This is a genomic window from Acidovorax sp. KNOB132 (assembly GCF_057541515.1).
The window spans coordinates 1-51751 of sequence record NZ_BAAJYT010000011.1 but is presented as its reverse complement, the minus strand read 5'-3'; the positions used below and the strand labels follow the sequence as shown (position 1 = coordinate 51751).

Here is a 51751-nt window from a genome sequence, read left to right as displayed (position 1 = left end):
CACATCTTTCATCGCTGAGGCGAGCGGCCCAACTCTCGGTCTCTGCGCTTTCTATTGCAAGGCCGGCAAGCCCAGAAAAACAACTTCGAGCGGGATTGAATTTAAAGGAGCCCCCTCTGAAGCCAAGCCGGGACGATACCGACGCCAGTACGCCACAGCGCCGTCCCGAAACGCGCGCGCAACTGCGGCGCCGAACTCCGGTTCCAGTGAACGCCACGCCGATTTAGAGTGAGTAGTCACACTGTTCTCGGCTTTTCGCATCTCGTTGAGCAAGTGGTACTGGTCTCGAGACACTGCTTTCGGTCCGAGGCCCGGGTCGCGAATCTTGTCTACGTTTGCCATAAGATGGTTGCGCCACGTCTCACGGCTCTTGCTCTCTCGATCGGCCCGCGCCTTACTCCGCCTCTTCCAGTCGGCGTCCATACGGCGGAGCTCAGCGATTTGCGCGGACGGTGCTGGCGGGTGCAGCAGCGTGTGAAGCCGCTCAATAAGCGCTGACTCTCCCTTGCAAGCAGCCTTGAGGCGATTACGGATAGCGGCGGGCCGGCCAAGCTCCACATATAGCCTGAACGCCAGGGACAACGCGACCAGCTTGTCATCTTGCACTCTTCGAGAAGATACGAATTTCAGCGCGTCTTCGAAGTCAGCAGCGGTGAATCCGACAAACGACGGCCAGATTTGCCCTCGCCACCAGTCCGCGACACGCTCACCCTTCTTTTCAACCTTCCGTCGAGTGGCTTCGATCGTGTGCCAGAACAATGCGAAATTGAGATCGGGCCAGCCCTGAACAAGCGCGCCTAAATCCAGCTTATCGTCACTGTCGAGGACATCGTAATGCCTAGCATTCGGAAGCGCTTGCAGGAGTGCCAGAGCATCTGCACTGAAGACAGATTCATGTCGTTCCTTCGCTAAGCGATGCAACGCCTGTGCAGCCGGCTTGAGCAGCCAGACATTTCGGGTTGAGATATCACACTCACCTCTTTCAATGACGGGCTGTACCTTGAGGAACCGGTTGAACTGCTGGATCAGAAGCCCAAGCTCTGGAAGCGGGAGCTGCTGGACAAAATCGCAAATTTCGTGCTGCAGGTAGTCCGCCGAATACATCCGATACGCCGCTACGCGCTCGAGGCAATCGCAGAGCCAGAGCAAGGTGTCGCTAGACCGGGGTGCAGTCTCGAGAAGTTCCGCAAGCACTTCGCGGTTGAGTAAAGGGGCCTCCTGCGCAAAGGCTGCCCTGACCGATGCCTGCTCGCACTCCGTCCCCGCCGCGCGAACCGCACGAATAGCCACCTTGCGCGGGTATGTGTCTGTAGTTGGCGAGATCGCGATGTGCAACGACTCCTGAAGCAGTGGGGTGAGCCGCCCCTGCCAAATCATGCGCAGCAGAAAGACTTGCGACTCCTCATCCTTATGCTTAGCCAGAAGCCGCTTTATGTCTGGCACAAGATCGTCGGCGGCGAAGCGCTGAATGGCTGAGTAGTCAGCTGGTGGGCGCTGCGAACCCGCAGAAAGCTGGGCGCAAGTTGCGTCAAGAACACGCCGGCGCGTCGTCAGAAGTAGTCGACTGGGGTCACCATCACTCAGAAGCAATTCGGGCGCAACAAGAAGCGCCCGCTCTTGAAACTGCTGGTCCAGGACAGCCAGCCACGGGAGAATCGGACGTAGAACAGGAGGAACCACATTGAGACCGTACTGCTCTCGGAAGAACAAGCCTTCAACGGCCTTGCGGGATGTGTTCCGTTTGAGCAATTCGGCAAACCACTCCGCAGTGAGGTACTCGCGGGCAGACCGATGATGGAAACGAACAGTGCCGTAGATCTCCTCGTCAAAGATCGGACGCTGCAAGAGGGTCGCATGCTCTTTCGCCGACCAATCGCTAAGGAGCGAATTCAGTTGAAGACCTCGAGCGCTCTTGGATCGGTCTGGGACCGCGATGGTCTGTTGATGTGTCAGCGTGCAAGCCGCGGCAACCAGTCGTGCACCTGCGCGTGCCCTATCGAGCGTGAGGGGATTCTGCTCGTCGCGGGTATGATCCTGCTCCTGCAGCCGTCGGTCGATGCTAGCCCTCAGTAGTTCGAGGCGTGAGCCGATCCGTCCATTGATCTGCCAGAACTCCAGCAGCTCTTTCAAGTCAAGTGGCCGGGTCGTAAAGGACCAGCCGTCAGCACGCTCAATTGCATCCAAAAGCTCGTCGACGTTGCGGACCCCGGCCTTTGTTGCGAACACCCGAGCCTGGGCGGCCGACAGATCTTCCAGCGAGACAATTGTGAATGGAGCGGGGATCGGATCGGGCGAACGCACAGGCGTAGCTCGAACAATTCTCGACTCATCGACGGATTCTTCCGTCACGGCCGACTCGATAGGGGCCGAATACGGCAGATGGCGCAAACACAGGGCGAGATCCGTGGAAGGTCTCCATGCAGCACTGCGCCCCGTAAGGATCAAACTTACCCGTTGCAGCGCCGGTCTCAGCCGGCGGCCAAGGGTCCGAACCGCCGCCTCAAAGTCCAGCGGGTCGCGCAGACGCGACTCGTCGATGGAGTCGAGCAGCAGCCAACATTGCTGATTCGACTTAAGCCAGGTCTCAAACTCGTCGTGGGTGCCTTCCTCAAAAGCAGCCTCGAATGAAGTGAAGATGTGCTCGAGGCGGAGGAAGAAAGCGATCTTCCCGTCTTCTCTAAGGGACCGAGCAGCGTGCCTGATCTCCTCGGTCTTTCCAGCACCCGCCTCCGACAGAATCACGACTCGTCGGAGCTCCAAAACATCCGCCCAATTGAGGCTGGTTAATGATGGAACCAGCTCCGAGCCATCGGACGCAGTTGCGGTTGGGTCAGCAATCAGTGGCCGAAATGACCTGTGGAGCTCAATGAACATGCGTGCAAGGATACTGGTGCGGCGAATGATCTAACTCGCCTCCAGACCCGTTGGCATCATTCGTAACATTGTTTCAATCAACTGCTGCGCGTCAGCTGTCGTCGTTCGCCATCAGAAGCTAAGCGCCCTCTTAATCACACGAAGCGATCATCGACTTATACGGTCGGCCGCTGACTGATGTAAACAATCGTGGGATTTATCCCCTTATCAACCATTTCCACAGTTCGTGAGGGATTAGAACGCCCGAGCGAGTGATTGCAACCGATGCTTCAGCGATGTCCTGAACGTTGTTAAAGTATGCGGAAACAGCGCGCCCGCATTGAAAGGGCATAGTGCCAGGGGGAAGACGTGAGTTCTGGGACGGCAATCACAACAGATGATCACTCCGCTATTGATGCGGCGCTTGGGTTTTACTATCAATCGCTATATGGTTTACTGGCCGTCGTCAAAGCCGTTGAAGACGACGCCACGGTATGTTTGGAGCGTCTAGACGATGTGGAGATTTCCTTAAACGGACGATCGCTGCTCTTTCAGCTGAAGCACTCCCTGAGCAAGAAACCTACCGGAGTGAGCCTTGCCTCCGTGGCCCTCTGGAAGACACTCAGAGCATGGATCGATGTGCTGCCAAAGCTAAGCCTTGACGACACGCGCTTCCAACTTGTCACCGTGGCTCCGTTACCGCCGGGTAGCGTCCTAGCGCCTCTGCTTGATGAAAAGAGTTCACGCACCGATCTCCTGAAAAGCCTGGAAGCGGAGGCCAAGCGCGTAGTGAATGAGCACGCTACAGCCAAGGCAAATGGTAGGACCCCCTTGCCGCACGTCGAGCGGCTATCAGGCTGTTCTGCCTTTCTCGCTCTCCCGGAGGCGACCCGCAGCAAGCTCATATCCAGAGCGACAATCCAGCCTGCTGCGCCCGACATCAATAAGATTCAACTTGACATCACGAACGCGCTTACGAACTTCCCTCCGGACCAGCGTGAAGCGATTTCACAGCGCCTCGTGGAGTGGTGGGATCTGCAGATCGTTTACTCGTTCTGCGGCAGGAGGGAACGATTCATCACCAGACTCGAGGTCCTGCAGCGATTGCTCGAGATGGCTGGTGAACTTGCACGCGACGAACTGCTCGCTGACTTTCAGTTCGAGTTCCCACCCGACGACCACAATCCGCCGTCGATGATCGCCACGCAGCTACAACTCGTGGACTGCACCAAGTCCGAGATTCAGTCAGCGCAACATGAAGAATGGAAGGCCAGGTCTCAGCGCCACAAATGGATGACTGAGCGAATGGACATGGCAGTGCGTATTGATCGATACGACAAATATCTGGTGCAAGAGTGGAAATACCGACACGCGCCGATGGCCGAGCAACATCAGTCTGCCGCGGAAGACAAGAAGCGGGCCGCAGGGTTGGGGATCTTTCAGTGGTCATTCAGCCAAGCCCACAAAGAAGTTGATCCGTTCGCGAAAAATTGGAACTCTTCCTATTACGTGCGTGGCAGCTATCAGGTTTTGGCGGTTGACCAAAGTGTTGGCTGGCACCCTGACTACGTGACCCTATTGAAGGGCAGTGCATGATCGCTGCGCGCGACGTCTTCGCCGAGACCAATCCAGCATTCTGCGGTGCGGTGCTAGCGCATTTTTGTTTAGCCTACCAATCGGCAAGGCCTGATGTCCGCCCGGCAATCGCATTGGTCTACCTAGTCGTACCCCTGGCAATCTCGGAAGACTTGGCACCAACTTTTGATGGCTGTAACCGCGAGACCGGGTTCACCCTGTGGATGAGCCGAAACCCTACGGTGTCAGTCGACTTGGCAAAGAAAGTCAACTCGACGCTAGAAATCACGACGGCCGCCATTCGCTTTGGCTGCATCGCCGGCATCTTCAAACTCACAGCGGATGGTGGCGTTGAGAGTACTCGGAAGACCTTACCACCAGCAGTGACGACCGGCGTGACCGGTGCTGCATTGAAGCGGGCCCGCCTGCTGGGGATTTGGATGGCTGGCATGGGCTCGCCCAGGTCCGTCTTGGAAGCATTAGGAGTTTCCGTATGAAGCGATGGAACATCGCAAGCGTCTTCTTCATCGGTGAGGAAGGCGCTTTCCGAATCATCGAACTGGACGCTGACCGTGTGAACATCATCACTGGCGCATCTGGAACGGGCAAGTCGGCGGTCATCAAGGCATTGGACTATTGCCTGGGATCGTCAAAGTGCCAGCTTCCTGTCTACGTGCGTCGCCGCTGCGTTGCTGTCGGAGTCAAGTGGATAAGAGGTGCCGATGAGATGATCTCGTGCCGTCAAGTCCCGCTTGTCGGCAAGGCTCCACACTCCTACATGTATGTGACTACGGGAAGGAACCTAAAGGTTCCTCGCTCCGTGGAAGAGTTTGAAGGCAGAGGACTTGTAGCAGTCAGCAAGGCCAGGCTGGGAGAGGCGTTTGGCATCGAGACGATGCCTGCAGGAGACTCCGAGCCACCCGAAAGAGACTCACTTGACCGACCGTCAGTTCGCCAGTTCACGCCATACATGTTCGTCACCAAGGAGGTAATCGACAGCGAGACGGTACTGCTTCACGGGCTTGACGACAACCGCAAAGCACCTCTCATCATCTCTACCATGCCCTACTTCCTGGGCGTGGTGACTGGGTCAACTGCGGCGGCCGAGCGTCGCCTTCGACAGGCACGCAGAGCTCTGGAGATCGATGCTGCTCGTGAAGAGGCCCGCGTTGCAAAGGATAGCTTGCTAAAGCAGAGATCTCGGGTACTACTTGGTGAAGCGCAGCAACTTGGACTTGTTGAGCGCCTGCCTGAAGAAGCTGACGAAGCCCTTCTTATCAACATGTTGCACAGGGCAGCTTCGCCAACAGCTCGACCGCTGCAATACCCGGGGGCTGACCAGCTTGACTTCTTACAGGAGCGCCGCCAAGCCACACTGAAAGAGTTGAACCAGGCTAAGCGCAAGCTTCGAGCGCTAACCATCACTGAACAGGAGTCGTTGGACTACGAAACTGCAGTAGGGACGCAGCACCAGAAGCTCCGGATTGCCGAGCACCTCCATCTGATGGACGTACCCAGGAAATGTCCGGTCTGCGATTCTGAAACGGATGCTGGCGCCGAGATCGCCGTCGCCATGAGGCAATCACTCGAGACTATTCGTGCTGAGACAAGCGCAGTTGGGCGTCTTAGGCCGCAGATCGGTGAAGCGTCGGAGCAGTTGAAGAAGCGAATTGAAGAGCTTAGCGGGCTGTTAAGGGAACTCGATGCTGGAGTCGCGTCCGCGCTGAATCAGATTGCTGAGGCCAAGCAATTTTCCGACCTTGCTCAGCTCCAATCCTTCTTCCGCGGCAAAGCGACATATTTCCTCGAAACCGTTGACGACCAGCTCCTGAAACCAGCCAAGGACCTAACTAAGCAGCGAGATGAAATTGCCGAACTAGAAGCGAAGGTTGACGCTGACAACCGACGCATCCGCATGCGTCGGGCCGAAGCGGCCGTCTCACGGTACGCCTCCGAAGTTTTCTCAAAGTTGCCAAAGGTTGAGCCTTGTGTTGATGCAGAGCTCATCTTCTCGGCTCGCGAGCCTTCCGTTTCTGTCATTGAGGCAGGACCTGAACGTGCGGTGCTCTCGATGGCGGATCTAGGTTCGGATCAAAATTGGCTGGCAGTTCACGTCGCACTGGCGTTTGGACTGCAAAGGCACTTCGAGACCGAGCGAAGGCCCGTACCAGGTGTCATCGTCCTCGACCAGCTCAGCAGGCCCTACTTCCCCAATCAGGATCGCGGTGCCGATAAAGTTGAGGACGAAGGGGATGAGGATGTCGCCGAGGTCGACGCTGACCTGGATGAATCCCGACCGGATGAGATCTCGATTTCTGATGACGAGGACTATGTGGCCATGCGACAGCACATCGACTTCCTCTTCAAAGAGGTTGAGGCACGCAGCGGCTTGCAAGTACTTCTGCTGGAGCATGCCTACTTTCCGTCGGATCCTCGCTATGTGTCAGCGACGAAGGAGCGCTGGACCAAAGCGTCGGGCGAGGGCCTTATCCCTCGTGATTGGAAGCGCCGGTCTGCAAAGTAGCTATCGAGCGCGCTACCTTCGCACCTTGCAGGCTGACATCCGTGCTCTCGCGAAGGCGCAGGCGTCACGTTTTCTATGTAGCCAACATTAGGCGCGAGAACTTGACCCGTGGATATCAGTCTGAAGCAGTCGCTTCAGAGTTTGGCTTAACTGACTGCTCTCCTTGCTGAGAGCAGCCGCGAGCGATAGCGGGACACTTGATCGCGGCGAGGCCGAAGTCCGTCCCATGCCCCAACAGCGCCTAGGCCCATTCCCGTGACATGAATGGCATCCAGCAGACGGTCGAACCGAGGTGTCGGCTCAATCCACCTAAGCGCCCGAATCCCTGACGACCTGCTCCCACTTCGCCCGCTCGTCCTTGAGCAAGCTCGCAAACGCGGGCACGGTGTCGCCCATGGATTCGGGGATCGCCCCTGGTCGATCCGCGACTTCCGCAACTGCGGCTGCTTGAGCGCGCCGTTGATCTCTTGGTTGAGCCTGGAGACCACGGCGTCGGGCGTGCCCGCTGGTGCCACCACTCCGAAGATCACGGCCGCCTCAACGCCCTGGAAGCCCGATTCGGTCATGGTGGGAATGTTCGGGAGCGATGTTGCCCGCAGTGGGGAAGCGACCGCTAGGTCCACAACGCTGCGGCAGGGTCCCTTGGCGAAAACCGCCAGCACCAGCGGAACCGTTTGGTAGCGCGTTTGAGCAATCGAACAGTTGCCAACGCCGGTCGGCGACCAGCTCATCAGTTCGCGGATATTGGCTTCAGCGGTTCTTCCGTTGAGTGGCTGATGTAGCACTCATCGCACAGCCGGTATGTTCCTGGTCCCGCCGGAGGCGGAGAGGCCGCGATGTAGTCCCGGGTGGGCTCTTTCGAACACATAGTGCATATGGCCGTGTTCTCTCCCGCTGCTTGCACTGCCTGAGCCACCTTGAGTGACAGCCGAGGGTCCCACTCGGCGAGAGACAGATACCACTCGAGGGTGTGTGGCACTACTGGCGGCTTGTACTCAGCAGTCAGCAGGCCTTTGCGCTCAAGAAAAGTGATAGCAACTCTCAGCCGCTGCGCATGCTTCTTCGCCAAGACTGTATAGAGCTCAACCTTCAAGCGGAAATACTCCAGTGGGTACCGCATGTGATAAAGCATGTACGCTGAACGCATCGGGGCGTAATGATTAGGGTTTCGAACTTCCTCCTCGACCACATCTGCACAGTAGTCTTGCGCCGCCGACTCCGGCACGTGGTGCGCTATCAGTTGGTCCACGTCATAGTGCCACGGTGTTCTGGCTACTTGAGTACGCCATAGTTCCAGGTATCCAGACGCGTGAATTGCTTCGACCATCCGAGCGTCGTCTTGGGGATGCTCAATCAGGTGCGCATTAATGTCGTTCAAGGACTCAATGCAAGGTGCAATCTTGCGAGCGCTATCGAGCAGTGCATTGGTGGCATCACGCATCTCCTGCACAGGGTCCGCTTCCCTGCGAGCCGCCTCCTGCTCAGGAGAAAGCTCGAACGTTGCATCAACCACGGGTGCCAACAACTCGCACCTCAAGAGGTCTCCCGGTGTACAGAATGCGGGATTCTGAGACAGGTACACCCCGGCAGCCTCATAGGCTTGAGCCACCAATCGGGAGCAGAACTGCCGGCGGCCTGGGGCGATCTTAAGGCCCAGACTCTTCACGGCATTGCCTATGCTGTAACGCGCGCCAACGTGCCCTCGTGCGTATACGACTACTTCATTCAACTGGTCTGCCGACAGTGGCTTCTTGGGCCGCAGGACATAAGCACTGCAGCCCGCCTCAATCACGATCCGAGCCAGATTGCGCGCCTGAACACCCTCTGGCGTCGAATCGATAACGCTTGCATGGCCAACGCAGAGCATGGCGTGTGAAATGTCAGCGCGGACACCAACCTGGATCAACCGGCTCTTCAGCTTGCGGGTCGTTGTGAGCACGATGTCGCCAAGCTGAACACGGTCAACATCGAAACCTCTTGCCTTCATTTTGGACGTTGGCATAGCAGCTCACAGTTCGATTCGTGCTTCCATGAGGCGCCGGTACTGCAGCATGGGCTCACCAGCGACGGTCTGACTGGGGCGACTCACAGCCAACCTTTGCCCAGATCTCCGTTTCAGACGGCGACCACGACAGCAGCCAATTATGCGGATGTGGCGATTTCAGAGTTGATAGCACCTGCCCCACTAAGTAGGCCTCGAACGCGTGGAGGGAATCGAAAGACGCGGGGATACCGATAGACGGGGCACAGATATCGTCGCACGGATCGTCAAACCCCCTCCACTCTTCAGCGCTCCGAATGCTCAGCGACGCTCTTACAGCACGGCCCGCGAGCAGATATCAATAGACTTGCTTTTGGGCAACCTAGACTCGTGAACCCTACTTTGGGCACTCGACTCTTCGCCGAATCCGCGTAATTAATTGATTTCATTTAACTTTTTTCATCCGCCATGCCGACATCAAAGGTGGCTGATTGTATTTCTACTGTGATACCACCCAAGGACACACATATACCCATCTCGAAGGCGGCGCTATCTTACCGAATGACGCGACAACACCTGACATAGCATGGGCTACCGCTCCGGAAGGCTCGGATTGCAAGGGTGCAAAAGAACAATGGCGAAGTTCCGGCAGATGACCATCGGCGAGCGCCTTCGGTGGCTACTGGTGGTCCGACGGCTTACTCAGCAAGAGTTGGCATCAATGATCGGGATCACGCAAGGCGCAGTTTCAAACATCGTAGGAAGCGCCTCGCGCCAGCCGACCGCACGAACGCTCCTCAAGATGGCTGATGCACTGGAATGCTCTGCGGAGTTCATTCTGTTGGGCGAAGGTAGCCCCTTCGAGCAGGTCGCGCCACGCAATGCGCGAGAGACCAAACTGTTGAGTCTCTACCGGAGACTCAAATCTACTGAACAGTCCACTCTCACGGCGTTCGCGCGGATTCTTGCTGGCAGCTCGAAATAGCTGCCGCGCATCGAATTGGAAAAGCGTGCCTAGTTGCGACTACCGATGCCAGCGACACGGCCATAGACGCAGCCAACGAATCGCCCGATCAAGCTGACCTGGCCAGGCGCTGGAGTTCCTCAGCGACAACGGCGGGGCCTACATCGCAGCCGACACGCGGGCGTTGGCAAGAGCATTGGGTCTCAAGCCAATCAACACGCCCGTGTGCAGCCCCCGCCAAAGCAACGGCATAGCCGAAAGCTTCGTCAAAACCTTCAAACGAGACTACGTGGCCCGCATGGACCTGCGTGACGCACGGACGGTGCTGGCGCAGCCGCCGGCCGCCTTCGAGCACTTCAACGAGGTGCATCCGCACTCGTCGCTGAAAATGTGCTCGCCTCGGGAGTTCCGGCGGCACCAGGCTGCAGGAGCTGAGCAGGCGCTTTATTGCGAATAGGACGGGGTCGGGAAGACAGGGGCAAGATCACACGCGATTTCCAAGGCCGTGACCGGCGTCACCGTCGCCTCTATCCCTGCCGGACGGATCTACGGCATATGGAGATCGACAGCAGCGCATCAACGATCAGGTGCAGGCATAGGAGGTGGCCGACTTCACGCGGGAATGCTACGGGCCCGCGCGGGCGAAACTGTTTATGGCCCGCCCCGCACTCTCCGACTCCCAGATGGACGACGTGACGTGGATCGGATCCACCTACTTTCTTGGAACAGGTGGGCACTACGATAGCTACCACTCGTAGACACCCAGAACATCGTGGCCCTACGATGCCACGTGCGATGCGGGGCTCGCGCAGGTGGCGGATGACCTCGTTGAGCACCTGTACACTGATGACCGGGTAGCGCTGTCCGCCCTCACGGCGTCCCCGGACAGCAGGTAGGGCAGCACGTTGCTGTCTAGGAACACCTTCCTCTTACCCGAAGCCATTGGCCTCGTCCCGCTTGAATTTGAAGTCCGCCGGCAGCTTGCCGCGGAAGGCGCGAAGCCGCACCAGCATGGCCTCAGCCCCGGGCTTCTTGCGCACTGCGAACAGCCGGGGGTCGTCAACGACGATCTCGATGTCGTCGCCCTCCCGCAGTTCGAGCGCCTCCACCAGGCTCGTCGGCAGGCGGACGGCCAGGCTGTTACCCCACTTCGCGACTTGCATGGCGACACCTAAATGATATACACGGTAGGATATATATCCTGCGCCCTCAGCAGCGCTTCGCAAGCCCCACCGTCTGCGCCGTTCGGAAAGGGCGCGTGCGCGGCTAGCGGGAAAGGGAATGGAAGGGGCATCAAGGGGAAAGGCTCTACCCGCAAAGGCAAAAAGGCAGCCACGCTACGCCCCTTCATCGGTCCGTCTACGTCGTTTTCGGCTTTCCAGCGGTACGCTGGTAGCTGCCAGTCGCATCTCATAAAAGTAGAGACCCATTGCTGTGGTTCGCAACTCGATTTCCATAGTGCGCCGCGCAATGGCTCCGGTCCTTCGATCGCCGCGGCGAAACTCACGCGTCGGTCAGATCCCGAACACTCGTTCACTCAATCCAAGCCGGGCGAACGCCTTCTACGCGAGGCCTAGTATCATTTCTACACATCACGACAAAGGTCAGGGAGGCTATCGATGGAACAAGAATTTCTGATGAGGTTCCTCGAAATTGGGGCGATTAATCTCAATAGCGATGACACCAAGCTGGAGAAGTTGCGCACTACCGCCAAGGATTTGTCTGCGGTGCTCAGAAAGGCACCGTCCAAGACGATCAACTTCACGATGGTAGCCGCTGATCCATCGGTTCCGCCAACGGACCCTGTCGTGGAAGAGGCAATGGTCGCGCTTCGCAAGCGCTGGGAGACTGTAGCCAACGCGTTCACAGGACGTCCGGTGAACATCTTGCGAGCCGTTCTCCTGGATGCAATTGTCCAGGCAGCCCGCGAGGATGACGCTATCGCGGTTGCTTTCGTCAATACGGCGCGCAATGCGCTAGGTCATGCAGAGACAGCCGACGAAGCTCCGATTTGGCTCGACGCCATACATGAAATAGAGATCAAGGTCGACACGCGAGCAGAAGCCGAGTGGGCAACGCCGGAAATGATCACAGTCGAGCCGCTTAAATACACAGCTCCGCAATCGAATGTGGTCGAGTTCGAGGCTCCCACAATCGATCGATCTGACTTACATGCAAAGATCCTCTCTGCAGCGGGGCCTGCGGGATCGGTTACTCCAACTAACCAGCACTGGCCGCACAATCAGCCGCAACAGTGGTCTCAGGAGTTTGCAAAGCTGATGGCCAGTGCGATCGCAGACGCGGTAGAAGCAGTAGCTGCGGAGCTTGCCCCTTCGCCGGTCGACCTATCCGGGCCCCTATCTTCGCTGGCCAAGTCGGTCACCGCACACATTGAGGCTGCACTGGCCAGTTTTAGCGGCGCTACAGCTGGCTTGCAGCGCCGCACGAATCTGTTGTGGTGGAAGGAAGCGCTCTACTCACCCAACGCCAACGAAAGCTATCTAGATATGCCGGTCTTCCAGGCTTCGGCGTTGATGGCTCTTGATCTTCATGAGCAAGTGCCGACCTTTTCGCCTGCAAGCGTGTCCGCCTTCCTGAAAGAGGCAATTCGCTGTTTGCCCGCAGAGCCAGAGAGCGAAGGCAACGGACGACGCGACATAGAGATGCTGGTTCGCGACGCAAAGACGGCTGAGTTCATGGAGCCGTTCCGTGCCCTGGCTGCGCAATACGTGACCGCGCCGGTCGGGCGTGGCCCGCTGATATCCCTAATTGGGCATGGTCAAGACTCCGCAGCCGTAGATTCCACCTCCTTGCGCGCCCTTGGCGGAGTGGATGCAGCAACCAAGATGACCCCCTCTGAATGGGGAACCTTCTTGTTTCGCGAGCTTCAGGCCGCCCGCGCTACGAGCGTCAACCCTAGCAAGCGAACCAGGAAGCGGTAGACAAGACATGGAAAAGTGCCCTCATCATGACTGCTTCGCTGATGACAACACCACCTGCGCGCTGGGTCACCTCGGTCGGCACCTGTGTCCGGAGTGGAAACGCATCTCAAATTCTACGGCTGTGACCAATTCTTCGTCCGACGAAATGCTGTTTCCATGGAGTGGCCTGGCGATGGGGGAGTCAGATCTCAACTTCGTCAGTGGGCGAGTCAAGCCAATAACCGTCGGTATCGTAGGGCCCGAGAGTGCCGGGAAAACAACCATTCTTGGCTCGTTTTATCTCCTGCTTGCGCGGGGTGCGCTTACGGCCGAAAACAATGTCTTCAGCAATTCATACACACTAACGGGCTGGGAAGCGGTTGCGTCCTCTATGAAATGGAGGCCTGGCCCACAACCACCTAAATTTCCGCCTCACACACCGAGCGGTAAAGCGCGTGCGCCAGGCCTGCTGCACCTCGCATTTCGCCGTAAAGACGAGACCTTACGCGACCTGCTGTTTGCCGATGCTCCTGGAGAATGGTTCAGAAAGTGGGCGATCAATAAAGAGGCGTCGGACGCAGAAGGTGCTCGCTGGATCGCTCGGTATGCCGACGTAACTCTCCTCATCGCTGACCGGCAAGCGCTTTCTGGTTCGAAGATGGGGACGGCTCGAAACGACTTTCAACTTTTAGCGCAACGTGCCATCGCCGAAGCTCGCGGCCGCCCTTTGGCATTAGTCTGGACAAAGGGGGACGTCGAAGTGTCTCCAGCCATGGAAGCACAGATCCGAAGAGCTGTCGCCTCCGTATCACCACCGGTCCCGGAGTTCACCGTGAGTGTGGCTCCGCGCGAGGAGGAGGATGCCGCAGATGGCTTTCGAAGGCTATTCCATTGGATTACCACAACCAAGCGCCCCGCCGTGGAATTGCCCACGACCAAGGCGTCTGGCCACGACCCCCTTTTTATTTTCGGCAGGAGATAGCCGATGGCTGAGCAACACACGATTCTGCTGATCGGAGAATCCAACGTTGGCAAAACCCACTACGGCGCCCAGTTTCTGAAGCGGCTCATGGTTAAGGCATGCGCTCTGAAAATGCATGGTGCACCAACCAACTTGGAGGCGTTTACGACGGCACTCGGCTGCCTCACAGAAGGTAAGGCGACCGACCACACACCCGCCGGCAGCTACGTGGAAAGTGTCTGGCCAATCCAGGACGAGTCGGGGCGCATGGCTGAGCTAGTCTGGCCGGACTACGGCGGTGAACAAGTCCGCAATCTGGTGATCGAGCGCCGCATTCCAGCCACCTGGCGCGAGCGCGTTCTGGAGGCCACGGATTGGGTTGTCCTCATCCGACTGCACTTACTGCGGACTGAAGAAGACCTGTTCTCGCGTCCGCTGCAATCCTTTGCTACGGCAGAAACCCAGGACGAGCCCACGACGTTCGAACCTTCAGATCAAGCTCGAACGATTGAGCTACTCCAGATGCTGCTCTATCTGGCGCAGTTCTCCTTGGACAGGCCGCTCCGCAAACCACGTTTGACCATACTGCTCAGTTGCTGGGATGAACTTAAAACGAACGAACTGCCCCCGGATCTGCTGGCGGAACAGTTGCCAATGCTGTGGTCTTTCGTGCGAAGCAACTGGACCTCCCCGAGCGTCATTGGTCTTTCTGCTCTGGAAAAAGCGCTTAGCAAGACCGTGCCCGATACTGACTACGCGACGCGAGGTCCAGAGGACTTCGGATACGTGATCCTGCCGGACGGGGAGCGAAACACCGACATCACGCTACCAATCAAGCGACTGATGACAGAAGCCGCCTAAGATGAACATTGAACAAGCGGTGTACGGTGAGATCGATGGGAGGGGACACGGCCTAAGAAGATCGAGCTCCGACTCGTCGCTAGCTGCAAGCATTGCTAGCCAGTTGGACCTTCCAGATGGAGTGCCACCAGGTGTCCAGGCATGGTCGCCCTTCGTTCGTGGCTTCCCTTGTGACAAGCATTACGTTTTGGCGCGAACGTTCCTAGACTCGGGCTCGTCACGCGGTGGCATGGTTCTGACCCACGCATTGATCGTTAACCTGGATGACATATGCCAAGCCGAAGACCTATCTGTATTTTTTGAACGATTGGCAGTTTCAACGGAGGCCATTTCCAGCCAACTATCTTCTTTTGAGATCAAACTGACCTCTGGGACGGCCTATCCCCCGATTGACCTGATCGGCGCAGCCAACGCTCTGGCAGAGCAACAGGGACCAGTGATTCGGCTGGGAGTAGCAGGATTCGAATCCCTAGTGACTGCGCTCTGGCGCAACCTCTGGCCTTCCATGAGGAAGGTCTTCGCTTTCCGGTTGAGCTTCGGCCCCAAAGATCTCGAGGCGCAGCCAGGGCCGACGATCGTGTGCACCCCCGAGCAATTGGCGGCGCGCTGGACCAGGCAGAGCATCGTCAACCCAGAAGACCGAAGTCCTCGGTCCCCGTCTGCAGCAGTGCTGTGCGGCCACCGAGACGCAAGGCCATTTCTGAACTTGGCTGGCGAGCTTGGCCTCGAGGCCACAACCATCAAAGACCTGAGCAAACTCGAAAGATTGCATAGTCTTATCACGGGTACTGGAACCTTTGACGATCTACTGAAGGCCGTGCGATTGGTAGACGGCCTGTCCAAGCGGTCCGAACTAGGCACGCAGCTAAAGGACGAGCTCATCCAGCGCCTAGCCTCGGAAATCTCAGCCGCCAGTTGCAAGCAACTGATGCCGATGAGAAACCTGGACCTACCGAGCTTTAAAAACACGAAACCACTTTGGTCAGGTGTCGAGCTTTTTGTCGGAAAATGCGACTTTGCACAGGCGGAAGACGCAGACCTCATCGCGCTAATAGAAGCGTCTGCCGACAGCACCCTTGCGCGCCCTGCATGGCGCGCGGCGGTAACCGATGGCTTATCAGCCGCAGGGCGCCATAAGGGGTCAGGTCTTTGGAACGCCATCTGGCGATGGGCAGAACTAAGTCACTCCGCCTTCTCCACCACTGTAGGGGTGCTGCCCTCTGACGCAGCTACTGAGCAGTCTCTGGTGCACGCGGCCCCAAGGAAGATCAACGCTGCCAAGGCGGTTGCAGCCCTATCGCTCATGCTTAAGAAGGGTTGGCTGACGGCCCATGGTGCAGCCCTGGCTGCAATGATGTCTCCTCGCGAAGCTGCAGAACAACAGCTCAAAGTGGACACGCAGCCAGGGCACACCGCAGGACTGCAGTCCGCGCTTCGGTACGCCACGCCTGATGATGTATTAAGGGCCACGCTTGATCTGAAGGACTCGCGCCTGGTGGAGATGAGCGGTAATCTGTCGGTGACATATCCGAAGATGCTGTCCGGCATCCGCTGCGAAGATCTCACTGAACAAAAGGTGTGGGCTTGCGCCATCGAAAAGCTCAATTCGTTATGGAAAGCGCCCAACGACCCGGTTGGAGCCCGTGATAGCGCGCTCGGTCATCTTGGAGAAGCAACTGGGGCTTTTGCCGGCCTTATCGAAGTGCTAGCCCTGACGCCACTCGCCGACTTGACCGAAGCCCCGGACCGAGCACGACTTTGGCCGCGTCTGCCGGACTTTTGCCGCGACCGGTACTTACGAGAAACTGCCGCTGGATGGTTGAATGCCGCAGTTGGTGGCAGAGCTATGAGCACGCCTGAACCAGAGCTGGAACACGCAGTGCTGGCAAGTCCTAACCTCCCGACCACGCTTCAAGAAGCGTCCATTCCGCTAAAGACGAGGCTCACCATAGTGAGCGCCCTACCCTCTTTCCGCGAAGACATGTTTGTCGGTTTTCTGAACCACTTACTGTGGAACAGGCAATCACTGTCGCACGCTGATGCCGTACAACTAGGAACCCTAGTGACGAACCGGCGCTGGGATCGCGCGGTCCAATACCTCTGCGACCGGCTCGCCGATCGCCATTACGACCTAGCACCCGCGCTGCAGCAATGCTCAAGCTTGCTGAGCTTTTACCAGATGTGGAAGCTCGGAATCTCGAAGCCAAGCATTGATGACAAGTGGCGAGCTTTTGAAGAGGCTGCGTGTGAGTTGTATCCCACCGGCCCCGACCACGAACAACTTTGGTCCCGTGCCGGAGGCAAGAACTCCGACCTTGCCGGAACGTCGCAGAACGGTACAGCGCGATGGCACTCTGCAATCAAGTTCGTTCGTTATGGAGGCCACCCGCGTGCTCGCGACTTGCTGACAATGATGTGTAACGACTTTAGCGGGAACGAGAAGCTCCGCTTTTTCGCAAGCGATACCGACATCGTCGGATGGCGCTGACGACCAACAACTATCTCTTGACCCATGAATCCCACTGGCTATCCACAAGGCTACGCTCTGCTCATCGGCGTGGCGAACTACCAGCAAATATCGAACCTGCCTTATGCGATCTTGAACGATGCTCGAGACCTGGCTGCCACCCTGACGTCACCGGACTACTGTGGCTATGAACCCGCGAATGTAGTCACGCTGCTGGACGGCCAAGCCACACGGGCGGCAGTTCTAAACAGCCTTGCTGAGTTGGCTGCTCGCGCTAGCACAGATGACACAGCCTGCATTTTCTTCTCTGGCCACGGTGCAGTCGTTGGCAACCCTGGCGCTGAAGACAGCGTCTTGGTGACAGTGGACACTGACCTGGCTGACATCGAGGGAACGTCTGTCAGCTCGAATGATTTCGCCCAAGCACTGTCTCAAATCAAAGCCAAGCGCGTCCTGGTATTTATCGATGCCTGCCACGCCGGTGGCGCTGCCATCTCAAAGACCTTGACGGACGGCAAAGGCCACGAGTTCAAGTCCGGCTACTCGCCGAACACTTTTGCCAAATTGGCTACAGGCAGCGGCCGCGCACTGATGGCGTCATGCCGCAGTGACGAGGTCTCTGCAGTGTTCTCGGGGGCGCGAAACAGCGTGTTCACAACCGCCTTACTAGCAGGCCTTCAGGGTGCCGCAGACAAGTCCAACAGCGGCTTCGTCAAGCTCTTCGACTTGTTCAACTACGTCGCTGAAGAAGTCCCGAAGCAGATCCCTGATGACCAGCACCCCATCTTCAAAGCCGACAATCTTGAGGTCAATTTCGCGATTGCATTGAGTCGAGGTGGGAGGAAATCGCCAGTAGCTAGCGGCTTGATCGGGACATCTGATCCAACGCAGGACCCATGGGCGGCTCTTGAGTCAACGCTCATCGAGCAGTATCCATTTGGTCCACGAGACCAGGAGATCTGGAGTCGAGCCGGTGGCGACCTTTCTCGACTCGAGTTTCAATCAAGTGGCCAAGCAGCCTGGCATTCTGCACTTCGCAAGCTCAAGCAGGGGGGTGGTGGACGCTCCATCACGTTTGCCTCGCTTCTCAAGGCAGCGGTTGATGACTTTCCCAACCATTCAACTTTGGTTGCACTGCAGAAGCCCTAAAACTCATGAAGCACCACCCTACACCACCAAGCCCGAAGATCACCGACGCGTAGATGCGCTGGAAGCCCGATTCCATCATGGTCAGCACGCTCGGCAGCGCGGCGGCACTCAGCCAAGAGGCTATCCATAAAAGACAGCCCGGCGTCAAGGAAAAATTAACCGTACATTGATTTTGTGCAAAGAGACCAGAGGAAGCATCTTCGACTCCTTGACGCGTCTATTCGGCCACATCGTCAAAGATGCTCCGACTGCCTTCTGGCATCACAACCGCATTGCTGGCCGCAATGTCGTGCGACTTCCCCCACAGGTCTTTCTTTACAGACTTTTCACGCAGCTCGACCCACGAGCGCGTCCGAGCCTGCTGTCGTTTGACTAGATTCTGAATACGGCGACTGGTAGGGAAATGATCAGCTATGCCCGCGAGGGTTTGATTTAGCCTCCTCACGTGCCACTGAGGATCATCATCTTCTTCTCGGTACTCACTCTCCAAGGCCGAGCGGAGTGCGTCGAGTTGAGGAAGGAGTGAGGATCTGAGGCCATGATCGAGGCGATTGAACTCCCGAGGCTTAAGCAACGCGCGAAAATTCTCGTCCACCAAGATGCGAGGATCGCCTCCCTCCGTGGCCCTTTCGATTGCGAGCGCCACCAAGGACTGTCGAAGTTCTTCGGGCAAGATACCGAAGCTAAACATACGAATTGCAAGATCTACGTCCTCGCAGAACTCCATGTAGACAATGGGTCGGTCGATACCGTCAATCACACTAGGATCGACATGCACGTAGTCCTCCAGAAAATCCTTCGAACAACGCTCCGCAAGAAAACGCCTGACCTTCCGCCGAGCATCCCAGGCCGATAGATGATCGCTCTTGTAGGAGCTACTGCTTCGAAAGCTCTGAATCTTTTCGGATATCAAAGGAAACAGAGTTTTAGGCAGCACAACTGCACCTTCTATCTGCACATCTCCGCAGGTCACTTGCTGCATCAGCATGTCGACCTCAGTTCCCTGCAAATAGACGCCCAGCAGTTCAGGGCTCTTGCGAAGGATGGCTGCGTAGGCATCGCCGACGGTAGGATGTTTGAACGACCAGAATGCCTCTCCGCTGGCTGTGGAATGCACCAGAAAGCTACCACTGAGACCCTCAAGGGCCGCCGTGCAGCCACCCAGGTCACTACCGAGTCGCTGGAGCGACAGCAGCTCGGCTGGCGTGAGTTCTACGGGACTCAGCAACTTTGACCGACGCATATAAACAAGAGCAAGCGCCGCTTTGCTATCGGCATCCAATTTTTCGCAGACATCGATCAGAAAGCTCTCGCGCTGCTCAACAAAGCGATCCAGCGACCATGCAGAGAGAATGAGCCCCTCGACTAGCTTCGGCTCAGATAGTCGACGGGCGATCTCAGGAATGAAACGACGGTGATTGGCTACCGCCGGTAGGAATGGCTCGATAGCCCTGCGAAAATCGCGGGGTTGCCGACCCAGCTTTAGATGGTTGTAGAGAATCTGTGCACGCTCCTTAACGGTTAGGTCATGCACATTGACAACCGTCTGACTCTCCTGCAGCAGAGGGAACGATCCTTCCTTGAGCCCTCTTTGCGCGCGTTTGTAGATGTAGTCTCGCGACGTCATCACGATCTTAGAACCACGGTTGACCATGGCTCTCATCTGCGGGAGCGCATGATTCCAACCAGAGACAAGCTCACCCTCGTGTTGGGTTACGCCGAACGCATCATCAACCCAAAAAAACTGGGACTTCTCAAGAGGATTCCAGTGCTCAACCATTTCCCTTGCACTCGATGCCTTGACTACTCGAGCTTCCCACTTATCTGCGGACGCCATTGCAAGAAGTGAGGCAATAGTCGTCTTTCCTGCTGCGGGCTCGCCAAGCAGTAGAACAAACCCGTGTTCATCCAACGCGGTCGCGGCGCGTCGGTACGACTCCGTCATGACCACCTTCGCAAGATCATCACGCATCGCCTCAAGTACTGCAGCCGCTTGCTCGTACGCGCGTTCATCCAAAATCTGGGTCAGGTCACCCAGGCCATAGATGCGCGGGACTATGGAACGCAAATTCTTACTCTCGCGGATCTGCTGTTCGATCCATGGACCGTGAAATATGCGCACTTGGTTGACGCCGACCAAGCGCAACTGTTCGATGATCTTTTCATTGGCCTCACCAGAGACGCCCGCATTCGTCATGAGAACGTAGACATCACACATTCCGCGCTCAACAAGCCGCCTTACCTTATCTAACTCATCGGAGACGTCGGACGCCCGCAATGTCCGGCCAAACTGGCTGGTGAACTTGCATTGCACAACAAATCGGCCAGTGAGAATTTCCGCACCGGCGTTGGCCCAGAGGCCGCAGAATGCGCCGTCTCGCCCTCCGTCGTTAACGTCGAGGAATGACTCGACCGTCTGACCCAAGTTTTCTCTGAGGATCGCGTGGCACAGCTGCTGAAAGCTATGCCATCCCAGAGTGTGGAGGTTAAAAGTGAGATCGATCATTCAACGTGTCGTTCGCAGCTCAATTGCATCGGGCCGCTCTGGGATGGAAGGATTGGCTCCAGCTACTTGTCTCGGACTCCTTCTCATACCTTTACCATGCCGAAAACACCAGGAAGCGATTGATGCAGACCTTGGTTATTGAGAAACGGATTAGCTGCGTTCAGGGCCGCGTGGCTCTGCCCTGCAAACTACTATTCATCACTCAAAAAGACCTGCGTTGCTTTGCGAAGTCGCTGTTCATCGAACCCGTTCCTTGAAGAGCGAGATTCACGAATAAGCTGCACCCGGAACTCATCCTTAGCCAATCTATCGTATTGCTTCACCATCCCAAGCCTCTGCAGATCCTTTGAATGCCTCAGGGCAGTAGTTGCAAAGCCAATGAACGGGGAGTAAACGCCGCCAAATCGCCTTGGTGGGCGATTAAAACCGTTACCCAGCCGGTAGGAGACATTTTTGCGCCTGGGCTTGCCCGCGCTGCCGAACACGCGGACGGGCGAAGGATCCACCGGACTACGGCCGTAGAAAGAGAGGTACGCTCCCTTCGAGGCCTGCGCCTGCAAGAACGAGCGCGCCGCTTGGAATTGGGCCTGGAAAACCATGGACTCGCGCTTGCCACGATGGATCGCTGCCATGGTCTCAACCAGCGTGTACAGCCCCATCGAAAATACAGGCAGGCCACGCTCCATCGCCTTAGCGATGAAAAAGCGGACGCGCCTGATGTCTGTCTGCGGACGACGAAGTTCCATCGCCGCGGCCACGATAGGGCCGTCAGCCAAATACTCGAACCAATTGACGAGATTTTCCACCCATGTCCAACGTTGTTCCAGCCGACCCATTTTGAGCAGCACATAAGCTCCTGCAGCAGCCGATATTGGATCATGGCGCTTTGCATAGAGCGCCAAGTCCGCGGCCCGCCACGCCTCAGCCAAGCTCTCGGCCTGAACAGCCTCCCCGCGAGAGAGATAGGACATGATCAGGTCGTTGCCCGGGTTCTGACGGCCCACCGTCACGTCGATCGTGTCACCGCTCTCTGCGGCACGCCGTGTCAGGGCGACACGCACCTGACCACCAGGCGGCAGTGAGACCAATCGCCACGCCACCTCGTCCCCGCCTACCTGCAGCAGGTGAGGCTCCGAGGGCACGTCCAAGACGATCATCCGAGCGCCATCGGACCTGAGCTGCGCTTGTGGATCGGTGTCAGTCGCCTGCCATTGACCATCCTGCAATCGCCACAGGGTCACCCACACTGAACCGACTCTGCGCCGCCGATCGGATGAGGAACTGCTGGCGGGTGTATTCAGGTGATCCAGGGATCGGAACGGCGTCACCCATTGCAGCCACTCCTGGGGGCTGCGCGCGCCGGCCTCAAGCGTTACCCCGGTAGCGGCGTTGGGGCCTCCCCGCAGATCGGCGCTGGCCTGCAGCTGTTTACCGTCCGGGCGGACGGCCACCACGTGCACACGTGGTAGGTAGTTAGCCTCCCGGTTCAGCCAAATCTTCGCCGGTGCAGCCGTAGACACGACCCCTCGGCCTAATGGCTCCCCGCTCGGGCCATACACATCAAAGGGCAGGGCCAGCATCCTAGATTCTGAGGCATCGCCAAGCATGGTGACATTTAGCACACGCATGATCTCTCCTCAGTTGTTGGGAACGAGGAAGCAGCGGGAATAGACCGCCTGCGTGAGCAGCCGCCCAGCCTCGCTTTGCTCGGCAAACCCGCCACCGACGCCGTAAGTCCATTCGCCCTGCGCGACGACAAACGTTGCGGGACCCGCCGATGTCAGCGCCCTCGAGTCGCGCGGGACGTCATAGCGCTCTATGAAGGCCTGAGCGACTGGCCTAAAGCCGCGCGGATCCACGTCGAGTTCGACCAGTACCGAGGGTCGCCGGTTCAGCACATGCAGCGGCAGGCTCCAGGCGCCCTCGCCTTGAGGCGATCCAATTTTCTGAGCGTTGTCGTCGCCCGGCGTTTGCAAGCGCGCCAATAACAACGCCGTGGCCGCGCGGAGCTGTGATGCGGTTACGTCGAACTGCAAGGCAGGCCCCGGGCGCTGCTGGCCGCAGTGGCCACGCAGCGCCTGCAGCAGCGCTGTCGTGAAACACGCCGTGCCGCTTGGGTCGGCGTAGGCAAGGCGGTTCGTCGTGGTGGCGCGCAGAACCGCCCAATCGCTGCAGAGCGGGTCGCCCGTGCGTGCGCCGTTGAAGATCGGCTTCGGCTCCGCGATCTGGAACAGCACCTGTGGGCTGAACTCCATACACGCATCGATCAAGAAAAGCAGGTTAGCGCGTGCCTTACGGATCGACACCTGGCAGGTGTTGGATACATGGAAGGCGGCTTCCCAGGGATCATCCTCGTCCTCGCCGAAGTCGTCGCAGATAAGGTACTGGTCTACGCCGTCGCCCACGCCGTGGCCGCAGAAATAGAAGACCCCGCGGCTCTGCGGATTGGCGGCGAGCCGTTTCAGCCATCGCTTGTACGCAGCGCGCACGTTAGGCAACGTGGAACGGGCGACGGCCTTCACAACATTGGCGGGCGTGGTGTAATCCCCATCAGGGGACGCGAGCATCTCAACGCTGCCCAGAGGCGCGTCCGGGTTGTTGAAAGCCTCGTCGGACGGTCGTCCCGGCGTCGGATTCATTCCGTCCGCGCCACCAAGGAACCAGTCCGCCATGGCCTCTACAGAGCGGCGCGGCGAGCCCAGCGGCGTACCATCGCCGAAGCCTGCGGCTGCCATCTTCGGGTAGGTCTCGCAGCCAATCAGCAGCACATGGGTGGCAGTGCTGGCGGGATCCCGCTGGATAGCGGTGGATTCGAAGATCAGAGCCATCGAATCCTCCTTAGCTCAGGCGAACGGCCAGGCGCTTGTAGAAGCTCGGGCGTGCAAAGTAGCCCCCATGCGCCTGCAGTAGGCCATAACCCGTGTCGAAGCGGTAATCGTCAGGACCGTCGAACACTCCCTGGGCCCGGAACGAGAAGACGTCGTTGGTGTCGTAGACGTTGAGCCAGCGGCCGAAGGCCTTTGGCTTGCTGAGGCGATCCTTCGGCGGGTTCGGGGGCAGGTCGCTGCGGCTTGCGCGGTATAGCGTCATTTCCTCGAAAACAGCGATCTGCGAGCCCACCGAGACAAAGAGGTCGAAGGCCAGATCCGGCCTGAAGTAGGTAACGATGTCGTAGAGGATCACGCCGCCCAAGCTGTGGCCGATGACGACAAGCTTGTCGTCACCGAGCCGCCTGGCGGCTTGAGCCTTATCCAGGTCCGCCAGTATCTGCTGCACGATGGGGCCGGGTGCCGCCTGGGTGCCGCGCTCCGACAGGTAGACGAAGATGTCTCCAAGAAAACGCGAGGCCTTCTCGTGCAGGCTCTGACGCCCCAGTCCCGTGACGATCGCGCTGACAGCGTCGCCCGGCGCAGAGCCCAGCCGGCTGAGCGATTCCTTGAATGAATGGAACCAGTCTTTCAGGCCGAGCGACTCGACAGCTTTGCCGGTAATCGCGGCGCGATAGGGCTGAATCTCCTGCAGCAACTTCTGGATGAATTCGTTGTTGCTCAGCGCCGAGTTGGTCATGGCCCACGCGGGCGCGGGGTGATCTTTGACGTAGGCTAGCGAGGCGAGATAGCCCTCGATCACGTCACCGTAGGCAGCGCCCCCGGGCGCGACGGCCGATGCCGTGTCCCAGGCGAGGTCAACCGCCTCCTCGAAGCCGCGATCCCGGCTCACACCTCCCAAGCTGACGGCGCCTGGGCCGTACTGGTGACGGGCCTCACCCAGCCACAGTTCCAAGTCAGCGGAGCCCGGTCCTGGCGGCTTGAGGCTGAGCGTCTCCACGATGTCGGCCGATTTAGGAAGTGAGGCTTGCTTCCAGCGGAACTGAACGCCATTGCCGCCCCAGTAGGGGAAGTAAGTCGTCAGCTGGGCCGGATCAATGCCGATCTGTGGCGCGACTAAGTTTTGGAGGAAGCCGCGCATGCGCTCCACCCCGTCGTCGTAATCAGCATCCTCGCGGCGATTATTGACGCCGTGTACGAACACGATGGGCATGGCGATCCCTCCCTGAGTTTTATGTTCTGACGCCGGCGCCCCGGCCAGGTCAGTCCATCCATCATAGTTCTCGGCTCCTGTCTAAACCATCGGGTGCCACCAGAAGATCGCGCTTGGCAGCAGCGGTGGAACAGCCTCAGAGGCAGTGCCGCTAAAAGTTCTGGGAAGACCCCGAAACGTTGACACTGGTCAGAATAAGCCCCTCACAAAACGATATATAGACTTGCTTTTGGGCAGCCAAGACTGACGAAGCCTACCTTGGGGACCTTCATCGTCTCTGGCGTCGCGATTTCATCGTAAGTATCTGATTTCATTTGGGTTTCGCAGGACGGCCCGGCGGGCAAGATAACCGGACATTGTAAATGAGGCCAGGAATTGACCTCAGCCGCGCTGCATCCCCACGCTTGAAATCATGGGTTCCGACGCTCTGTCTGGCATCGACTCGGCCATCTGCGCACCGGGCATGCGATTCTCCAAAGCCCCCGCTTCCCACCCCGGGCGCCGTGATCACGCGCTGGCGCCACGCTTCACGGCAGGGGCAGGGGCAGGGAGTGGGTCGAGTGGCATGCCAGTGTGCCCGGGGCTCAAAGGGCCTGGGGCAGGTAGACCGGGCGCGGCGCTGTCAGGCCCTGCCTCACCTGCTGGGTGAGCACGTCGGCCAGTACCTCATCGGCACCGGCCTCCAGTCCGTCGAGTGCACGCTGCACGATCTCCTCGGCGCTGCTTTTCGGGACCTCGAAACCCCTGGTGAGGTCGGTGTCCACATACGCCATGTGCAGGCCCAGCACCTGGGTCTTCTGCCCGGCCAACTCATGGCGCAGTGCGTTGGTCAACGACCACGCCGCCGACTTGCTGGCCGAATAAGCGGCCAGCTCGCCACCATTGACCCACGATGCCACCGACAGAACGTTGAGCAGTGCGCCACCGCCATTCGCCTGGAGCACGGGCGCAAACGCCTTGCTCACGTTCAGCACACCAAAAAAGTTCGTTTCAAAAATGCGGCGTGCCACCGCGTCGCTGTCCTGGTCCAGAAAGCCGCCCGGCTGGGCGATGCCCGCGTTGTTGATCACCAGGTTCACGTCGGCGGCCTGCTGTGCCGCAGCAGCGATCTCCTCGGGCTTGGTGACGTCGAGCCGCAGGGCCTGCACGCCGGGCAAGGTGACGGTGGCGGCGTCGCGCGCGGCGGCGTAAACCTTGCGAGCACCGCGCGCAAGCAGTTCGCGCGCGAAGGCCAGGCCGATGCCGCGGTTGGCGCCTGTGACGAGGACGACGGAGTTTTCAAGGTGCATGAGGAGCTCCAAAGGGTTGGACTGGTATTTCAAATGACGATCGTCATATTTACGGACGTGCGATGTCGTTCCAATGGAACGGCTCATCGGACCTTGATGACCACCTTGCCCTTGGCTCGGCCGCTTTCGACGTAGGCCAGGGCATCGTTGGTGGATTCGAAGGGGAAGACCTGGTCGATCACGGGGCGGATGGCGCCCGATTCGATCAGCGGCGTGATCTGCCGCAACTGGCTGCCGCTGGCCTTCATGAAAAGGAATGCATAGGCGACATCGAGGCGCCGGGCCTGCCTGCGGGCGCCAGAGCTGATGGCGCGCATCACCTGCTTCACCCACCATGGGGCATGGATGTCTTCGGCGAACCGGGGGTCCGGTGGCCCTGAGATGGAAACGAGGGTTCCGCCCGGCTTGAGCACGCCCAGGGACTTCGCCAGGGCCTTGCCGTCCTGGCTGTTCAGCACCACGTCGTAGCCGCTCAGGTGGTCTTCAAAGGCCTCGTTCTTGTAGTCGATGACCACATCTGCGCCCAGGCGTTTCACCAGAGCGACGTTGCCGGTGCTGGTGGTGGTGGCAACCGTCGCGCCCAGGTGCTTGGCCAATTGGATGGCAAACGTGCCCACGCCCCCGGAGCCTGCCTGGATGAAAACCTTCTGCCCCTTCTTGAGCTTTGCCTTTTCGACCAGCGCCTGCCAAGCCGTCAAACCCACCAGGGGGATGGACGCAGCCTCCTCCATGGTGAGGTTCTTGGGCTTCATCGCCACCGAGTCTTCCTTCACGGCCACGAATTCGGCGAACGTACCGATGCGCAAGTCATCGGGCCTGGCGTACACCTCGTCGCCCGCCTTGAACTGGCGGACACGCGGTCCGGCGCGCACCACCACGCCGGCCACATCGTGCCCCAAGACGAACGGTGCGCGATACGGCAGGATGAGTTTGAACTCGCCATTTCGGATCTTGGCATCCAGCAGGTTCACCGCGGCCGCGTGAACCTGGATCAGCACCTCGTCGTCACGCAAGTCCGGCTCAGGCACGTCGGCGGCGCGCAAGCGCTCTTTTTTCCCATAGCGGTCCAGGATGAAAGCTTTCATGGGGTTCCCTTTTTGCAAGCAGAGCAGGCGACGAACCTGGCAGCATTGGCTGACAGGCATTCCGGAATGATGGTCATCATATTTATGAGTAAAAAAAAGCCCGGTGATCTCACGCACCGGACGGGGCCAGACTCTTCAACGCGGCGCTGCACAGCGACTCCGACAGCGCCGAGTCATCGACGGCACGGGCCAGCACCAACGTGCCCACCATGGTGGCCACGGTCACCAACGCGCGCTCGTGGGCGCCAGGCTGTCCCCAATCGGGCGACTGACGGGCCACCAGATCGATCATCTCCTTGATGCGGAGCGTGGCCGCGCGACGCACTTCGGGCGATTGGCGCGGCATCTCGGAGCCCAGGGCGGACACCGGGCAGCCTGTCTCGACAGCCGCCAGATGCTCCTTGGACAGATAGACCTGCATCAGCGCTTGCAAGGACTGCTCTGGCGGCACGGCTGCGACGATCCTCGCAGCAGCGGCGTTGGCTTCGGCTCCGGCACGGTCTGCCGCTTCGGCCAGCATGGCTTCGCGAGACTCGAAATGGGCATAGAACGCACCGTGCGTCAAACCCGCCTCTTTCATGATGTCGGCCACGCCGGTGCCGTCATAGCCGCTGCGCCGGATGGCGCGCGCAGCGGCCTGCACGATGCGCTCGTGCGAAGCCTCTTTGGCAGCAGTTCGGCCATTGGTCTTTTCTTTTCGCATGACGGCCATCATACATTTGTTTGCCCATTGCGCACTGGCAGGTGAAAAAGCGGCCGGATGCACACGGTCAGCACCCCGGGCCGACAGGAGCGGAAGTTTCCCGCTGTGCATAGAACTGAAGCAGGACTTCCACGGGATGCCGCAGACGCCGGTCGTCCATCCGCTTGGCCTGGCTACGGCAGGAATATCCGGTGGCCAGGAACTCCGTCTGTCGCGCCGGCTCGGCGTTCAATATCGGACCCCACGATTGGGAGTAGATGAGGCGCGAGGTCTGCACATTCAGGCTTTCGTGTCCGTAGGTTCCCGACATGCCGCAGCAACCACTGGCCCGCGGACTGAGCTTCAAACCGGCACGGGCGAACACCTGGGGCCACAGCGCTGCGGCGGCGGGGGCGGTCGTTTTTTCGGTGCAGTGGTTCAGCAGCTGAAAGTCCCCCGAAAGAGATTCCGACGCCCGCGCGGGCAGCGCCTCCAGCAGCCATTCCTGCGCAAGCAGAACGCGCGGCGGCTTTTGCAAAGACGGCAGCTTCGCGTATTCCTGGCGGTACACGAGCGTCATGGCAGGATCGAGACCGACCAGCGGCACGCCACACGACGCCAGAGCGCCAAGCATCTCCGCGTTTTTGAACGCCGTTCGATCGAAGGCCTGCAGAAAGCCCAGCACATGAAGCGGCTTGCCGTTCGGCATGAATGGGGCCAGCCAGACCGTGTACGCCAGCCGGGACGCCAACTCGATGAACGCGGAAAACACGGGCGTCTCGAAATAGCGCGTGAAAGCGTCCTGCACCAGGATCACGGACCGGGCGCGTTGCGCGTCCGTCAGCGCGGCCAGCAACGAAGGCGTAGCCCCGCGCACGCCCCAGCGGTGCAATGTGGCCTGGAAATCGAAGCGGCTGAGCAACGGGCTGTCCACCATGCCCGCATGGCGCTCGAGCATCCGGCGCACCAGCGTGTTGGACATGGCACCGTTGTAGAGCCGTGGAAGGCGTGCCAGATACGGAACGCTGAATTCGAGCGAGCCGATGAGGTAGTCCTTCAACGGCCTTCCATACCGCGTGTGATAAAGCGCCAGAAAGCGCGACCGAAAGTCAGGAACGTTGACCTTGACAGGGCACTGCCCCGCGCACGACTTGCACGCCAGGCAACCGGACATCGCCTCATACACCTCATGGGAAAAGTCGCGGGAGCGACCCGTTCCGTTGGTTGCGCGTTCGCGGCTGTTGCGCCAGCGCCTGGCCAATCCGGCCAGGAACGAGGGTTGCCGCGCAGCCACCGCCAGAACATCCACCCCCGCATGGCCCTGCAGGCGCAGCCACTCGCGCAGCAGCGAGGCACGTCCTTTCGGAGAGTGCCTGCGTTCGCGCGTGGCCTTCCATGACGGGCACATCGCGTCGTCCGGATCGAAGTTGTAGCAAGCGCCATTGCCGTTGCAATGGACGGCGCTGGCAAAGCTCTGCCACACCCGCTCATCGATCTGGCGATCGGCGTCGGCACGCAAAGGCACTTCATCGATGCGCAGCAGCCGGGCACTCTGGCCTGCGGGCGTGGCAATCTTTCCCGGGTTGAGCTGGTTGTGCGGATCGAATGCTGCCTTGAGCGCCTGCAGTGCCGCATACAGGGGGCCGAAATACTTCGGCGCGTATTCGGAACGGACTCCCTTGCCGTGCTCGCCCCAGAGCACGCCACCGTATTTCAGGGTCAGCCCGGCGACCTCGTCGGAAATGGTTCGGATCAGCGCCGCATGGGCGGGGTTCTTCAGGTCCAGGGCGGGCCGGACGTGCAGCACACCCGCATCCACGTGGCCGAACATGCCATAGCTCAGCCCATGGCGGTCCAGCAATGCCCTGAACTCTTCGATGTAGTCGGCGAGCTTCTCTGGCGGCACGGCCGTGTCTTCGACGAAAGGCTGGGGCCGGGCCTCGCCCTGCACGTTGCCCAGCAAGCCGACGGCGCGCTTGCGCATGGCATAGACCTTGTCGACGGCCGTGCGGCCCGATGCAATGGTGTGACCGATGCGGCTCACCGTAGGGTTGCGGGCGAGGTGCCCGATGAAGGCCGCCACGCGAGCGCGCACTTCGTCCGCCGAGTCCCCGCAGAATTCGACCAGGTTGATGCCACGCGTCGGTGCCGGGTCGGCCTGGGCAGGGAAGTATTGCGCCACGTCCTGCCAGACGATGTCCTCCATCGCCAGCATCAAGACCCGCGAATCGACCGTCTCGATCGACAACGGGCGATGCTCCATCAACACCCGCGCATCGCGCAGCGCGTCCATGAAGCTGGCATAACGCACATTGACCAGCATGGAATGGCGGGGGATGGGCAGCAGGCCGATTTCCGCCTCGACGACGAAGCCCAGCGAGCCTTCCGCCCCACACAAGACGCTGTTGAGGTTGAAGCGACCGCCGGGCTCTTTCAGGTGCGCCAGGTCATAGCCGGTCAGGCAGCGATTGAGCTTGGGAAAGCGCGCTTCGATCAGCTCGGCATGCTCCGTGGCGATCTGGTGCGCGCAGCGCCAGACATCGCCCACCAGGCCGCTTTCCTTCAATCGCAACGGCAGTTCCTCGGCATCCACCGAGCGACTGGCAAACCGTACGCCCCCCAGCAGGACCATGTCCAGTACCTGCACGTGGTCGCGGGTCTTGCCGTAGGTGCAACTGCCCTGGCCGCTGGCGTCGGTGTTGATCATGCCGCCGATCGTGGCGCGGTTGGACGTGGACAGCTCAGGGGCAAAGAACAGCCCGTGCGCTTTCAGCGCCGCATTCAACTGGTCCTTGACGACGCCGGCCTGCACCCGTGCCACCCGGCGCACGGGATCGATCCACAGGATCTGGTTGAGATGCCGGGAGAGATCCACGGCGATGCCCCCGGTGAGGGATTGCCCGTTGGTGCCCGTGCCCCCGCCCCGCGGAGAAACCACCACCCGCCGGTGTTCCGGCCTGGCGAGCAGCTTCGCGAGTTTTTCGACGTCCGCGGCATCTTGCGGGAAGACCACGGCCTGGGGCAGCCGTTGATAGATCGAATTGTCTGTGGCCAGAACGGTGCGGTCCGCGTACTGCGATGTGATTTCGCCCCGGAAACCCTCGGCGGCCAATGCCTGGAGAAAACGCGGGTAGTCGCCGTCCAGCGGCGCCGGGGCGGGAATGATTGCAATCAATTTCAGGGTCCTGCGATGACGAAAAGAAGCGCCCTGCGCCGCGTGGCCCCGTCAAGGGTCGAACGCGGCGCATCGAAAGGGCGGCGGGGCGATGGCCCCGGCAGGCTGGGTGCGGCAGGGCCTCACACCAAAGCCCACGTTACGGCTCAGTCGGCTTTGAGCCGTCCCTGCTTGACCATTCGCGTGGCCAAAGCGACTTCGCCACTCACCAGCCGTTGCAGCGCAGCCCCACCCTCCCCCACCGGCTCGCTGCCCAGATCCCGGATCACGTTGGTGAACTCCGGCTGGGCCACCGATTTGGTCATCCATTCATGCAGGCTGGCAACGCTGGCGGAAGGCGTCGCCTTGGGCGCGAAGACCCCGACGAAGGTGGTCGCATCGAACACCGGCAAGCCCAGCTGGGCCTGCGTCGGCACGCTCGCGAGCAGCCCGCCCGCCTGCGGTCCCAGCACCATCACCGCGCGGAGCGCGCCACCCTTGATGTGCGGGGTGGAACTGGTGATCTGATCGATCACCGCGTCGATCTGGCCGCCCATCAGGTCCACCAGCGCCGGCCCCGATCCTTTGTAGGGCACCGCATTGACCTGGGCCTGGGCGGAATCCTCGAACTGGAGCAACGCCAGGTGGTTGGGAGAGCCCGGCCCCGCATGGCCGACCGTCACGCCCTGGCTCGTGGACTTCACCGCCTTGATGAAATCGGCCGCGGTCTTGAACCGTGGGTCGTTGGCACGCACGACCACGACGACCGGTGTGCGGCTGAGCACCGCCACCGGCACCAGGCTGTCGGCCTTGTAAGGCGTTTTGATGATCTCCGGAAGGGTGCCCAGTTGCCCCGGCGTTGCCACCAGCAAGGTGTGCCCATCGGCCTCGGCCCGCGCCACCGTGCTCGTGCCGACGGCACCCCCGCCGCCCGCACGGTTGTCCACGATCACGGACTGCCCGACCCACTTGGTCAACGGCACGCCCAGCGAGCGCGCGACGATGTCCACATTCCCGCCGGGCGCGAAGGGCACCACCAGCGTGATCGGTTTCCAGGGAAAGCGGTTCTGGGCCCCGGACGGGACAGCCATGGAACATGCCGCGAGCGATGCGGCGCCTTGCAAGAAGCCTCTGCGGCTGGATGGTGGATTGAACATGCCATGTCTCCTTTTAGAAAAATCAGTCTTCCCAATAAAGCCGGGTCGGGTTGTCGACCAGCGCCTTGCGCCTGATTTCCTCGGGAAACCAGTGGGTGATGAGGCCTGCCAGTTCCGCGCTGGCGATGGACGTGGCGTCGATGCCGGGGTGGGGCCAGTCCGATCCCCAGACGATGCGGTGGGGATTGGCCTGCACCAGGCTGTGCGCCAGTGGCAGCACGGCAGGGTCCACGCCGGACGCCGCCGCAGAGATTCGATAGGCGCCCGAGAACTTGACCCAGGCGCACCCTTCCCGCATCAGGCTCCGCAGGCTCCGGATGCCCCGGCTGTCGATGTCGCTGCAGTCCGAGGGATGGCCGAAGTGGTCCACCACCACGGTCATGCCGCTCTCGGCGAGGCCCTGGACGAGGCGGATGTCTTCATCGATGTCGACGAGCAACTGGATGTGCCAGCCCAGCCCTTTCACCCGATCGGCAATCGACTGCACGCTGGCGATGGAAACACCGCCGCTGAACAGCGCATTGCATCTCGCGCCCCGAACGCCCAGCCGGTGAAGTTCCTCCATCTCGGTGTCCGGCGTGTCTTCGAAGATCACCGCCACGCCGCGCATGCTGCCCGCGGCGGCGTCGCCCAATGTCCGCTTCAAGAGCGAGTGGTCGCGCCCGTACACGCTGGGCTGCACCAGAACGCACCGGTCCATTCCCAAAGGGCGGTAGGCAGACCAGTACTGCTCGATCGTGGCGGATGGCGGGGTGTAGGCACGCTCGGCGATGAATGGAAATTCGCCGGGGGATCCGAAGACGTGCAGGTGCGTGTCGCACGCCCCTTGCGGAAAGACTCTTTCTGTTGCACCGGGCAGCGCCTGATGGGCTGCGCCGTGGCGGTTTGTGATGGGCATGGATTCCAGACGGTCGGGTTGAACTGCTGACCGGATTGTTTTTGCCGCAGGGGTGGTTAGTCAAATTCATTACCATCATCATCAAGATGAACCAGATTCAACAAACTACCCATCAGGACCGCGCGGTCGTCAACCTGCGCAAAATCGATCTCAACCTGCTGGTGATGTTCGAGGCGCTGGTGGAGGAGCGCAGCGTGGCCAAGGCAGCGGCCCGGCTCAATCTGACCTCTTCCGCCGTCAGCCACGCACTGCGGCGCCTGCGCGAGCAGTTCAATGACCCGTTGATGCTGCGCACGGCAGAGGGCATGGTTCCCACCCCGGAGGCCGTTCGCCTGGCGACGCGTTTCCGCAAGGCTTTCAGCGAAATCGAGAACGCCATCGGCGTGGCCGGCGCGTTTGATCCCGCAACGGCGCGCAGAACGTTTCTTCTGCGCGTGTCCGACTACGTGGGGGTCCTCTTGCTACCGCGCCTGTGCACCGAGCTGCGTTCCGTGGCGCCCGGCATCAGCCTGTCGGTGCAGTCATTCGAGATGCGCCAGCCGTCGGACCGCGTGGAGTACGAAGGGGTGGAAATCAGGCTCTCGGTGTCGCGGGGGCACTCCGTTCTCTCGGCCTCGCGGCGCATCCTGGATGACCGCTGGATGGTGCTCATGAGAAAGGACCACCCTGCCGCCTCCACCCCGCTCACGCTGGAAAAGTACCTCGAACTGGGGCACCTCAAGGTGTCGGGGGTGGGCAGCAACATCCTGGACGAACTGCTGGCCGAACGCGGCCTGGCACGCCGGGTCATGGTGCAGGTGCCTACGTGGCAGGGCATGGTGCCGGTGATCGAATCCACCGACCTGATCGCAGCGATGCCGGCGCACTGGATGGACAGCGTGCTTTCCGGATCGAACTGCGTTGCCTTCCCCATGCCGCTGCCGGAACTGGCGCTGTCCATCGACGCCGTCTGGCATCCCCGCAACGACCACGATCCGGGGCACAAGTGGTTCAGGGAACTGATCCACCGGATCTTCCAGGACGCCCACCGCAAATCCCACGTGCAGGACTGACGGCGCGCCGCGGCGCCCGGCAAAGCCCGTGCTTGGGTGAAGCGGCCGCACTGGCCCGGTGACGACTCCCGCTCCCAGGCCCTCGCCCGGGCTCTGGGGCCTGCCTTCAGCGCTTGATGCCGAAGGCGCCGAGCATCTGCTCGGTCTGCTTTTGCATCTGCTCCTGCATCTGCGTGAAGATGGCCTGCGACTGGTCCACGTAGCTGCCCATGATGCCCTTGAACATGGGCGACTGCAGGTTCATGAACTGCGACCACATTTCGGGCGTGATGCCCTTGGACTGCTCGGCCATCTTGGCCTGGATGTCGGTGAACACCTGCACGTTCTTTTCCAGGTAGGCGCCCATGAAGCCCTGCATGGCGTGGCCGTAGAAACGGATGATGTTGGCCAGCACGGCCTCGGTGAACATGGGCGCGCCGCCGGCTTCCTCTTCCAGAATGATCTGCAGCAGGATGCTGCGCGTGAGGTCTTCGCTGGTCTTGGCATCGCGCACCACGACCTGCTCGCCCGCCATCACGAGTTGCTTGACCTCAGCCAGGGTGATGTAGGTGGAGGTGGAGGTGTCGTACAGCCGGCGGTTGGGGTACTTCTTGATGATCCTCTGCTGTGCGGTCGAGGGGGTTGGGGGGGACGTGGTTTCTGGCACAGCGGGCTCCTGGGGTGCGGGGCACCCATGATTTTGATCGTTTGCAGTGCAACCGATTTTAGGGAGCGCAGCAGCGCGCCCCTTCGCAGGATTACCCTGATGCGGCTTTGCCGCCTTGATTTACGTCAATCCGAGGCGGCGCAGATCGCATAAGATTAGCCGCTGCACCATTTGCACCCCATCCTTGGAGGCCCCGTGTCCCCCCTTCGCCCTGCTCTGTTAGTGGCCCTGCTCCTGACAGCACAGGCACACGCGCAAACCGACGAACAATGGCTCACGATCCAGGGCTTTCCGGAAGACAAGACCGGCGACCTGGTGCAGATCAACCCCACGCAGATTCCCTGGCAGAACCAGTTCACCATGGAAGTGCGCGTGTCGCGCAGCACCCAGCGCTCCAGCTACCGCAAGCACCCCTACCGCTCGTTCAAGGGCGTGGCCGTGATCGACTGCGGCACGCAAAAGGGGTGGTACCTGGCCCTGAACTACTACGCCGAGCCCGTGTGGCAGGGCCCCGTGACCGCGCGCGAGGAATTCAAGGAAGACGAGGCGCCGGTGTCCTTCGCCGGCATCCCCGGCGAGCCGGCGCGCAAGCTGATCACCGCCTCCTGCAGGAAGCGCTGAGCCGGCACGGTCAGCCCCGCTCAGGCCAGCCCGAACGCCGTGCGCAGCGCCCGCGCCGCATCCGCATGCGCCTGGCGGGCTTCCGGGATCGCGCGGCCCATCTTGATGAACTCGTGCGTCACGCCTCGGTAGATCTCCAGATCGACCGCCACACCGGCGGCGCGCAGCTTGTCGGCATACGCCACGCCTTCGTCCACCAGCGGATCGCATTCGGCCAGCCCGATCCAGGCCGGCGCCACGCCGTCAACGTCGGGCGCGTTCAGCGGGGCGAAGCGCCAGTCGTCGCGGTCCGCGGGCCCACGCACGTAGTGGCCGAAGAACCAGGTGATCGCGGGCTCCTCCAGGACCAGGCCGTAGGCGAATGCAGCATGCGAGGGCGTGTCCTGGTGGGCAGTGCAGCCGGGGTAGAACAGCAACTGCAGCGCAAGCGGCAGGCCGGCATCGCGCGCCAGGATGGCATTGACGGCCGACAGCGTGCCGCCCGCGCTGTCGCCCCCGACGGCGATGCGCGCCGGGTCGGCGCCCAGTGCATGGGCCTGCGCCGCGAGCCAGGCCAGCGCATCCCACGCATCGTTGGAGGCCGTGGGAAACCGGTGCTCCGGCGCCAGCCGGTAGTCCAGCGACACCACCATGCAGCCCGCCAGGCGCGAAAGCTCCCGGCACAGCACGTCGTGCGTGGCCACGCTGCCGATGGTGAAGCCGCCACCGTGCAGGTACAGCAGCACCGGCAGCGGCGCGCCGCGCGTGGGGGCATACAGGCGGGCCGGCAAGGCATGGCCGTCACGGGCGGGGATGTGCAGGTCTTCCACGCGCTCGAGGGCGGCCTTGGGCACTTCGAGCACGCCGGCACCGGCTTCGTAGGCGGCGCGGGCCTCGGCGGGGGGCAGCGTGTGCAGGGGCGGCCGGCCGGCGCGCTCCATGCGGTCGATGACGCTGCGCATCTGCGGGGTGAGCCGGGCGGTAGATGGGGCGGAAGGTGTCACGGTCGCGGGCCACCCCATGGGATGGCGGAAAAAGGGCCAAAAGGACAAGGACCCGATCATCCCGCAACTCGGCCGGGGGCAGGCGGGGCCGGGTTATTCGCCCCGGCCGGCGTTCCCGCCCTCGCTCAACGGCAGCGCATCACCGGAACGTCACGCGCACCGGCGCCGCGCCCGGCAGCCCGTCGAACGTGGCGGTGACCTCCAGCCCCGGCCGCGGCGGCAGCAGCGCGGAGAACGACCCCAGGCTCACGAGATCGCCCGGCTGCAGGGTGATGTCCTCCTTGGCCAGCGCCTCGGCCAGCCAGACGACGGCGTTGAGCGGGTGGCCCAGGATGTCGCTGCCCCTGCCGCCGCCCAGCCGCGCGCCCTGGCCATCGGTGAGCGTCACCGCCATGTTCTGGAGCGCGTCCACCATCGCATAGCGCTCCGCGCGCAGACGCGGCACGGCAATGGGGGCGCCAGCCACGCCCAGCCGCGCCCCCACGTTGATGGCTGCCACGCCGGCCCCGTTGAGCTGGGGCGGTGCCTGCACCAGCAGGTCGGGCAGCTCGATGAAAGGGATGACCTGGTCGATGTGCTCCAGCACCTCCATCGGCGTGCGCGCATGGTTGATGGCGGCGCTCTTGACGCGCACCAGCATGTCGGCCTCGAACAGCGGGCGGGCGCTGAACGCCGCATCCACCACGGCGCCGTCGCGCAGCACCATGCCTTCGTACAGCTTGCCCCACACCGGCTTGTCGGTGCCGAAGCGCTTTTGCACTGCGGGGTTGGTCAGCCCCGCCTTGTAGCCCACCACCCGGCCCAGGCGGTGTGCCAGCAAGGCATTGAACTTGGCGCGCGTGCAGGCGGCATCGGCATCGCTCAGGGGCGGCAGGTTGGCGGCGGGCGTCCTGCCCGAGTAATGGGCGGCCAGTTCGGCCACCTGGACGTCGCTCAGGCATTCGGCCTGGGCGGTTGTCGCACAGGCGACCGCCAGCACGGCGGCGATGAGGGTTTGCTGCATGGCCATGGAAGGCTCCCGGTTGTAGATTGGCTGGCCGGCATGCTAACCACAACCGCGCCCTGGGCGCATCCTCGCAATCCACCATGGCCTTCATCTACTACGTCACCCAGATCCAGTTCGAATTCGGCGCCATCCAGCTCCTGAAACAGGAGTGCAACCGCGTGGGCATCACGCGCCCGCTCGTGGTGACCGACCCCGGCGTGAAAGCCGCCGGCGTGCTGCAGCACGCGCTGGATGCACTGGCCGGCGTGCCCGTGGCCGTGTTCGACCAGACGCCTTCCAACCCCACCGAAGCGGCCGTGCGCGCCGCCGTGCAGGTGTACCGCGACCACGGTTGCGACGGTCTCATCGCGGTGGGCGGCGGCTCGGCCATCGACTGCGCCAAGGGCATCGCCATCGCGGCCACGCACGAAGGGCCGCTCACACACTACGCCACCATCGAGGGCGGCTCGCCGCGCATCACCGAGCGCGCCGTGCCGCTGATTGCCGTGCCCACCACCGCCGGCACCGGCAGCGAGGTGGCGCGCGGCGCGATCATCATCGTGGACGACCACCGCAAGCTGGGCTTTCACTCGTGGCACCTGGTGCCCAAGACGGCCATCTGCGACCCGGGCCTGACCCTGGGCCTGCCGCCCGCGCTGACGGCCGCCACCGGCATGGACGCGATCGCGCACTGCATGGAGACCTTCATGTCCTCGGCCTTCAACCCACCGGCCGACGGCATCGCGCTGGAAGGCCTCACGCGCGGCTGGGCGCACATCGAACGCGCCACGCGCGACGGCAGCGACCGCGAGGCCCGCCTGAACATGATGAGCGCGAGCATGCAGGGCGCGATGGCATTCCAGAAAGGGCTGGGCTGCGTGCATTCGCTGAGCCACAGCCTGGGCGGCGTGAACCCGCGGCTGCACCACGGCACGCTGAACGCGGTGTTCCTGCCCGCCGTGGTGCGCTTCAACGCGCAGGCCCCCGCCGTGCAGAAAGACCGGCGCCTGGAGCGCATGGCCCACGCCATGGGGCTGGCGTCCGCGGGCGACATCCCCGAGGCCATCCGCGACATGAGCGCGCGGCTGGGGCTGCCCACGGGCCTGGCCGCGATGGGCGTGACCGAGGCGCTGTTCGGCGACGTGATCGAAGGCGCCATGGCCGACCACTGCCACAAGACCAACCCGCGCGAGGCGAGCGTGGACGACTACCGGGCGATGCTCGCCGAATCGATGTGAGCGTTGCGGCCGCGGCGGCCCGCCCTCAAAGCGGCAGGACCGCCGCCGGGTCGGGCCGGCGCAGCCATTCGGCGAACTCGTCGGCCAGCTGGCGGCTGGCCGACGTGGCCGCGCTCCAGGCGCGCACACGGGCGGTCAGGTCGCTGCCGTAGTGCAGAAAATCGTTGCGATCGGGCAGCTTGGCGTTCGGCAGCGTGCGCACCCAGTCGGGGTGCGGCGACAGCACCACCATGCGGTCCAGCGCGGGCGTGGCGCGGTGGCGCCAGCGCAGGCCCTTGTCCAGCCAGCCGGGCACCACGCTCTGCTGGAAGTGCGGGTACAGCACCAGGGCGCCAGGGGAATCTGAACGTTTTTGGCCTCCAGCACAATCAACACTAGGGCATATTGCTATATTTTTTATAGCGCCCGTCTGCTCGATGTCCGCCAGCGGCCGGTAGCGCAGATGCAGGTGGTAGTCGGTCAGGCCACCGTCCCAGTAGGCACCGGCCGGCGCGCCCGGAATGTCGTGCACCGCCTGCAGCACGAAGGGGATGGAGCAACTGGCCTGCAGCGCCGGCAAAAAGTTGGCCCCGGTCAGCGCCACCTGCCGCGTGGGGTAGTCGGTGGTGCCGAACGGCAGCGGCGCCATGGCGGCGCCGGGGGCATCGCCAGCCGGACCGGAGAACACCACCCGCTCCAGCCACCACCCCAGCGCGCGGCGGTGCACCGCGTTGGCGGCGAACGCGCCCAGGTAGCCGAGCGGCGTGGCCAGCCGGCGTTCGCGCGAGAGCAGGTGCCGCCCCCGCGACGTCACGATGTGCAGCCGCCAGCGCGGGTGCGCGAGCAACGGCCCCACCTGCGCACCGTAGAAGTCGCGCAGCCCCTGCCCGAACTGCGCGCTCACCTGCGCGGCCGTGGGGCGCTGGCGGCCGGGTGGCGGTGCGTAGTGCTGGTGGATGTAGGCGTGCTCCAGCCGCTCCAGCGCGGCCACGGGCGAGTCCAGGCAGGCCGTGGCCATGCGCCAGGCGCCGATCGAGGCGCCCACCAGATGCACCGGCTGGGTGGAGCCCTGCAGCCAGTGCCCGAACACGAAGCGGTCCAGCGGCCCGAGGACCAGCCCCTTGGGGCCGCCAGCGGCGGCAGGTATCACGCCGATGTCGGCGGGCTGCAGGCCGTGCCGGGCGATGTGCGCCCGCGCCAGCGGCCCCGCGTGGATGCGCAGCGCCTTCATCGGCCGGGGCACCGGCGCGCCGCGGCGCTCACACGTAGTCGCCCGGGTCGGGGCGCACGGTCCAGTCGATCGGGTCCTGCTGTAGCACCATGTCGATATCGAGCCCCAGCGCCAGCCCGACCTCGCCGGGAAAGGACACCGCCAGTTCCTTCTCGCCCAGCGCCGCCTCGCGGGCCCGCACGCGCCAGGCGGCCAGGTGCAGCACGCCGGCCAGGGGCTCGTACACGCTGTTCTCGAACGGCGCGCTCTGGTACTGCAAGGCATCCACCACCACCTGCGGCAACTGCCAGCGGCGCGCCATGCCGGCGCTCACCTGCGAATAGCAGTAGCCCAGCAGCCGCTGCTCCAGCTTGGAGCGGCGCGGATCGAAGGGGCCGACCAGCCGGTTGATGGCCTGCACGCGGTCCGGGTTGCCCAGGTGCAGCAGCAACTCGCCCACGCCGTGGAGCAGGCCCGCGGTGTATGCCGCGATCTGGTTGTGGTGCACGCTGCCGGCCAGCGACCGCGCCAGCTTGGCGGTGTGCAGGCTGTAGCGCCAGAACTGCTGCAGGTTAACGCCCGGCACCGACCGCGAGGTCGTGCCCAGCGGCGCGGACGCCACCAGCGTGCGCAGTTGCTGCACGCCCAGCAGCGACAGCGCCTCGGGAATGCCGCTGATCTGCTGCTGGGCCTGGAACGTGGGGGAGTTGGCCTCTTCCAGCAGCCGCGCGGCCATGGCCGGGTCGGTGCCGAAGAGCTGGGTGACGCGGCGCAGGTTGGGCTCGGGCGCCGCCAGCTCGTTCATCAGCAGCGCCACCGCGCGCGGCACGCTCGGCAGCGCGACGGGAATCCCCAGCAGGGCGATGAGCTCCATGGAACGGCCGGAAGTAAGGTTCCGGCGATTATCCACGCAACTTTTACCGCTTATTACCTTGCAGCTTGGCGAAGGCCGAGGCCATAGCCGACGGGGGGGCGGGCTCGTTGCTGCGGCGCGGTGCCGCATGCTGGCCCCGCCCCGCCCCTTCGAACCGGTTGTCGCGGGGCGCACCCCGGTCGCCGCCGCTGCGCGGGGGCGCTGCATCGAGCTTCATGGACAGGCCGATGCGCTTGCGCTCCACGTCCACCTCCATGATCTTCACCTTCACGATGTCGCCGGTCTTGACCACCTCGCGCGCATCGTTCACGAACTTGTGGCTCAGCTGGCTCACGTGCACCAGGCCGTCCTGGTGCACGCCCAGGTCGATGAAGGCGCCGAACTGCGCCACGTTGCTCACCGTGCCCTCCAGCACCATGCCTTCCTTCAGGTCTTTGATGTCTTCCACGCCGTCGTTGAAGCGCGCCACCTTGAAGTCCGGGCGCGGGTCGCGGCCGGGCTTCTCCAGCTCGCCCAGGATGTCCTTGACCGTGATGACGCCGAACTTCTCGTTGGCGAACAGCTCGGGCTTGAGCGTCTTGAGCATGTCGGCGCGGCCCATGATCTCGGCCACGGGCTTGCCGGTCTTTTGCATGATCTGCTCGACCACGGGGTACGTCTCGGGGTGCACGCCCGTCATGTCCAGCGGGTTCTCGCCGCCGCGGATGCGCAGGAAGCCCGCGCTCTGCTCGAAGGTCTTGGCGCCCAGGCCCGACACCTCCATGAGCTGGCGGCGGCTCTTGAACGCGCCGTTGGCCTCGCGCCAGCGCACCACGGCCTTGGCCACGCTGCCCGACAGGCCCGACACGCGGCTGAGCAGGGGCACGCTGGCCGTGTTCAGGTCCACGCCCACCGAGTTCACGCAGTCCTCCACCACCGTGCCCAGGGTGCGGGCCAGCTCGCTCTGGTTCACGTCGTGCTGGTACTGGCCCACGCCGATGCTCTTGGGGTCGATCTTGACCAGCTCGGCCAGCGGGTCCTGCAGGCGCCGCGCGATGGAGGCGGCGCCGCGCAGGCTCACGTCCACGTCGGGCATTTCCTGCGAGGCGTATTCGCTGGCGGAATAGACGGAGGCGCCGGCCTCGCTCACCACCACCTTCTCGATGGCGCGCTCGGCCTTGGCGGCCAGTTTGATGAGGTCGGCGGCCAGCTTGTCGGTTTCGCGGCTGGCGGTGCCGTTGCCGATGGCGATCAGGTTCACACCGTGCTTTTCGGCCAGCTTGGCCAGCGTGTGCAGCGAGCCTTCCCAGTCGCGGCGCGGCTCGTGCGGGAACACGGTGGCGGTCTCCACCAGCTTGCCGGTCGCATCCACCACCGCCACCTTCACGCCGGTGCGGATGCCTGGGTCCAGCCCCATCACCACGCGCGGGCCGGCGGGCGCGGCCAGCAGCAGGTCGCGCAGGTTGTCGGCGAAAACCTTGATGGCGACCTTCTCGGCCTCGTCGCGCAGGCGGGCGAACAGGTCGCGCTCGGTGGAAAGGCTCAGCTTCACGCGCCAGGCCCAGCCCACGCATTTGCGCAGCAGGTCGTCGGCCGCGCGGCGGCATGGCTCCAGCCCAGGTGCAGGGCGATCTTGCCCTCGGCGATGCTGGGCTTTCCGGGCTCTGGCTCGACGGGCAGGACCAGCTTGGCCTCCAGGATTTCGAGCGCCCGGCCGCGGAACACGGCCAGCGCGCGGTGCGAGGGCACGCGGCCGATGGGCTCGTCGTACTCGAAGTAGTCGCGGAACTTGGATACCTCGGGATCGGCCTCGTTCTTGCCCTCGACCTTCTTGCTGCGCAGCAGGCCCTCGGCCCACAGCCATTCGCGCAGCGACTGCACCAGCACCGCGTCTTCGGCCCAGCGCTCGGAGAGGATGTCGCGCACGCCGTCGAGCACGGCCGGCACGGTGGAAAAGTCGGCACCCGGCTTGCCATCGTCCAGCACCTCGGGGGGTCGGGTGAACGCGGCGGCCTCGGCGGCCGGGTCCAGCGTGGGGTCGGCGAAGAGCTTGTCGGCCAGCGGCTCGATGCCGAACTCGCGGGCGATCTGGCCCTTGGTGCGGCGCTTTTGCTTGAAGGGCAGGTAGAGGTCTTCCAGCTCCTGCTTGGTCGGTGCACCCGCGATGGCGGCGCGCAGCGCGTCGGTCAGCTTGCCCTGCTCGTCGATGGCCTTGAGCACCGCGGCGCGGCGGTCTTCCAGCTCGCGCAAGTACGACAGGCGGGCCTCCAGCTCGCGCAGCTGGATGTCGTCCAGCCCACCGGTCACTTCCTTGCGGTAGCGCGCGATGAAGGGCACCGTGGCGCCCCCATCGAGCAACTCGACGGCGGAGGCCACCTGCTGCTCGGTGACCCGGATTTCTGCGGCAATCTGCCGGATGATCTTCTGCATGCTGAAAACGCGCCCGAGGGCTCGGCTTTGGAAAAGCGGGCGAGTGTGCCACAGGCCTTCCCGGCCCTTGTTTCAGTCCGCACCGCCCCCTGCCCCGTGCCTTGCGTGGCGGCCCGGCCGGCACCGGGCGACATTCCATCCCAGGGAAGACCTGTAGGCGCGGCAGCCCGGTGCGCTTGTACGATCCCCAGGCACTCCCATCGCCCGCCCAGGACCGGGTGGCGATGGCGACCACCGCTGCATGGAATGCCCCTTGCATCAGGACAGCCCGGGCATCCGCTTTCCGTGCCTGCAAGGCGCCTTCGCACCCAGCGATGCGCACGTTCCCGGTGCATGGCACGGCAACGCGGGCCGAAGTGGGGCTGCAGGGCCCCGCGACGGCCAGGCGACGCACGGCACGGCCTGCAGCGGCCCCGGCTGGTTTCCCCTTGGTTGATCGACGATTGAAGGACTGACGATGGCACGAATTTCCCGCACTTCCCTTCGCACCCGGCTCGGCGCCACCGCCCTGGCGGTCCTGGGCGCCTGCGCCGGCCTGCCGGCAGCGGCCCAGCAGCCGGCCACCCCCATCAAGGTGGGCATCGCGCTGGACATCTCCGGCCCGTTCGCCGCCCTGGGGGCCGAGGCGCGGGACGGCTTCGCGCTGGGCATCAAGCAGCTGGGCGGCAAGCTGGGCGGCCAGCCCGTGCAGTTCGTGCAGACCGACATGGCCGGCAGCCCCGACCAGGCCAAGCAGCTGGTGGACCGCTTCGTGCAACGCGAGAAGATCGACCTGTTCACCGGCCCCATCGCCTCCAACGTGGCGCTGGCCGTGGCGCCCACACTGTTCGCCGCCAAGGTGCCCTACCTGTCGAACAACGCGGGCCCCAGCCAGCTGGCGGGCGCGCAGTGCAACCCCTACTTCTTCGGCACCGCCTACCAAAACGACCAGTACCACGAGGCCGCCGGCCAGTTCGCGGCCGACCGGGGCTTCAAGCGCATGGTGCTGATCGCGCCCAACTACCCCGCCGGCAAGGACGGGATCAACGGCTTCAAGCGCAAGTTCAAGGGCACGGTGGTGGACGAGATGTACACCAAGCTCGGCCAGATCGACTACGCAACCGAGCTGGCGCAACTGCGCGCCGCCAAGCCCGAGGCCGTGTACTTCTTCCTGCCCGGCGCAATGGGCATCAACTTCATCAAGCAGTTCGTGGGCGCGGGCCTGTCCAAGGACATCACGCTGGTGACCAGCGGCTTCTCGGCCGACGAAGACGTCATCAGCGCCGTGGGCGAACCCATGCTGGGGCTGTTCAACACCTCGCACTGGGCGCACGACCTGGACAACCCGGCCAACAAGGCCTTCGTGGCCGCGTTCCGCAAGGAGTACGGCGGGCGCTACCCGTCCATCTACGCCGCACAGGCCTTCGACGTGATCACCGCCATGGACTCGGCCGTCAAGGCCGTGGGCGGCAAGGTGGCCGACCGCGATGCATTGATCAAGGCGCTGGCCAAGGCGCAGTTTCCTTCGGTGCGCGGCAACTTCCGCTACGCCAACAACCACTACCCGGTGCAGAACTTCTACCTGCGCACCATCGGCAAGGACGCCGAAGGCCGCGTGACCAACAAGACCATCAAGACGGTGCTGGAAAACTATGGGGATGCGTTCTCAGCCCAGTGCGGTATGAAATAAGCCCGCCCTGAGTCGCTTCGCGCCTTCCCCCCGGATGGGGGACGCCGCCGGCGCGGCGGGGCGGCCCTTGCGCGGCGGCTGCTGGCTTGGGGCCGCGCCGGTGGCATGGGCCGTGCGCAACGCGTCGTCGCATGGAACAACCGAAATGACATTGAACACCTCCTTGCGCCCGGGCGCACGCCATGAATCCGATCCTCGTCTTCGAACAACTGCTCAATGGCGCGGGCTACGGGCTCATGCTTTTCCTGATCGCGGCGGGGCTCACCCTGGTCTTCGGGATCATGGACGTGATGAACCTCTCGCACGGCTCGCTGTTCATGGTGGGCGCCTACGTGGCGGCCACGGTGCATGTGCAGAGCGGCTCGTTCGCCGTGGCGGTGCTGGTGGCCGTGGCCGTGACGGTGGCGGTGGCGGCGCTGCTGGAGGTGACGCTGATGCGCCGCCTCTACGGGCGCGACCACCTGGCCCAGGTGCTGGCCACCTTCGGCGTGATCCTCGTGGCGGACGATGCCGTGAAGATGGTGTGGGGCCCCTCCCCCGTCATGGCGCCCACGCCGGCCTGGCTCTCGGGGCCGGTGGAACTGTTCGCCGGCCTGCCCTACCCGTCGTACCGCCTGGTGGTGCTGGGCGCGGGAGTGCTGGTGGCGGGTCTGCTGTACCTGCTGGTCAACCACAGCCGCGTGGGCATGCTGGTGCGCGCGGGCGCGTCGGACCGCTGGATGGCCGAGCTGATGGGCGTGCGCGTGCGGCGCGTGTTCTGCGGCATCTTCGTGCTCGGTGCCGCCCTGGCGGCCCTCGCGGGCGCCCTCATGGGGCCGCTGATGGCGGTGCAGGTGGGCATGGGCGAATCCATCCTGATCCCCGCGCTGGTGGTGATCGTCATCGGCGGCATCGGCTCGGTGCGCGGCGCCTTCGTGGCGGCCCTGCTGGTGGGCCTGGTGGACACCATCGGCCGCGCCTTCCTGCCGCTGCTGCTGCGCGCCACCCTGCCGCCCGCCGTGGCCGCCGACTTAGGGCCGCTGTGCGCCGAGGTGGCCATGTACGCACTGATGGCGGCGGTTCTGAGCTTTCGCCCCGCGGGGCTGTTTTCTGCCAAGGCCTGAGCGACATGTCTGCTGCCTCCCTGACTTCCTCTTCCCCACCGCAGCGCCGTGCCGCCGCGCGCTGGCGCGGCGCGCTGCTGCCGCTGGCCCTGCTGGCGGCGCTGGCGGTGTTTCCGCTGGTGGCATCGGCCCTGGGGCTGGATTTTTACATCGGCTTCGTGCGCCGGGTGCTGGTCGTGGCCCTGGCCGCCGCCAGCCTGAACTTCATCATGGGCTTCGGCGGCATGGTGGCGCTGGGGCATGCGGGCTTCATGGGCGTGGGCGCCTACACGGTGGTGGTGCTCAGCGACGCGGGCGCCACCTCGGCCTGGGTGGTGTGGGGCGCCGCCATGGTGCTGGCCGCGCTGGCGGCTGCGCTGGTGGGCGCCATCTCGCTGCGCACCCAGGGCGTGTACTTCATCATGATCACGCTGGCCTTCGCGCAGATGCTGTACTTCGTGTTCGTCTCGCTGCGCAGCTACGGCGGGGACGACGGCTACACCCTGCCCATGCGGCCCGTGCTCGGCCTGGGCCTGGACGCCATGCACGAGCCCACCCTGTACTGGGTGGTGCTGGCGCTGGTGGCGCTGGTGCTGTGGTGGCTGGACCGGGCCACGGCCTCGCGCTTCGGCGCGGCGCTGGCGGGCATCCGCGACAACGCGACGCGCATGCGCGCGCTGGGCTATCCGGTGTACCTGCTGCAGCTGGCCGCCTTCACCCTGGCCGGCGCGGTGGCGGGCCTGGCGGGCGCGCTGCTGGCCACGGGCAACAGCTTCGTGAGCCCGGCCATGATGCACTGGACGCAGTCGGCCACGCTCATCGTGATGGTCGTCATCGGCGGCCTGGGCCGGCGCTGGGGCGGGCCGCTGGGCGCGGCCGTGTGGCTGGCGCTGGAAGAGGCACTCAAGCTCCACACCGACCACTGGCACATGCCGCTGGGCCTGCTGCTGATCGCCACCGCGCTGTACGCGCCCAGGGGCCTGGCCGCGCTGGCGGACCTGCGCGCAAGGAGCGCGCGATGAGCCTGTTCCAAGTGCAGGGCCTGGTCAAGCGCTTCGGCGGCCTGCTGGCCACCGACCACGTGGACCTGACCGTGGCGCACGGCGAGATCCACGCCCTCATCGGCCCCAACGGCGCGGGCAAGACCACGCTGGTCCACCAGATCTCGGGCCTGCTGGCGCCCGACGCAGGCCGCGTGCTGCTCGACGGTGACGACATCACCGCCCTGCCCATGCACCGCCGCGTGGCCAAAGGCCTGTCGCGCTGCTTTCAGGTGACGCGCATCTTCCCGGCCCAGACCGTGCGCGACAACCTGCTGCTGGCCGTGCAGGCGCACAGCGGATCGAGCTTTCGCTTCCTGCAGCCGCGCTCGCAGGCGCGCGGGCTGTACGAGGCCGCCGACCGGCTGGCCGAGCGCGTGGGCCTGCAGGGCCGCATGGACGGCATCGCCGGCGCCCTGCCCCATGGCGCCCAGCGCACGCTGGACGTGGCCCTCGCCCTGGCCTGCGCGCCCAAGCTGCTGCTGCTCGACGAACCCATGGCCGGCATGGGGCCGGAGGAATCGCAGCAGATGGTGCAGCTGATCGACAGCCTGCGCCGGGACATGGCCGTGCTGCTGATCGAGCACGACATGGAGGCCGTCTTCCGCCTGGCCGACCGCATCTCGGTGCTGGTGTACGGCCGGGTGCTCACGGCCGGCACGCCCCATGAGATCCGCAGCAACGCCGAAGTGCAGGCCGTGTACCTGGGCACCGAAACCCTGGAGGCCGCCCCATGAGCACGCCCACGCCTTCGATGCACCATGGGTCCGCGCCCGTGGCAGAGCCCCTGCTGAGCTGCCAGGGCCTGGAGGCCGGCTACGGCGTGAGCCAGGTGCTGTTCGGCATCCACCTCGACATCGCCGCGGGCGAAGTGGTGTCTCTGCTGGGTCGCAACGGCATGGGCAAGAGCACCACCATCAAGACCCTGGTGGGCGCACTGCGCCCCACGGCCGGCGCCATCCGCTTCGCGGGCCAGGCCATCGGGGCGATGAAGAGCGACGCCATTGCCCGCATGGGCCTGGCCATCGTGCCCGAGGGCCGCCACGTGTTCCCCAACCTCAGCGTGCGCGAACACCTGCTGGCATTCGCCAGCCACCGCAGCGGCCTGGGCGAGCCCTGGGACCTGCAGCGCATCTACGGCGTGTTCCCGCGCCTGCAGGAACGCGAACACCACCTGGGCCACCAGCTGTCGGGCGGCGAGCAGCAGATGCTGGCCATCGGCCGCGCGCTGTCCACCAACCCGCGCCTGCTGATCCTGGACGAAGCCACCGAAGGCCTGGCCCCGGTGATCCGCGAGGAAATCTGGCGGTGCCTGGCCACGCTCAAGGCCGCGGGGCAGACCATCCTGGTGGTGGACAAGTACGTGCACCGCCTCATGGGCCTGGCCGATCGGCACGTGATCCTGGAGCGCGGGCGCGTGGTGTGGCAAGGGGATTCCGAGGCGCTCAATGCGGATCGGGGGCTGTGGGCGCAGTACCTGAGCGTGTAGGCTGGGCCAGCTGGCAGGTCTATACCGGCCGCAGGGCGCATACCGCTTCGTGGCATTGGGGCACACCTTCGGCACGGAGCCGGTGCAGGACGGCGAGACCGACGACCTAGACGGGACGCGCCCCGGGCTGGTGTACAGCGCGCAGTGAGCGCGGGGGGCGTCCCTAAAATGCGCAGACCACCGCCACGCCGCCACCACCAACGCCTGCGCTTCTAAGACCATGACGCCCTTCCCCTATCCGGTCCGCACCGAATGCCCGCCCGGCGCATGCGTGTGCGACCGCGATGCGCTGCTGCAGGCGCCGAGCGGCGACTTGCGCGTGCTGCGCCTCACGCGGGAGGAGGAAAAGCGGCTCATCGACCGGCTGGAGAACCTGGGCAGCCTGGGCGAACTGCGCCGCATGCAGGACCGGCTGGAAGCGCAACTGGGCATCCGCCTGAGCATCACCACCAGCCCCAACGAGGTCCGCAGCCTGCGCGGCATCGCCATCCTGGTGCTGGAGCAGCGGGGGCTGTGCCGCAAGACCCGGCAGGCCATTCCCGCCGCGATCAAGAAGAGCATGGACCGGCACCCCGACATCGCCTATGAGCTGCTCAACGAAGGGGGCCTGTTTTCGGGCGAGTGACGGGCGGCGGTGCCCCGGCTGCCGCCGCTTCGGCGCCGAAACGAAAGGAAACCGTCCAGGCCCTGGAAGAACGCGCCACAGCCCCCCACATCGACACGGTGTAGGGCGCGCATTCCTGCCTTGTATCCTGCCTTCCGCGCGCCCGCTCATCGACTCCCTGCCCTCCATGCAAGACGATCTTTTCGGCGACCTGCCCGCTCCCCCCGAGCCCCCCGCTGCGCGCCCGCCAGACGCCCAGCCCCATCGGCCGAGCCCACCGAGGCCAAGGCCCCTGCCGTGCGCCGCAGCGGCACGGTGCAACCGGCGGCCTGGGACGACGACCTGCGCTCGCTGGCCGCGCGGCTGCCGTCCCGCTTGCGCATGGGCACGTCGTCGTGGACCTACCCCGGCTGGAAGGGCTTGCTGTGGGAAGGCGAACATTCGGAGCAGGCGCTTTCCAAGAACGGCCTGCCGGTGTATGCCCAGCACCCGCTGATGCGCACGGTGAGCATCGACCGCAGCTTCTACCGGCCGCTCACGGTGAGCCAGTACGAGCGCTACGCCTCGCAGGTGCCGCATGACTTCCGCTTCGTGGTGAAGGCGCCCAGCCTGGTGACCGATGCGCTGGTGCGCGGCGAGGACGGGCGCGGGCGCCAGGCCAACCCGGCGTTCCTGGATGCCGCACTGGCGACGCAGGAGTTCGTGGCGCCCGCGCTCGAAGGCCTGGGCGCCAAGGTGGGTGCGCTGGTGTTCCAGTTGAGCCCGCTGCCGCTGACGCAGCTCGACCGGCTGCCGCAGGTGCTGGAGCGCCTGCGCACCATGCTGCTCGCGCAGCCGCCACTGGCGCCCACCGCGCCGGACGGCGTGCTGGCCGTGGAGGTGCGCGATCCCGAGTGGCTGTCGCCCGAGTTCATGCCACACTTTGCCGCCGTGCTGCGCGAAGCCGGCGCCACCTATTGCGTGGGGCTGCACGCCAAGATGCCGCCGCTGGCGGAGCAACTGCATCTGCTGCGCCGGCTGTGGCCCGGGCCGCTGGTGTGCCGCTGGAACCTGAACCCGGTGCACGGCGCCTATGGGTACGAAGACGCCGAAAAGCTCTACGCCCCCTATGACCGCATCCTGCACCCGGCCCCCGAGGTGCACGACGTGCTGGCGCGCACGATCGCGGGGGTGACAGGGGCGGGCCAGAATGCCTTCGTCACGGTCAGCAACCATGCAGAAGGGTGCGCGCCCCTCACCCTGCGCACGCTGGCGGAGCGGGTGGCGACCCTGGAATAGCGCGACGGCTCAAGCGACCGACCATGCCCCAAACGAAATGCTATTAATTTAATAGCACAATGCCCTAGTATCGATTGTGCTGGCGGCCTAAAAGGCCAAAACCGGATTCAGGCATGCGCCGTGGCGCCATGCCGCAGCCGCATCACGCTACACACGCCCGCCAACGCCGCGCAGCCGGCCGCCGCCATCAGCGCCACCGATTCGCCCTGCCCGTCGTGCTGGCCCCAGACCGCGAAGATGCCCGCCAGCAGCACGGCGCCCAGGGTCTGCCCGGTCAGACGCGCGGTGCCCAGCATGCCGCTGGCCGCGCCCGAACGGTGCAACGGCGCCGAGGCGACGATGGTGTGGTTGTTGGGCGACTGGAACAGCCCGAAGCCCGCCCCGCACAGCAGCATGCGCCACGCCACGTCGAACACGCCCGGCTGCGGCGGCAGCACGGCCAGTGCGACCAGCCCGCAGGCGAACACCGCCATGCCGACGCCACCCAGCAGGCCATCCGCGAAGCGGCCGATGAGCCGTCCCGCGAACGGCGCCACCACCACGATGGCCAGCGGCCAGGCGGTGATGAGCAGGCCCGCCTCGAAGTGCGACCGGCCCTGCGCCTCCAGCAACAGGAACGGCAGCGACAGAAAGGCCAGCATCTGCGCGCAGAAGGCCCCGACCGACGCGCCCATCGACAGCGCGAACACGGGGATGCGCAGCAGGTCCACCGGAAACAGCGGCACGGCCACGCGCCGCTGCCGCCGCAGATACACCCAGCCCACCGCGACGCCGGCCAGCAGCAGCGCCCAGCCCAGCGGGGCCGCCGCACGCGAGGCCTCGCCCCGCACGCCGAGCTGCTCGCCACCGATGAAGATCAGCGCGAACATGAGGATGTTCAGCGTGACGTCCAGCACCGTCAGCCGCGCGCCGGTGTGCGTGCTGGGCGGATTGAACGGCAGCGCGCGCCGCCCCAGCCACAGCGTGAACAGGCCCAGCGGCAGGTTCAGCGCGAACAGCCAAGGCCACGATGCGAAAGACAGGATGGCCGCCGCCACCGAGGGCCCGGCCATCGACGAGGTGGCCACGACCAGCGAGTTGATGGCCATGCCCCGGCCCAGGTGAGCGCGCGGATAGGTCAGGCGCACCAGCGCGGCATTCACGCTCATGATGCCCGCCGCACCCAGTCCCTGCACCGCGCGCGCCACGACCAGCGCTGGGAGTGAAGTGGCCAGCATGGCCCCGAGCGACGACACGGCGAACAGCGCCATGCCCAGCAGGTACACGCGCCGGTAGCCGATGCGCTCGCCCAGCGAGGCGAGCGGCAGCAGCATGACCAGCGTGGCGATCTGGTAGGCGTTGACGACCCAGATGGCCTGCGCCGCGCCCGCGTTCAGTTCGCGAGCGATACCGGGCAGCGCGAGGTTGACGATGCTGCCGTCCAGCACCGCCACGGCCAGTCCGAGGATGATGACCAGCATGGCCCGCGCACGGTCGCGCCCCGGCAGCCCGTCGGAGGCGGCGGGCGCGCCCTGCCCCACGGGT

The 51751-nt window shown here is 63.4% G+C and carries 39 protein-coding genes and 3 pseudogenes; 21 read left to right on the top strand and 21 right to left on the bottom strand.

The window, feature by feature from the left end; genetic code table 11:
• Positions 1 to 51 precede the first annotated feature (51 nt).
• Positions 52 to 2874, bottom strand: a complete 2823-nt coding sequence (locus tag AC27IO_RS03595; protein WP_498737348.1) for an NACHT domain-containing protein — start codon at positions 2872 to 2874, stop codon at positions 52 to 54.
• Between the two features lie 348 nt (positions 2875 to 3222).
• Here AC27IO_RS03595 and AC27IO_RS03590 point away from each other — a divergent pair, with 348 nt between their 5' ends.
• Genes AC27IO_RS03590 through AC27IO_RS03580 form a run of 3 tightly spaced genes read left to right on the top strand, consistent with a single transcriptional unit; the run spans position 3223 to position 6952 of the window.
• On the top strand, positions 3223 to 4449 hold the full coding sequence (locus AC27IO_RS03590; protein ID WP_498737346.1) for an ABC-three component system protein: 1227 nt from the start codon (positions 3223 to 3225) through the stop codon (positions 4447 to 4449).
• The gene (locus AC27IO_RS03585) at positions 4446 to 4925 is read left to right on the top strand and encodes a three component ABC system middle component (protein ID WP_498737344.1); all 480 of its coding nucleotides are present in this window, start codon (positions 4446 to 4448) and stop codon (positions 4923 to 4925) included. The genes AC27IO_RS03590 and AC27IO_RS03585 overlap by 4 nt, the downstream gene beginning before the upstream one ends.
• On the top strand, positions 4922 to 6952 hold the full coding sequence (locus AC27IO_RS03580; protein ID WP_498737342.1) for a DUF3732 domain-containing protein: 2031 nt from the start codon (positions 4922 to 4924) through the stop codon (positions 6950 to 6952). Before AC27IO_RS03585 ends, AC27IO_RS03580 begins: the two co-directional genes overlap by 4 nt.
• A 146-nt stretch (positions 6953 to 7098) precedes the next feature.
• Here the strand turns inward: AC27IO_RS03580 and AC27IO_RS03575 are convergent, their stop codons facing one another.
• On the bottom strand, positions 7099 to 7683 hold the full coding sequence (locus AC27IO_RS03575) for a tripartite tricarboxylate transporter substrate-binding protein (RefSeq protein ID WP_498737340.1): 585 nt from the start codon (positions 7681 to 7683) through the stop codon (positions 7099 to 7101).
• Entirely contained in the window at positions 7683 to 8954 is a 1272-nt protein-coding gene (locus AC27IO_RS03570) for a YiiX/YebB-like N1pC/P60 family cysteine hydrolase (protein ID WP_498737338.1), read from the bottom strand. The genes AC27IO_RS03575 and AC27IO_RS03570 overlap by 1 nt, the downstream gene beginning before the upstream one ends.
• 565 nt (positions 8955 to 9519) lie before the next feature.
• Between AC27IO_RS03570 and AC27IO_RS03565 the strand changes: the two genes are divergently transcribed.
• From AC27IO_RS03565 to AC27IO_RS03555, 3 genes and pseudogenes are all read left to right on the top strand, one after another.
• A complete protein-coding gene (locus tag AC27IO_RS03565; RefSeq protein ID WP_323544815.1) occupies positions 9520 to 9918 on the top strand; it encodes a helix-turn-helix domain-containing protein in 399 nt (132 codons plus the stop codon).
• Between the two features lie 103 nt (positions 9919 to 10021).
• Positions 10022 to 10354: pseudogene (locus AC27IO_RS03560) on the top strand (integrase core domain-containing protein); the annotation flags it as partial.
• Positions 10355 to 10384: 30 nt separating this feature from the next.
• A pseudogene (locus AC27IO_RS03555) lies at positions 10385 to 10715 on the top strand (conjugal transfer protein TraG N-terminal domain-containing protein); the annotation flags it as partial.
• A gap of 111 nt (positions 10716 to 10826) precedes the next feature.
• On the opposite strand, the gene AC27IO_RS03550 reads toward AC27IO_RS03555, so the two are convergent.
• On the bottom strand, positions 10827 to 11060 hold the full coding sequence (locus tag AC27IO_RS03550) for an AbrB/MazE/SpoVT family DNA-binding domain-containing protein (protein WP_043921848.1): 234 nt from the start codon (positions 11058 to 11060) through the stop codon (positions 10827 to 10829).
• Between the two features lie 456 nt (positions 11061 to 11516).
• Here AC27IO_RS03550 and AC27IO_RS03545 point away from each other — a divergent pair, with 456 nt between their 5' ends.
• The 5 genes from AC27IO_RS03545 (at position 11517) to AC27IO_RS03525 (ending at position 18256) form a co-directional block, all read left to right on the top strand.
• Positions 11517 to 12839 (top strand): GTPase-associated system all-helical protein GASH, encoded by a 1323-nt coding sequence (locus AC27IO_RS03545; RefSeq protein ID WP_014508253.1) that lies wholly within the window; start codon positions 11517 to 11519, stop codon positions 12837 to 12839.
• A gap of 121 nt (positions 12840 to 12960) precedes the next feature.
• Positions 12961 to 13800 carry a TRAFAC clade GTPase domain-containing protein gene (locus AC27IO_RS03540; RefSeq protein ID WP_202796264.1) on the top strand — a complete coding sequence of 280 codons (840 nt, stop codon included), beginning with the start codon at positions 12961 to 12963 and terminating at the stop codon, positions 13798 to 13800.
• Between the two features lie 3 nt (positions 13801 to 13803).
• Positions 13804 to 14640 (top strand): TRAFAC clade GTPase domain-containing protein, encoded by an 837-nt coding sequence (locus tag AC27IO_RS03535; RefSeq protein ID WP_014508254.1) that lies wholly within the window; start codon positions 13804 to 13806, stop codon positions 14638 to 14640.
• A 1-nt stretch (position 14641) separates the two neighbouring features.
• On the top strand, positions 14642 to 17128 hold the full coding sequence (locus tag AC27IO_RS03530; RefSeq protein ID WP_080565882.1) for a GAP1-N1 domain-containing protein: 2487 nt from the start codon (positions 14642 to 14644) through the stop codon (positions 17126 to 17128).
• 24 nt (positions 17129 to 17152) lie between these two features.
• On the top strand, positions 17153 to 18256 hold the full coding sequence (locus AC27IO_RS03525; RefSeq protein ID WP_498737334.1) for a caspase family protein: 1104 nt from the start codon (positions 17153 to 17155) through the stop codon (positions 18254 to 18256).
• A 217-nt stretch (positions 18257 to 18473) separates the two neighbouring features.
• Here AC27IO_RS03525 and AC27IO_RS03520 read toward each other — a convergent pair whose 3' ends face one another.
• The 10 genes from AC27IO_RS03520 to AC27IO_RS03475 all read right to left on the bottom strand — a co-directional run bounded on the left by AC27IO_RS03520 (position 18474) and on the right by AC27IO_RS03475 (position 33068).
• Positions 18474 to 20762, bottom strand: coding sequence for an nSTAND3 domain-containing NTPase (locus tag AC27IO_RS03520; RefSeq protein WP_498737332.1), 2289 nt, complete (start codon positions 20760 to 20762; stop codon positions 18474 to 18476).
• 191 nt (positions 20763 to 20953) lie between these two features.
• Entirely contained in the window at positions 20954 to 22390 is a 1437-nt protein-coding gene (locus tag AC27IO_RS03515) for a hypothetical protein (protein WP_498737330.1), read from the bottom strand.
• A gap of 9 nt (positions 22391 to 22399) precedes the next feature.
• Positions 22400 to 23590 (bottom strand): caspase family protein, encoded by a 1191-nt coding sequence (locus AC27IO_RS03510; protein ID WP_498737328.1) that lies wholly within the window; start codon positions 23588 to 23590, stop codon positions 22400 to 22402.
• Between the two features lie 10 nt (positions 23591 to 23600).
• Positions 23601 to 24803, bottom strand: a complete 1203-nt coding sequence (locus AC27IO_RS03505; RefSeq protein ID WP_014508261.1) for a hypothetical protein — start codon at positions 24801 to 24803, stop codon at positions 23601 to 23603.
• A 584-nt stretch (positions 24804 to 25387) separates the two neighbouring features.
• Positions 25388 to 26092: an SDR family oxidoreductase gene (locus AC27IO_RS03500; RefSeq protein ID WP_498737326.1), complete on the bottom strand. Its 705-nt coding sequence runs from the start codon at positions 26090 to 26092 to the stop codon at positions 25388 to 25390.
• An 83-nt stretch (positions 26093 to 26175) separates the two neighbouring features.
• Positions 26176 to 27177, bottom strand: coding sequence for an NADP-dependent oxidoreductase (locus AC27IO_RS03495; protein ID WP_498737324.1), 1002 nt, complete (start codon positions 27175 to 27177; stop codon positions 26176 to 26178).
• Positions 27178 to 27286: 109 nt separating this feature from the next.
• Complete coding sequence (locus AC27IO_RS03490) at positions 27287 to 27892, bottom strand: TetR/AcrR family transcriptional regulator (protein WP_498737322.1); 606 nt, start codon at positions 27890 to 27892, stop codon at positions 27287 to 27289.
• Between the two features lie 55 nt (positions 27893 to 27947).
• The gene (gene ydiJ / locus AC27IO_RS03485; protein ID WP_498737354.1) at positions 27948 to 31031 is read right to left on the bottom strand and encodes a D-2-hydroxyglutarate dehydrogenase YdiJ; all 3084 of its coding nucleotides are present in this window, start codon (positions 31029 to 31031) and stop codon (positions 27948 to 27950) included.
• A gap of 149 nt (positions 31032 to 31180) precedes the next feature.
• A complete protein-coding gene (locus tag AC27IO_RS03480; protein ID WP_284430739.1) occupies positions 31181 to 32104 on the bottom strand; it encodes a tripartite tricarboxylate transporter substrate binding protein in 924 nt (307 codons plus the stop codon).
• A gap of 88 nt (positions 32105 to 32192) precedes the next feature.
• The gene (locus AC27IO_RS03475; RefSeq protein WP_487089177.1) at positions 32193 to 33068 is read right to left on the bottom strand and encodes an amidohydrolase family protein; all 876 of its coding nucleotides are present in this window, start codon (positions 33066 to 33068) and stop codon (positions 32193 to 32195) included.
• Positions 33069 to 33154: 86 nt separating this feature from the next.
• On the opposite strand from AC27IO_RS03475, the gene AC27IO_RS03470 reads away from it, so the two are divergent.
• The gene (locus AC27IO_RS03470; protein WP_498737320.1) at positions 33155 to 34120 is read left to right on the top strand and encodes a LysR family transcriptional regulator; all 966 of its coding nucleotides are present in this window, start codon (positions 33155 to 33157) and stop codon (positions 34118 to 34120) included.
• 106 nt (positions 34121 to 34226) lie between these two features.
• Here AC27IO_RS03470 and phaR read toward each other — a convergent pair whose 3' ends face one another.
• Positions 34227 to 34766: a polyhydroxyalkanoate synthesis repressor PhaR gene (gene phaR, locus AC27IO_RS03465; protein ID WP_272568591.1), complete on the bottom strand. Its 540-nt coding sequence runs from the start codon at positions 34764 to 34766 to the stop codon at positions 34227 to 34229.
• Between the two features lie 195 nt (positions 34767 to 34961).
• On the opposite strand from phaR, the gene AC27IO_RS03460 reads away from it, so the two are divergent.
• Positions 34962 to 35387, top strand: a complete 426-nt coding sequence (locus AC27IO_RS03460; RefSeq protein WP_498737318.1) for a surface-adhesin E family protein — start codon at positions 34962 to 34964, stop codon at positions 35385 to 35387.
• Positions 35388 to 35407: 20 nt separating this feature from the next.
• Here the strand turns inward: AC27IO_RS03460 and AC27IO_RS03455 are convergent, their stop codons facing one another.
• Both AC27IO_RS03455 and AC27IO_RS03450 read right to left on the bottom strand, forming a co-directional pair.
• Positions 35408 to 36328: an alpha/beta hydrolase gene (locus AC27IO_RS03455; protein WP_498737352.1), complete on the bottom strand. Its 921-nt coding sequence runs from the start codon at positions 36326 to 36328 to the stop codon at positions 35408 to 35410.
• Positions 36329 to 36509: 181 nt separating this feature from the next.
• Positions 36510 to 37379 (bottom strand): 2-keto-4-pentenoate hydratase, encoded by an 870-nt coding sequence (locus AC27IO_RS03450; RefSeq protein ID WP_498737316.1) that lies wholly within the window; start codon positions 37377 to 37379, stop codon positions 36510 to 36512.
• 77 nt (positions 37380 to 37456) lie between these two features.
• Here AC27IO_RS03450 and gbd point away from each other — a divergent pair, with 77 nt between their 5' ends.
• A complete protein-coding gene (gene gbd / locus AC27IO_RS03445) occupies positions 37457 to 38593 on the top strand; it encodes a 4-hydroxybutyrate dehydrogenase (protein WP_498737314.1) in 1137 nt (378 codons plus the stop codon).
• Positions 38594 to 38618: 25 nt separating this feature from the next.
• Here gbd and AC27IO_RS03440 read toward each other — a convergent pair whose 3' ends face one another.
• From AC27IO_RS03440 to AC27IO_RS03430, 3 genes and pseudogenes are all read right to left on the bottom strand, one after another.
• On the bottom strand, positions 38619 to 39803 hold the full coding sequence (locus AC27IO_RS03440) for a phospholipase (protein ID WP_498737312.1): 1185 nt from the start codon (positions 39801 to 39803) through the stop codon (positions 38619 to 38621).
• A 28-nt stretch (positions 39804 to 39831) separates the two neighbouring features.
• Positions 39832 to 40656, bottom strand: coding sequence for an HDOD domain-containing protein (locus AC27IO_RS03435; RefSeq protein ID WP_272568586.1), 825 nt, complete (start codon positions 40654 to 40656; stop codon positions 39832 to 39834).
• Between the two features lie 43 nt (positions 40657 to 40699).
• Positions 40700 to 43065: pseudogene (locus AC27IO_RS03430) on the bottom strand (Tex family protein).
• Between the two features lie 457 nt (positions 43066 to 43522).
• On the opposite strand from AC27IO_RS03430, the gene AC27IO_RS03425 reads away from it, so the two are divergent.
• The 7 genes from AC27IO_RS03425 (at position 43523) to AC27IO_RS03395 (ending at position 50227) form a co-directional block, all read left to right on the top strand.
• The gene (locus AC27IO_RS03425; protein WP_498737309.1) at positions 43523 to 44734 is read left to right on the top strand and encodes an ABC transporter substrate-binding protein; all 1212 of its coding nucleotides are present in this window, start codon (positions 43523 to 43525) and stop codon (positions 44732 to 44734) included.
• A gap of 182 nt (positions 44735 to 44916) precedes the next feature.
• A complete protein-coding gene (locus AC27IO_RS03420) occupies positions 44917 to 45837 on the top strand; it encodes a branched-chain amino acid ABC transporter permease (protein ID WP_284398629.1) in 921 nt (306 codons plus the stop codon).
• Between the two features lie 5 nt (positions 45838 to 45842).
• Positions 45843 to 46838, top strand: coding sequence for a branched-chain amino acid ABC transporter permease (locus AC27IO_RS03415; protein ID WP_284430730.1), 996 nt, complete (start codon positions 45843 to 45845; stop codon positions 46836 to 46838).
• The gene (locus tag AC27IO_RS03410) at positions 46835 to 47593 is read left to right on the top strand and encodes an ABC transporter ATP-binding protein (protein WP_498737306.1); all 759 of its coding nucleotides are present in this window, start codon (positions 46835 to 46837) and stop codon (positions 47591 to 47593) included. The genes AC27IO_RS03415 and AC27IO_RS03410 overlap by 4 nt, the downstream gene beginning before the upstream one ends.
• Positions 47590 to 48345, top strand: coding sequence for an ABC transporter ATP-binding protein (locus AC27IO_RS03405; RefSeq protein WP_498737304.1), 756 nt, complete (start codon positions 47590 to 47592; stop codon positions 48343 to 48345). The genes AC27IO_RS03410 and AC27IO_RS03405 overlap by 4 nt, the downstream gene beginning before the upstream one ends.
• A 220-nt stretch (positions 48346 to 48565) precedes the next feature.
• Positions 48566 to 48970, top strand: a complete 405-nt coding sequence (locus tag AC27IO_RS03400; protein ID WP_284426305.1) for a hypothetical protein — start codon at positions 48566 to 48568, stop codon at positions 48968 to 48970.
• A gap of 276 nt (positions 48971 to 49246) precedes the next feature.
• Entirely contained in the window at positions 49247 to 50227 is a 981-nt protein-coding gene (locus AC27IO_RS03395; protein WP_498737301.1) for a DUF72 domain-containing protein, read from the top strand.
• Positions 50228 to 50334: 107 nt separating this feature from the next.
• On the opposite strand, the gene AC27IO_RS03390 is transcribed toward AC27IO_RS03395, so the two are convergent.
• Complete coding sequence (locus AC27IO_RS03390) at positions 50335 to 51747, bottom strand: MFS transporter (RefSeq protein WP_498737350.1); 1413 nt, start codon at positions 51745 to 51747, stop codon at positions 50335 to 50337.
• Positions 51748 to 51751 lie beyond the last annotated feature (4 nt).

Bases quoted from the DNA above. Each gene is read 5' to 3' on its own strand.
- AC27IO_RS03570 (WP_498737338.1), bottom strand. From the start codon at position 8,954: ATGCCAACGTCCAAAATGAAGGCAAGAGGTTTCGATGTTGACCGTGTT.
- AC27IO_RS03440 (WP_498737312.1), bottom strand. From the start codon at position 39,803: ATGAAGGCGCTGCGCATCCACGCGGGGCCGCTGGCGCGGGCGCACATC.
- AC27IO_RS03410 (WP_498737306.1), top strand. From the start codon at position 46,835: ATGAGCCTGTTCCAAGTGCAGGGCCTGGTCAAGCGCTTCGGCGGCCTG.
- AC27IO_RS03565 (WP_323544815.1), top strand. From the start codon at position 9,520: ATGGGCTACCGCTCCGGAAGGCTCGGATTGCAAGGGTGCAAAAGAACA.
- AC27IO_RS03425 (WP_498737309.1), top strand. From the start codon at position 43,523: ATGGCACGAATTTCCCGCACTTCCCTTCGCACCCGGCTCGGCGCCACC.
- AC27IO_RS03550 (WP_043921848.1), bottom strand. From the start codon at position 11,060: ATGCAAGTCGCGAAGTGGGGTAACAGCCTGGCCGTCCGCCTGCCGACG.
- AC27IO_RS03405 (WP_498737304.1), top strand. From the start codon at position 47,590: ATGAGCACGCCCACGCCTTCGATGCACCATGGGTCCGCGCCCGTGGCA.
- AC27IO_RS03520 (WP_498737332.1), bottom strand. From the start codon at position 20,762: ATGATCGATCTCACTTTTAACCTCCACACTCTGGGATGGCATAGCTTT.
- AC27IO_RS03415 (WP_284430730.1), top strand. From the start codon at position 45,843: ATGTCTGCTGCCTCCCTGACTTCCTCTTCCCCACCGCAGCGCCGTGCC.
- AC27IO_RS03505 (WP_014508261.1), bottom strand. From the start codon at position 24,803: ATGCCCATCGTGTTCGTACACGGCGTCAATAATCGCCGCGAGGATGCT.
- AC27IO_RS03510 (WP_498737328.1), bottom strand. From the start codon at position 23,590: ATGGCTCTGATCTTCGAATCCACCGCTATCCAGCGGGATCCCGCCAGC.
- AC27IO_RS03595 (WP_498737348.1), bottom strand. From the start codon at position 2,874: ATGTTCATTGAGCTCCACAGGTCATTTCGGCCACTGATTGCTGACCCA.
- AC27IO_RS03480 (WP_284430739.1), bottom strand. From the start codon at position 32,104: ATGGCTGTCCCGTCCGGGGCCCAGAACCGCTTTCCCTGGAAACCGATC.
- AC27IO_RS03545 (WP_014508253.1), top strand. From the start codon at position 11,517: ATGGAACAAGAATTTCTGATGAGGTTCCTCGAAATTGGGGCGATTAAT.
- AC27IO_RS03495 (WP_498737324.1), bottom strand. From the start codon at position 27,177: ATGAAAGCTTTCATCCTGGACCGCTATGGGAAAAAAGAGCGCTTGCGC.
- AC27IO_RS03470 (WP_498737320.1), top strand. From the start codon at position 33,155: ATGAACCAGATTCAACAAACTACCCATCAGGACCGCGCGGTCGTCAAC.
- AC27IO_RS03580 (WP_498737342.1), top strand. From the start codon at position 4,922: ATGAAGCGATGGAACATCGCAAGCGTCTTCTTCATCGGTGAGGAAGGC.
- AC27IO_RS03435 (WP_272568586.1), bottom strand. From the start codon at position 40,656: ATGGAGCTCATCGCCCTGCTGGGGATTCCCGTCGCGCTGCCGAGCGTG.
- AC27IO_RS03490 (WP_498737322.1), bottom strand. From the start codon at position 27,892: ATGATGGCCGTCATGCGAAAAGAAAAGACCAATGGCCGAACTGCTGCC.
- AC27IO_RS03530 (WP_080565882.1), top strand. From the start codon at position 14,642: ATGAACATTGAACAAGCGGTGTACGGTGAGATCGATGGGAGGGGACAC.
- AC27IO_RS03455 (WP_498737352.1), bottom strand. From the start codon at position 36,328: ATGCGCAGCGTCATCGACCGCATGGAGCGCGCCGGCCGGCCGCCCCTG.
- AC27IO_RS03535 (WP_014508254.1), top strand. From the start codon at position 13,804: ATGGCTGAGCAACACACGATTCTGCTGATCGGAGAATCCAACGTTGGC.
- AC27IO_RS03585 (WP_498737344.1), top strand. From the start codon at position 4,446: ATGATCGCTGCGCGCGACGTCTTCGCCGAGACCAATCCAGCATTCTGC.
- AC27IO_RS03475 (WP_487089177.1), bottom strand. From the start codon at position 33,068: ATGCCCATCACAAACCGCCACGGCGCAGCCCATCAGGCGCTGCCCGGT.
- gbd (WP_498737314.1), top strand. From the start codon at position 37,457: ATGGCCTTCATCTACTACGTCACCCAGATCCAGTTCGAATTCGGCGCC.
- AC27IO_RS03575 (WP_498737340.1), bottom strand. From the start codon at position 7,683: ATGAGCTGGTCGCCGACCGGCGTTGGCAACTGTTCGATTGCTCAAACG.
- AC27IO_RS03525 (WP_498737334.1), top strand. From the start codon at position 17,153: ATGAATCCCACTGGCTATCCACAAGGCTACGCTCTGCTCATCGGCGTG.
- AC27IO_RS03500 (WP_498737326.1), bottom strand. From the start codon at position 26,092: ATGCACCTTGAAAACTCCGTCGTCCTCGTCACAGGCGCCAACCGCGGC.
- AC27IO_RS03450 (WP_498737316.1), bottom strand. From the start codon at position 37,379: ATGGCCATGCAGCAAACCCTCATCGCCGCCGTGCTGGCGGTCGCCTGT.
- AC27IO_RS03420 (WP_284398629.1), top strand. From the start codon at position 44,917: ATGAATCCGATCCTCGTCTTCGAACAACTGCTCAATGGCGCGGGCTAC.
- AC27IO_RS03400 (WP_284426305.1), top strand. From the start codon at position 48,566: ATGACGCCCTTCCCCTATCCGGTCCGCACCGAATGCCCGCCCGGCGCA.
- AC27IO_RS03515 (WP_498737330.1), bottom strand. From the start codon at position 22,390: ATGCGTGTGCTAAATGTCACCATGCTTGGCGATGCCTCAGAATCTAGG.